This window comes from Paenarthrobacter sp. Z7-10, from assembly GCF_026932795.1.
GTDB lineage: Bacteria > Actinomycetota > Actinomycetes > Actinomycetales > Micrococcaceae > Arthrobacter_M.
Window position 1 is genome coordinate 1 of the sequence record NZ_JADPVH010000016.1, and the last position, 57105, is coordinate 57105.

Genomic DNA, 57105 nt, shown 5'->3' on the forward strand with positions numbered 1-57105 from the left:
CACACGCGCAACCGCTGATTCATCAAAAAGACCGTCCTGGGCGCCACTATCCATACCCCAATTCTCCCAGCCACACCCACCAGAGCCAGGTTATTCCTTCGGCGTTTTAAAAACAGCGGCCCACGATTATTGACCCATGCACCTAGCGCAACTCCAGCGCAGAAGAACGGCTTCCACGGCGGCCAGGGTGCTTTGAGAGCGACGGGAAGGGCGTTATCGTGAGCGGGTATGAGACTAAGGCGCTGACGAGCGAAACTTGGGACGCGTTCGCCGATCTGTGCGCCCGGCACAACGGCGCCGGGATGGGCGGCTGCTGGTGTACCTGGTTCCACCGGGAAACGCATTCCGCTCCCGGTACCAGCCCCGTACCCCGATCCGCCGATAACTCCCGCGACTTCAAACGCCGCCTGGTCGAGACGGGCCACGCCCACGCCGCTCTCGTGTTCGACGGCGAAGTTGCGGTGGGATGGGCCCAGTACGGCAGCCCGGACGAACTTCCCGGGATCGCCCACCGCAAGGAGTACCTGGAGTGGGTCGAGGTCCTCCCCGACTACCGGATCACCTGCTTCTTTGTCGACAGGCGTTCCCGCCGCTCGGGCGTCGCGTCCGCCGCGCTCGGTGGCGTACTTAAGCTCATCGCTGCGGCCGGCGGTGGCATGGCTGAGGCATATCCGCAGGACACTCCCGGTAAAAAAGTGTCGGCAACGTTCCTCTACAGCGCCACCCGCGGCATGTTCGAACGTGCCGGATTTGCCTACCAGCGCCCGAAGGGCAAGAACCATTGCATCATGCGCAAAGTGATCGATCCGGGCTAGGTGAGTCTCCTATCGGCCGGACGCCTGCCAAGCAAACGGAAGTGGGTCAGGAATACGGCGCCGCTCGCGTCCTGGCAATGAGAGACGCATTAGGGACCCGAGGAACGTCAGACGGCCAGCGATTCTCGGGAAGCGGGGGACACTCGTCATGTCGTCTGCTCTCAGTCCTGGAAGGGGTGTTGCGCTGAGCCTACGGCAAATAGAGCAAGCCAAGCCCGCTTTCAGATTCTCCGGCCGGGCACGGACGGCGGCAATTCAAAAGAAAAGTGCCTCCGACCCACGTTTCCGCGGGTTGGAGGCACTTTGCTGCTCCCCCGGCTGGACTTGAACCAGCAACCCTTCGATTAACAGTCGAATGCTCTGCCAATTGAGCTACAGGGGAATGACGCAGGTTCAACAATAACAAAGGTTTTCACCAGTGCGAAATCAGTGCGGCCAAGCCCTGATTCCGCTATTTCTCAGTCCTGGCGCAACTCACGGCGACGGATCTCCAACTCCATCAGATCACGTTGCAGCTGCTGATATCCGGCCGGATCCTGAACCGGGTCCATCCGCTGCAGCGCACCCATTTTTTCCGCCTTGAAACGCGTGATCTGCATTTCGAACAGCCGCCGCATAATGTCCAGGCAGTAGTTGCGCAGCGTGTCCGGATTGCTGGCGGGCAGCGGAGTGACGGCCAGTTCGGATACCAGCGCCCGCAATGGCTCGGGAACTTCCTGCCGGACCTGCTCCAGCCAGTGTGATGGTGAGGTACCGGCATTGCCTACGGCGCGCAGCGCGTTGTGGACCGCCAGGTAGGCGGGGACCGCGAACTGTGCCTCGGAGAAGTTCAGCCAGTCCTCGGTACCCAGCAGGCCCGGCTGCTGGAGCGCGACTTCAAGGGCTTCACGTTCCATGCGGGCCGCTGGATCCCGGGTATCAGGCCTGTCATAACCAGTTGAACGGTGCTGATTTGAGCTGTGCTGATTTGAACCGTATTGATTCGGACTGTGCTGGACGTCTCCGCGCCGATCGCCGCCATATTGACCTTGGTTACGCTGCGCCGGAGCCACTGAGCTCCGGTCCCGTCCTGAGCTGGCAACGCTCCCCGAGCCAGCCACCGGCGCCTGCCCGGAACCGGTGCCGCGCTTGAGCGCAGAGTTGACGGCACGGAGCACTTCGTTGGGGTCGGCGATGCCCAGCCATCCTGCAAGTTCCTGGCTGTATCCCATCCGGGTGGAGCCGTCGCGGATCGCTGCGACGACCGGGGCAGAGGCGCGCAGCGCCCGAACGCGGCCCTCGACGGTGGTCAAATCGCAGGTTGCCAGCGTGGACCGGATAGCGAACTCGAAGAGCGGCCGCCGTCCGCGGATCAGGGCATGGACCGCGTCATCGCCTTTGAGTTGGCGCAGCTCGCAGGGATCGGCACCACCGGGTTCCACCGCAACGTAGGTCTGCGCCACAAACCTTTGGTCCTCGTCGAAGGCCTTCAAGGCCGCCTTCCGGCCGGCATCGTCGCCGTCGAACGTGAAGACCACTTCGCCGCCGCTGCCGTCGTCGGCGAGCAGCCGGCGGGCCACCTTAATGTGCTCGGTGCCGAAGGCGGTTCCGCAGGTGGCGACGGCCGTGTCCACACCGGCCAGATGGCAGGCCATGACGTCGGTGTAACCTTCGACGACGACGATCTGGCGCTTCCGGGCGATGTTTCGCTTAGCCAGATCGATGCCATAGAGCACCTGCGACTTTTTGTAGAGCGTAGTTTCGGGGGTGTTCAGGTACTTCGGTCCTTGGTCCTCATCGAAGAGTTTGCGCGCACCAAACCCGATGGTGTCCCCCGCGATGTCGCGGATGGGCCAGATCAGCCGGCCGCGGAACCGATCGTAGGTCCGCTGGTTTCCGGAACCGCCCTCGCTGAACATGCCTGTCAGCTTAAGTTCCTCCTCGGTGAAGCCGCGCCCGCGCAGGTGCTTCAGCAGCCCGTCCCAGCCCTGTGGGGCAAACCCAACCCCGAAATGGGCGGCGGCATTCTGATCGAAGCCGCGTTCGTGCAGGAATTTCCTGCCCTCCGCCGCACCGGGGGTGAGCAGCTGCTCACGGAAAAACTCGGCCGCAATCTTGTGCGCATCCAGCAGCCGCTGCCGCCGGCCCACTTCCTCACGCCGCGGGCCGCTGCCACCGTCTTCATAGTGCAGCTCGAACCCGATCCGGGCAGCCAGCTTTTCCACCGTTTCGGTGAATGAACCGTGGTCCATCTTCTGCACGAAGGAGATAACATCCCCTCCCTCCTGGCAACCGAAGCAGTGGTAGGTTCCCAGCTGGGGCCGCACGTGGAAGGAGGGACTGCGCTCATCGTGGAAGGGGCACAGGCCTTTGAAAGACCCCACGCCGGCGGACTTGAGGGTGACGTAGGCGTCCACCACTTCTTTGATATCCGTGCGCGAACGTACCTCATCAATGTCTTCACGTTTGATCAGGCCAGCCACTTGGCCAGTTTACGCGACGGAGGAAAATCCCAGATTGCTTGTGCACATGCCGGGGGTGTGCAACCTGCCCTTTGCGGAAGGGGAAGGGTCCTATGGGACCAACGGCGAGCATCAGCTGCCATGGGCGCTGAGGATGCAGAACTCGTTGCCCTCCGGATCGAGCAGGACGATCCAGGATTGTTCGCCTTGACCGATGTCCGCTCGGCGTGCGCCCATCAACAACAGCCGATCGACCTCGGCCTGCTGGTTTTGGGGCCGGAAATCGGGATGCACCCGGTTCTTTGCTGTCTTGTTTTCCTGCACCGGAAGAAAGATCATCCCTGGCGTTGAATTCATGGTCGGACGAATCTCGAACTCTTCATGGCTGTCGATCGTGACGATCCAGTCCAAGGCGGCGGCCCACCACCGGCCAAGTGCCTGTGGATCTCTTGCGTCAATGACTACCTGTTCCCAATCAAGCGGCATCGCCCAACTGTAATCCGCTGCAGTGCACGTTCGCCAGAGAACGTTCGCCAGTGGACCCGTGGCCGCGCCCGCGTTTAGGGGATGCGGCACACGCGATGTATGGAATTTCCGCCAGGGACGGCCCTGGCGGGAATGAATCAGAGCAGGGTGGGCCGGGTGCCAACCAGGCGTTCGTGCAGGGCCAGCGCGGAGACATCGGTCAGGGAGGCGACCTGGTCGATGACCACACGCAGCCGGGCACCGTCGTCGGCTGCCTGCCGCCAGTCGGAGGCGAACATCGTCTCCAGATGCTGTTCGCCCGTGGCACTGAGCGCTGAAACCAGGCCGCGAAGCACATCCTGCTGGCGCTGGTAGATCGGTTGCCGGTGATCGGTGGTCATCACAAAGGTGGTGGCCAGACCCTTCATCACGGCGATCTCCAGCACGGTCTCTTCGGGCACAATCACGTCCGCCGCATAACGGATCAGCGGCTGCGGACCGTAGATGGACCGGGTTGTGTCCAATGCGCGTTGGCAGAAACGGCCGATCAGCTGGCTGGTCATGTTCTTCAGGGCACCCATCGAGGCACGGCTGCCGTCCGCGTGACGGACCCAGACATCAGTTGCCTCCAAGCGGCGCAGAGCTTCGTCGATTGCCACGGAATCCGCGTGCGGCAGGTACCACTGCTGGGTATAGCCAATCACCCGGCTGCGCTGGTCCGGGTTGTCCAGCCACTTCAGCTGGAAGTGCCCGGCAACGATGGCGTCCTCCACATCGTGCACGGAATACGAGATGTCATCGGCCAGGTCCATGACTTGGGCCTCGATGCAGGAATGGCCATCGGGAGATCCTGCCCGCAGCCACTCAAAGACCGGCAGATCGTCCTGATAGGCGCCAAATTTGCTGCTCCGGCTGCCGTGGATGACGGGGGCGTCGGCGGCCGCCCACGGATACTTGCAGGCCGCGTCCAGGCTGGCCCGGCTCAAGTTCAGGCCAGCGGGATCGCCACGGTGATCGAGCACCTTGGGTTCCAGCCGGGTGAGCAGCCGCAGCGTCTGGGCGTTACCCTCGAAGCCGCCAATGGCGTGCGCCAGGTCGTTGAGGGCGGATTCACCGTTGTGGCCGAAGGGCGGATGCCCCAGGTCATGGGAAAGGCACGCGGTGTCCACCACATCCGGGTCACAACCCAGGGCGCGGCCCAGTTCGCGTCCTACCTGAGCCACTTCCAGGCTGTGCGTGAGCCGGGTCCGGACAAAGTCATCAGTATCCGGTGCCACCACCTGCGTTTTGGCTCCCAGCCGGCGCAAAGCCGAGGAGTGCAGCACCCGCGCCCGGTCCCGCTCGAATGGCGATCGATAGCTGTTTTTCGGCGGTTCCGGCACCCAGCGCTGGGCATCAGAATCGGTGTAGGGACTGGCGTGGATTTCCTGCACCCACCCTCCCAATCCGGGCTGGGCCGGCTCAGCCACCGGAAACGTCCAGCTCCGCGCCGGCTATATCGCTTTGCTGCGACGAACTGAGGGTGCGTTCCTTCAGCCACCCCTCCGGCAGTGCGGTCCGCTTTGGCGTCCCGGCGCGGCCGCGGGGGCCCTCGGCGTCGGCTCCCGGGTAGGGCGCGTCCTCGTCGAGCTGGTCCAACAGCCCGCGCAGCACCTCCAACGTCGGTACGGTGGCCAGCTTTGCGCGGAGCTCGCCACCGACAACATAGCCCTTGAAATACCAAGCCATGTGCTTGCGGATGTCGCGGAGGGCCTTGTCCTCCTCGCCGAAGGTATCGATCAGCAGCTGTGCATGCCTGTAGACGCTGTCCGAGACCTCTTTGAGGCCGGGCTTGTGCCGGGCGTCGCTGCCTTCGAAGGCGGCCATCAGATCCCCGAACAGCCATGGCCGGCCCTGACAGCCGCGGCCGATGACCACACCGTCCACTCCGGTGTCCCGGACCATCCGGATCGCGTCCTCCGCGGACCAGATATCCCCGTTGCCCAGCACCGGAACGTCGGGCAGCGCCTCGCGCAGCCTGGCGATGGCGGACCAATCGGCTTGGCCGGACTAGAACTGGGACGCTGTCCGTCCATGCAGCGCGACGGCGGCCACGCCGGCGTCCCGGGCCATCCGTCCGGCTTCCAGGTAAGTCAGGTGGTCATCGTCGATGCCCTTGCGCATTTTGATGGTCAGCGGCACGTTTCCCTTGGCGGCCTCGCGGACCGCGGTCTGCACGATGCCGGTGAAGAGGTCGGTCTTCCACGGCAGCGCGGCTCCCCCACCCTTGCGGGTCACCTTGGCGACTGGACAGCCGAAATTCAGGTCGATATGGTCCGCCCTGTCCTCCTCCACCAGCATCCGCACCGCCCGGCCCACCGTTTCCGGGTCCACGCCGTACAGCTGCACCGAGCGGACCTTTTCGTCGTCGTCGTGCGCAATGATCCGCATCGACTCCGGCGTCCGCTCCACCAGCGCACGCGAGGTGACCATCTCGGAGACGTAAAGGCCGCCGCCGTACTCGCGGCAGAGTCGGCGGAAGGCGGTGTTGGTGATGCCTGCCATCGGCGCCAGCACCACCGGGGTATCCACGGTAATATTGCCCAGCTTCAGCGGCGGCAGCTCAAGTTTCGTGGCGCTGGCGGGCAGGTCTGTAACAGTCACAGTCCAATTCTCTCAAACGTCGGCAAATCCTGGAGCCCTGCGGCTGGGACGTTCGGAGGGCGCGGCCGGCCGGTCAGTCGGTGACGATCAGCGTTTGTGCACCCTGGACGGCAGCCTTCCCCGCGGCGAGCAACGGTTCGACGACGGCGCGGACCGCCAACATAGAGTCGTCGACTTCCAGCACCACAGGGTACTGGTGGGCCAGCAGAGCGAGCAGGTCGCGGACAGCCTCCGCCGCGTCCTGCTCCGGCAGCGACGGTTCATGTCCCAGGAAAACGTCAGTGGGCGCCGCGCTCTGCTCTCCGGCCGGCTCGGCGTAGCTGATGGCGAAGGCGTGGACCCGGCCCTTCCGGGTGGGCTGCACCGCGGCGCCGAAAGCGCTGGAGGCCTCCCCGCGCAGCACAATCGCACCATGAGCCCCGGATAAATCATCCAAGAACAACCGCTGGACGGTGCCAACCGACATCTCACCGGTGGGATCCCAGGCGTGGATCGAACTGTAGTACCGCCGGACGACGTCGGTCAGCTCCACAGATCCGGTGGCCAGGTCCTGCACCCTGGCGGTGGCAGCTCCCTCGCTGCCGTCGCCAAAGACGGGCAGTCTCAGGGCTCCCGGACTGACCACGACGAGACGGCTGCGCTGGCGGATCTGCAGCCCCATGGCGCCGGCAAACGCCGCACCGGCCGTGTCCGGCTCCACCTTAGTGCGCAACAGCCGGGCACCAATGCTGCCTGCAGCCGCAGCCTGCTCCGCCTCCCGGCGCAACATGGTCACCAGCGTGGCGCCGAGGCCGGCACGGCGCTGATCCTTCGCCACCTCCACATAGGCCCAAAGCCGCTCCGGATGCAGCGCGGCCTCCTAGACCACTGCCGCGGCCACCGGAATCCCCTGATCCTCGGCCACAATGCAGCGGCGCCAAGGGATTGAGCCGCTTCCGTCGTCGGGCTGACCGGGTGAAGACGGTGCGAGTGCGGCCCGGAACTGCCCACTCTGGGCAGTCTCCGGATCACCCCACAGTTCATTCAGGGCCAGATCATCGCCGTCGCGCCAGGGCCTGTAGTTCAGCGCCATGTCAGACCCCGAGCAGCCGGGCCGCGAGGTAGCCCTGGACCTTTTCCAGCGGCACACGTTCCTGCGCCATTGTGTCCCGCTCGCGGATGGTCACCGCCTGATCCTCGAGGGTGTCGAAGTCCACTGTGATGCAGAACGGAGTTCCGACTTCATCCTGGCGGCGGTAGCGGCGGCCGATGGCGCCGGCGTCGTCGAAATCAATGTTCCAGTGCTGCCGCAGCTTCGCGGCCAGTTCGCGGGCCTTGGGTGAAAGGTCCTCATTGCGGCTCAGCGGGAGGACGGCCGCCTTGATCGGCGACAGCCGCGGGTCCAGCCGCAGCACGGTGCGCTTGTCGACACCGCCCTTGGCATTCGGAGCTTCGTCCTCGCTGTAAGCGTCGACAAGGAAGGCCATCATGGAACGGGTCAGGCCGAATGACGGCTCAATCACGTATGGCGTGAAGCGTTCGCCGCTGGCTTGGTTGAAATAGCTCAATTCCGTGCCGGAGGCCTTCGAGTGGCTGCCCAGGTCGAAGTCGGTGCGATTGGCTATACCCATCAGTTCACCCCACTCCGAACCCTGGAATCCGAAGCGGTATTCGACGTCGATGGTGCCAGCTGAGTAGTGCGCCCGGTCTTCCTTTGGAACATCGAACTTGCGCAGGTTGTCCGGGTTGATGCCCAGGTCCACAAACCAGTTCCAGCAGGCATCGACCCAGTGCGTGAACCATTGGCCAGCGTCCTCCGGAGCCGTGAAGAACTCAATCTCCATCTGCTCGAATTCACGGGTGCGGAAGATGAAGTTCCCGGGCGTGATCTCGTTGCGGAAAGCCTTCCCGATCTGGCCAATGCCAAACGGTGGCTTCTTGCGCGAGGTGGTCAGCACGTTGTTGAAGTTCACGAAAATGCCCTGCGCGGTCTCCGGACGCAGATATTCCAGACCGGCCTCGTTGTCCACCGGGCCCAGGAAGGTTTTCATCAGGCCGGAGAACATCTGCGGCTCCGTCCACTGGCCATCCTGGCCGGTTTCCGGGTCCTTAACGTCGGCCAGACCGTTGACCGGAGGGTGGCCGTGCTTCGCGGTGTAGGCCTCGATGAGGTGGTCGGCCCGGTAACGCTTGTGCGTGTGCAGTGATTCGACCAGCGGGTCGGTGAAGGTTTCCACATGGCCGGAGGCTTCCCAGACGGCCTTGGGCAGGATGACGGAGGAGTCCAGTCCAACCATGTCCTCGCGTCCGCGGACGAAGGCCTGCCACCACTGGCGCTTGATGTTTTCCTTCAGCTCCACGCCGAGGGGACCATAGTCCCATGCCGACCGCGTGCCGCCATAGATTTCACCGGCCTGAAAAACGAAACCGCGGCGCTTGGCCAGCGAAATGATCGGGTCAAGTGAGGATTTATTTGCCATGGCGGCAGTGTCCCTTTCTAGGAGCGTCGCGGGGCCGCTGGGTGCGGTCCGCCTGGAGCACGGGCACATTGGCCCGAAGGAAAATCGCGGCCGGATCATGAGGATGTCCCGCGGCCACGGACTCTGCCGAGGCCTTACCGGCGAACTTCACATCCTAGCCTACCGGCGCCGGAGCCGGGCATGCTGCCGCCAGATGCCAGCCGACGACGGCTAGCCGACGACTGCTAGCCGACGACGAGGCACGCCGGAGCGTTGATGGCGAACTGTTGCCGTGGAACCGGTTCGGGAACCCCATCCACACCGAGGGCAAAGGCACTGATCTGATGCGAGCGCTCGTTGGCCACATAGAGCCAACCATCGGCAGCGTTCTTGCCGTCATTGTCGGTGTGGCCGCTGTTCCCAGCGGGCGTGGTAGCGGGCTTGGTAGAAGTGGGCTTGGTAGTGCGGTCGTCAGTGCGCTCATCAACGTCTTTCCCGGTGTCCGCCGGGGTGGACTGACCGGACAGGGTGAAGTGCCGCGGCCAGTGCCCTCCGCAGGGAACCTCCGCCAACAACCGCGGCGGAAACCCGGTCTTACGTTCGGTGCTCCCGCCGGCACCGGAGTCACCCGCATTGGCGGCAGTGAGGCGGCCTGTGCCTCGAGGGACACGCATTCCGGAAACGTCCAGCACCGAGATCGAGTCCCGTCCGCGAATTGCCACGTACAGCAGGGAGCCATCTGCGGAGAGGGCCAGGTGCGAGGGGTACACGCCATCGGCGCTGGACAGTGCCGGATGAGACGGATCGACGATCGATGTCGCGGCCAGCCACTGCCAACCGTGTCCGAAGCGGCCAATATGGTGCAGCCGCGCGTCCAGCTCCCCGACCACCAGCAGCCCGTCCGGAATCAGCACCAGATGCCGTGGTCCCGTACCCGGTGGCAACCGCACGCTGGTCAGCAGGACCAACCGGCCATCGGTACCCCCGCCGTATTCGTCCACCCGGTCGGCTCCGAGATCGCAGACCAGCACCGTGCCCCAGCCCGTTACCGTCACCTGGTGGGCGTGCGGGCTGGCCTGCCGGTCCTGCACCGGCCCACAGCCTGGTTCTCCAGTCAGCTCGATCGCTGCAGCCAACTCGCCGCCGCGTACCGGAACGACGGCGACAGTCCCGGAGCCATAATTGGCCACCGTGAGGTTTCCATCTGAAGAAACCAGATGGCATGGGTCGCTGCCACCGCTGGAGACCCGGGAAATCACGGTCAAGTTATTGCGGTGCAGCGCCACCACGGCGCCGTCCGCCAACTCCTCCACGGCGTAAACGAAGGGACCATCAACGGCCAGGAATGAGGCGTTGCGCACCGGGGCGACGGATCCGTTCCGCACAGCAGTCTGGGCGCCCGCGCCCGGATGGACAACGTTGCCGCCGGATTCACCTGCTTGCCCAACGGACTGCACGGCCTTGCTGCGCGCGCGCACCGAGGTCAGCAGGCCGTTGTCGCCGATCCGCACAGCAGTGATGCCTACCGCCCCCGCAGCGGCGTCACCCGCGGCTATGCCTCCTTCGGCCACGTTGCCGGGCTCGGTGTAGCTCCCGACGAACAGTGTGCGCTCCATCTTCCACCTCCGTTGGAAGCGTAGCCCCGCTTCATCGTTCGCGTCCCTCCCAGCCGCACCGGCTTTCCCGACTCCGCGCAGCCATCCCAGTCGCTCCGGCTTTCCCGCCTCCGGGCAGCCATCCCCGCCGCAGTGGGTTTCCCGACTCCGGGCAAGATGGCGATGGGGCATCATTGCTGTATGGGTATTAAAGACACGGTGGACATTGCGATCCGCGACGACATGATCCGACTGGGTCAGTTGTTGAAGCTGGCCAACCTGGCGGAGGACGGGGTGGAAGCGGCGGAATTGATCAAGAACGGGCTGGTGATGGTCAATGGCGAAATTGACGAACGCCGGGGCCGGCAGCTCCGGGCCGGGGACACCGTAACGGTCAACGGCGAAACCGTCCGGATCACGGCGCCCTGACCCGCCTCCCCAACCAGGTGTCAGCTGATGCACTCATTAGCGTCTTTGAGTGCACCTGCTGCCACCTAGTTTGCGGAGGCGAGCACCGTGGCGGTCAGGAATTCGCGCACGTGGCCCATCTCCTGGGCATTGATGCCGTGCCAGATCCCGGTGTACAACACCTTGGTCAGCTGGCTGTGGCCGCGCAGCCAGCTGTTCGTGTATTCGATCGAGGGCGCCGGAATGACCGGATCGGCCTGATCCCGGCCCCAGAAGACCGGCAGTTCCACGCCGGCCAATTCCGAGTCGCGAAAAAAGTCGTCCGATTCATTGGCGGGGTCCAGCTCGACGGCAAAGCCGGACAGGCCGACGACGGCGGCGTAGTCGTGCGGGCGGTGGCGCGCCAGCGACGTGGCCATGCACATTCCCTGCGAGAACCCGAAAAGGGTGACGCTGCTGTGCTGCCCGCCAACGGCATCGATCCAGCGAGCCAGTTCCGCCGTCGCCGCCTTGACACTCTCCAGTGAGTACGAGATGTCCGACCGCAGCGGGAACCAAGCGTGTCCTGCCCCGGCGGCGGCCGGACCACGGACCGAGGCGAGAGTGAATTCCGGCGGCAGCAGCTCGGCCAGGCCGAAGAGATCGGCTTCATCCGACCCGTAACCGTGCAGCATCACCAGCAGCGGCGTTCCCGCACGCTCCCCGGGCGGCCGCGACCACAGCGCGGCCGGGGCCGGGACGCCTTCGGTGGCGGTCAGATCAGCGGCGGCGAGGGCTTCGGCGGGAGTCGTTTCGGTCATGACTCCATCTTTCCACGACCGCTCCCCGTCCCGGAATCCCCCGTCGGCGGCGCCTTCCACTTTCGCCCACCGGTGGCACGTTCGGGATGCTTAGGTGGGGAAGAAGCGCTGCCGCAACAGCTGCCCCACCTTGGTGGTCTCAGTCAGGAAACCGTCGTGACCCATCCGGGACTCGACCATGTGCACGGGCACGCTTCCGGGCAGAGCCGCGGCCAGCAGGCGCGACTGCCCGGGCAGGTACAGCCGGTCCGTCGTCACCGCTGCGACCAGGAACTCAATGCCCGCGGCAGCCCCCAATGCCTGCTTCAATGTCCCCCTGCCGCGGGCGATATCGTGACCCATCAGCGCCTCGGTGATTGCCACATAGCTGTTGGCATCAAAGCGCCCGGCCAGCTTTTCGGCCTGGTGGTCCAGATAACTTTCCACCTGAAATGGTCCTTCCGGCTGCCCTTGGGCCTGGCCCTGCTCCTGGTCCCGACCCTGCCCTTGGGCCTGGTCCTTGCCGGGCTGTCGGCTCCTGCCGAACCTCTCGGAGAGTTCAGCCTCACACCGGTAGGTGATGTGCGCGATCCGCCGGGCCAGTCCGAGCCCGGCGGCTGGCGGGGCGCCGTCGTAGTAGTCCCCGCCGGCAAAGGAGGGGTCCTGTCGGATCGCAAGCAGCTGAGCCTGTGCAAACGCGATCTGTTCCGCCGTACTGGCCGCACAGGACGCGATCACCGCGCAGCGTTGTACCCGCTCCGGATAGGTCACTGCCCACTCCAGGGCCCGTGCTCCGCCGAGGGAACCACCCAGCACGGCGAACCAATTCCCGATCCCCAGCAGGTCCGCCAGCCGGGCCTCCGCCGCAACCGAGTCGCGCACCGAGACGGCCGGGAACCGCGACCCCCATGGCTTCCCGTCCGGGGAAATGCTGGACGGACCAGTGCTGCCGTAACAGCCACCCAACATGTTGCCGGCCACCACAAAATAGCGGTCGGTGTCCACCGCCCGGCCCGGGCCCACCAGCCCCTCCCACCAGCCATCCTCGTCCGAGGCCCCGCGCGCGACGTGTGAACTGCCAGTGAGCGCATGATGCACCAGCACAGCGTTGGAGGCATCCTCATTCAGCGTGCCCCACGTTTCAAAGGCGATGCTGACCTGGGGCAGCCGGCCGCCGGCTTCCAACTCCAAGTCCCCGATTCCGGCGTACTGGAGTTCAGCCGCCGCAGCCCGCAGTGGATGAGCACCCGCCGGAACGTCGCGGACCGGCGCATCAACGGCCCGAATCTCACCGCACCGAACCTCACCAACCGGCCCACGGCTCGCTTGAGTGTTGTTGGCCGGCCGCGGCCGGGTTCCTGCGCCGATTCCCGCCGCCGTCGTCGTGCTCACGCCGCTTTGGCCGCCCGGAAACCGGCCTCCAGATCCGCCAGGATATCGACAATATTTTCCAGCCCCACCGAAAGCCGAACCAGACCGGGATTGACCCCCGCCGCCCGCTGCTGCTCGGGGCTTAGCTGCGCGTGCGTGGTGGAGGCCGGGTGGATAACCAGTGAGCGCACATCACCGAGGTTGGCCACATGGGAATGCAGCTCCAGGCCGTCCACGAACCGCTTGCCCGCCTCGAGGCCACCGCGGATATTGAAGGCCACCACCGCACCGGTGCCACGCGGTCCATATTTGCGCCCCCGCTCATACCAGGGGCTGGACGGCAGACCAGCGTAGGCCACTGATTCCACATTCTCGTTGGACTCCAGCCAGCGTGCCACCTTGGCCGCGTTTTCCACGTGCCGTTCCACCCGCAGGCTCAGCGTTTCCAGGCCCTGTGCTATCAGGAAGGCGTTGAAGGGCGCGACGGCGGATCCCAGGTCGCGCAGCAGCTGCACGCGGGCTTTGAGAATGTAGGACAGATTGGCCCCCAGCGGACTGCCCTCACCCAAGTCGCGGCCGTAGACCAGGCCGTTATAGCTCTCATCCGGCGTGTTGAACGCCGGGAACTTCTCCGGATCCTTCGTGTAGTCAAACTTGCCGCCGTCGACGATCACGCCGGCAATAGCCGTGCCGTGCCCGCCCAGGTACTTGGTCGCGGAATGAATGACGACGTCGGCACCCCACTCGAGCGGGCGGATAAGGTAGGGCGTGGCCAGTGTATTGTCCACCAGCAGCGGAACGCCCGCCGCGTGGGCCGCAGCGCTGACCCCCTCGAGATCCAGCACGTCCTGGCGCGGATTGGAAACGACCTCGCCGAAGAACAGCTTCGTGTTGGGCCGGACCGCGTCCCGCCAGTGCTGCAGATTGTCCGGATCCGCCACGAAAGTGACCTCAATCCCGAACTTCTTCAGCGTGTGCGCGAACAAGTTGTAGGTGCCGCCGTAAACACTCGGACTGGCCACGACGTGATCACCATTCTGGGCAATGTTCAGCACAGCGAGCGTCGATGCGGCCTGCCCGGAGGACAGCAGCAGTGCCGCGACCCCTCCCTCCAAGCTGGCGATACGCTGCTCCACGGCATCCTGCGTCGGATTGCCTATCCGGGTATAGATGGGGGCCAGCTCGGCCAAGGCGAAGCGGTTCGCAGCACTCTCGGCGCTGGGAAAGACGAACGACGTCGTCTGGTAAATGGGCAGGGCGCGCGCCCCGGTGGCGGAATCGGGCTCCTGGCCCACATGGATCTGCCGCGTTTCGAAAGACCAGCCGTTGCTCATGGATTTGGCTCCTCAATATTTGAGGGTCACCACGTTCCGCTTCGGCGGCGGGGCGGGCCCTGCCGGGCGTGAATGGGCCGTGGGACCCGCGCTTGCGCTTAGCCATACGGCTAAGGCCTGGTCTTCACCCGGGGCACCCCGCCGCGGTGGAGGGTTGCCGGTCAGCGAGCCGGGGCTTGACGCTGACACTCATGACCTTCATCCAGTGTGAAATACCGCTGCCATCCACGCAAGAATGTGAGGAAATATGACGTGCCTCTGGCGTGTCCCTCCACTGAGCCGGTCGCGGGCGCTATTGTGCATTCGCGCGCGCCTTTATAGTCTTATGTGGGTTAAGTCGTTGCCCTCGGAAATCTGCTGTGGAGGGACTCCCATGGATAGTCAGGTTCGTAAACCCCATTTGGCTTCGCGCTTGGCCAGCGCGGCTCCCGGCGATGGCGCGGGCTCGGTGATTGCCGCCCGGCATCGAAACGAGCATCTTCCCTCGGACCTCTCGGCCATCTCCCGTCGGGACCTCTATACCCTCAGCAGCAGCATCTGCCACGAGTTGGACGGCGAAAAGTCTGCTGCCGGGGAAGGTTCGTAGCGGGCGAAAAAGTTTCCGGCGGAGGGGGGACTGTGTGGCGCTGAACAACGCTGCTCCCGGAAGTCACTCGGTGGCTGTAGCCCCTGCCCGCGTGCTGCGTGCCGCCGCGGCGGTGCTGGGTGCCGCTGCGGGCGCAACTGTGGCTGTGAGTGCCATCACCGTCGTGGAAGGCCTGTGGGCCCGGCGCAAATTGACCATCGCCTACGCGGTTCAGGAAGCGCCCGAACCGGTGTTGTTCGGCGGGGAGCACGACGGCGACGCGTTGGAGCTTGCGCTGCTGGGTGATTCGCTGGCCGTCGGCGTTGGAGCCGGCTCCCCGGAACGGACCATCGGCTACCATGTTGCCGAGGGTCTGGCCGATGCCTCCCACCGGCCCGTCAGACTGCATAATGTGGCCGCCATCGGCAGCGAGTCCCATGACCTGCCGCTTCAGCTGCAGGAGCTGGCGCATCGGGTACCCCGGCCCTCGGTCGCAGTTATTGTCATCGGCGGCAATGACGTCATGCACCCGCAAAGCATCGCTGCCGCGGCGCAGCATCTCTCCCATGCGGTCCAGGATCTTCGCCGCACCGGCTGCCAGGTGGTCGTTGCCACCTGCCCGGATATGGGGACGGTGCGTCCGTTTTTCCAGCCGCTGCGGTTTTTCGCCCACTGGCTCAGCCGTCTGCTGGCGACGACGCAAACGATCGTTGTGCTGCGCCACGGCGGCCGCACCGTCTCGCTGGCGGACACTGTTGGGCCGCTGTTCCGCCGCAATCCCAAGGTCATGTTCTCCACTGACAGCATGCACCCAAGCGCCATGGGCTATGCCCGTGCTGCCGACGTCCTGCTGCCCAGCGTGTGTGCGGCCGCCGGCTACTCCGGCGCCGGCGGTCCCGCGGTACCGCACCGCGTCTACCGCAAGGGCGGCCGGCACCCACTGGCCTGGTTCGCCTTCCGGGCATCGCGGGAGGGTGGAACGGCGCTCAGCACCGGCAAGGACCGCCGTCGTGTCGGGACGTTCCGGCACACGAGGTTCTGGGCGAAATGGCCATGGCCGCAGGACCACATCCCCGCCGGACTGGACGGAAAATAGGGCCCGGCGACAGTAAGGCTTGCCTAAGTCGAGACCCACCTCACAAAGTGCCAAGATGATGGCATGCGCATGGATCATGTCTCTTACGCCTGTGAATCAGATGGCCTGGCCGCCACAACCGAGCGAATTGCCTCCGCCTTGGGCATTGAAGCAATCCGGGGTGGTGTCCACCCCAGATTCGGTACCCGAAATATGATTATCCCGCTGACGGACCACCATTATTTGGAAGTCGTCGAGGTGTTGGATCATCCAGCCTCGGACAAGGCACCCTTTGGGCAGGCCGTTCGCGCCCGCTCCGCCACCGGCGGCGGCTGGATGGGCTGGTGCGTTGCGGTTGACGACCTGTCACAGTTTGAACAACGACTGGGCCGCAGCGCAGTTCCCGGCAACCGGAAATTCCCCGACGGCCAGGAGCTGATCTGGCAGCAGATCGGCATTAAGGGCCTGATCGCGGACCCCCAGGTCCCCTACCTGCTCAAGTGGGAAGGCGATCCCCAACTGCACCCTTCGCTGGCACGTCCCAGCAGCGTAAAACTCGCCAAGCTGACCATCGCGGGATCCGCCGCACGCGTCACCGAGTGGCTGGGCGAACCCGTGGAGAAACCCCTGGACGACGTGGCCGTGGAATGGATTGCTCCGCACGGCAATCCCGGCATCATGAGCGTCACCTTCGAAACCGCCGATGGGTTCGTGACCCTCTAACCCGCTCCACTGACCCCGCGCGTCCCTCCCCGTTTTGCGTCATCTTTATTAGTCCATGACTTAAGCCGACGACGTCTCCGATTCACGGGTTGATCCGCGGTGCCTTCATTGTGGCGACCACGCACACACGGGGCTCCCGGGCGAACCAACATCGCAGGTGCTGCTGGCGGAACGGCAAAGGTGTGGTGGAGGGTCAGCCAAGGCCCAGGGCGGGACCGGCAACGAAGGCCGCACTGTCGAGCAGGGCATGGGCTATCACCAGCGGCATGACGCGGCCATAACGCCGGTAGAACCAGCAGAAGACCAGCCCCATCACAAAGTTTCCCAGGAACGGCCCAAATCCCTGGTAAAGATGGTAGCTGCCCCGCAGCAGCGAACTGGTCAGGATGGAGGCGGCGGTGGACCAGCCAAATTTACCGAAGCGGTCCAGCAGATAGCCAACCACAATGACCTCCTCCACCACGGCGTGCCGGACAGCAGAAATGACGAGAACCGGGATGGTCCACCAGTAGGCATTCAGGGCGCTCGGGATTATTTCCGTGGTGATGCCCAGCGCACGCCCCACGGCATATAGTCCCAGCGAGGGTAAGCCCATGGCCACGAAGAGTGCGAGTCCCCAAAGCACATCCCGACCCGGCCGCTTCAGCGTGAACCCGAGCCGTTCGAACGCGGAGCGGCCAGGCTGCCAGAGCAGGTAGAGCACCAGCGCCACGGGCACCAGCGCGAAACCGATGCCCAGCAGTTGGTAAGTCAAGTCGAAATATCCACGGTTGCTCTGCGGAACATTGAGTGTGGAAGTGCCCTGCGCCAGCGGTGCCCGGCTTAGTTTGTCCAGCAATTGGACGACGGCGTACACCGCCGATTGCCCGAGCGAGAGTCCCAGTATGATCCAGACTTCGGCACGGATCCTTCCCTTGCCAGCCTTGGAGCCCGAACCGGTGGAGGACACTGTTGTGCCGGTTGTCGCCGCCGTGCCGGTTGACTGAGCTGGGCCGGTTGACTGAGCGGCTGCGGAAGCCGCCGGGGTACCTTTGCGCATACCTCCCATCCTGCCCGTTTTTCCTGAAGATCCGCAGCGGCTTCTATCAGTAAGCTGGCATCTATGAGTGCTCCACGCCAGATCATCATGATCCGCCACGGCCAGTCGGAGGCTAATCTTGACCAGAGCATCTACAACCGGGTTCCCGATTACCGGATTCCGCTCGCGGAACTGGGGCGGGAGCAGGCATCGGCTGCCGGTGACGAAGTCCGCAGCAGGCTGGCCGGCGAAAAGGTCTGCGTCTATGTCTCCCCGTACCTGCGCGCCTACGAAACACTGGAGGCGCTGCAGTTGGGAACGCTGGTGGACCGGGTGATCGAGGAGCCGCGGCTGCGGGAGCAGGACTGGGCGAACTTCCAGAATCAGCTGGACATCGCGGACCAAAAAGAACTGCGCAATGCCTATGGCCACTTCTTCTACCGTTTCCGGGAGGGCGAGTCGGGCTCCGATGTCTACGACCGTATTTCATCATTCATGGAGACCCTCTACAGGCACTGGTCCAAACCGAGCTACGCCCCCAATACCTTGCTTGTCACCCATGGGCTGACCATGCGGCTGTTCTGTATGCGGTGGTTCCACTGGTCAGTGGAATATTTCGAATCGCTGAACAACCCCGGCAACGCGGAGGTACGAACCTTGGTGCGGCAGCGGGAGAAGTATGTGCTCGATACTCCCTTTGCCCAGTGGTCCCCTATCAGCGAAACACGAACGGTGCTTGATGCGCCGAGGATGGTGTGGTGAAACCTGTGACAACCGAGGCAACGGCCGATTTCTTTCAACGCGACCCGGAGAAGGAGGGCAAGAAAAGCAAAGAGGGCAAAAGCGAGAGCACCGTCACAGTCGTGTTGGCCTTCATCGTCAACTTAGTGATCGCGATCGCCAAAACCATTACCGCCGTGTTGACCGGCTCTGCCTCCATGACGGCCGAGGCGGCCCACTCCTGGTCCGATGCGGGCAACGAAATTTTCCTGCTGGTGGCGGACCGACGGTCCCGCAAGCCCCGGGATAAAAGTCATCCAATGGGCTATGGCCGCGAAGCTTACGTCTGGTCCATGTTTGCGGCCTTTGGGCTGTTCGTGGCGGGTGCCGTCTTTTCCGTTATGCACGGCGTCCAGTCCCTCTTCGCTCCGGAGCCCGCCGAGGACTTTATCGTCGCCTATGTTGTGCTGGCGGTTTCGTTCGTACTAGAAGGCATTTCGTTCCTGCAGGCTTGGCGGCAGGCCAGATCGAAGGCAAAAACGCTGGACCGCGGCACCCTTGAGCATGTCTCCGCCAGCTCGAATCCCACGATGCGGGCCGTCTTCGCGGAGGACGCCGCCGCCTTGATGGGCTTGGCGATTGCCTTCCTGGGTGTACTGATCCACCAGCTCACCGGAAGCCCGGTTCCCGACGCGGTGGGATCCATCCTGGTCGGTCTGCTACTGGGCGGGGTGGCCGTGATCCTGATTGACCGCAACCGCCGTTTCCTGGTCGGGCAGTCCGTTCAGCATGACGTGGAGGTGGTGGCCACTGAGCTGCTCCTCAAGCGGCCGGAGATTGACCGGGTGACGTACATCCATCTGGAGTTCGTCGGCCCGGAGAAGCTGTATCTGGTGGCCGCCGTAGACATGAAGGGCGACTTCACCGAATCCCATGTCGCCGTCGAGCTCCGTCGGGTGGAACGTGAACTGGAGGAAAATCCGCTGATCGAGGAGGCGGTCCTGACGCTTTCGATGCCCGATGAGCCCTCACTGGCAACCGGACCGGCTACGAGCTGAACGGCGCCACCAGCACCTCGATGCCGTTCTCCTCGAAGGTCTGCCGCTGATCCGGGCTGATGCCACCGTCGGTGATGAGTTTGTGGAAATGGTAGCCTTCCATCGTCGCGAACGAGCGCTGGCCAATTTTGGACGAATCGGCCAGCAGGAAGGCCTCGGACGCACGGCGTGCCATCAGGGAGTTAACGGTGGCCTCCCCTTCGTCGTTCACGGTGGGTCCCACCTGGGGATCAATGCCGTTCACCCCGATGAACGCGAAGTCCAGGGCCACCTTCTGCAAAATGATGTCGGTATAAGGGCCCACCAGTTCATAGGACCGCGGATTCACCACGCCGCCGGTGACCATGATTTTGAAGTTCGGACGCACCGCCAATTGAGCCGCAATGTTGATGGCGTTCGTAACCACCGTCAGTGTCGGCCGGTTGGAGGGCTCCATCAAATCCGCTCGGGTGGAGAGCACCTGGGCCAGTGCGGTGCTTGTGGTGCCGCCGCAAAGACCGATCACGGCACCCTTTGGAATCAGTCCGCTGGCGGCCAGCGCAATTTGTTGTTTCTGCTCGCCGTGGTCGTCCCTGTTGTAACGGCCCGGCAAGTCGTAGGCCACCGAACCGTGGGTGGCCCCGCCGCGGGTGCGCGTCAGCAGACGTTCGCTGGCCAGCGAGTCCAGATCGCGCCGCGCCGTTGCCGGTGAAACGCCAAGGGTGGAAACAATGTCGTCCACCTCCACTTGGCCAGCCCCAGCTAAAAGGTCAAGGATGGCATTAAGCCGTTCGGTGCGGTTCATGGAGCTCCTTGCTCTGCCTCACGGCGGTCCGTTCCATCTTAGAGTCCAGCGGGAACCCCTGCGGAAAACAATTGCAGCAGCCGCGCCGCCTCCGGCACCAGAGCCGCCCTGCCGGCCGACAGGTACTTCCGCGGGTCCACCACCGATGGATTGGTATCCAGATAGTCGCGGAGTGCCCGGGTAAAGAAACCGTTCAGGTGTGTTGAGACGTTGATTTTGGTCATCCCGGCCGCGATTGCCGCCACAATCGCCGCGTCGGGAACTCCGGAGGAGCCATGCAGCACCAGCGGAACCCCCAGTGCGGCCTTCAGCCGCCGAATCCGCTCCAGGTCCAGGGCCGAGTTGCGTTCGGTCATGGCATGGGAGGAGCCGACGGCGACGGCGAGGGCGTCGACGCCGGTGGCCGCCACGAAGGCTGCGGCTTCGCCGGGATCGGTCAGCACGCCGGGCGCGTGCGCGCCGTCCTTGCCCCCCACCTCCCCCAACTCCGCTTCCACGTAGACGCCATACCGGTGGGCATGGTCCACCACCCGCTGCGTGGCCGCGACATTGTCGGCGTAGTCCAGCGCGCCGCCGTCGAACATCACCGATCCGAAGCCCAACTCCACCGCTTGGACCGCCAACTGTTCATCCTCGGCATGGTCAAGATGCACGGCGATCGGAGTGCCCGCCTGCTCCGCGGCGGAAAGTGCCGCCAGTGCAAGCGGCTTCAATGAGCCGTGGTAGCGGGCGCAGTTTTCGGAAATCTGCAGGATCAGCGGCTGGCCGGCAAGCTCCGCACCAGCCACCAGCCCCTCGATGGTCTCCAAATGGATCACGTTGAAGGCACCCTGGCCGCGTCCGGCAGCGGCCGCCTGGTCCATCAGAGTGCGGGTGGGGGTCAGTACCATGGCTTCTCCTGGCTCCTCGGGTAGTTACTCATCGGCCGGGGTTCATCGGTCGGGGTCCATTTGATCCTCGCGTGCGGAACGGGCTGCGGGCTGCTCGCCCCAGGCCCCCGGCTGGCGGGGCTGGCGGGGCTTCAGTGGCCGTACTGATCCTGCGGTCGAAATCGTCAGCCATTATGCCGGCTGACGATGAGTTCGCCGGCCAGTTGAGCATATCGGGGTGACAGCTCCCCCGCCGCCGGCATCAGGACGGCGGCGGCGCTCCAAGCGGTGGCGCGGCGCAGAATCTCTTCGGGGTCCCGCACTCCGCTGGCCAGGGCGACGGCGGCCGCAGCCACCGCGGCGTCGCCGGCTCCGGTGGGGTTGCCACGCAGCGGAGCCACCAGGTGGGCCTGCCAATAGCTCTCCGGCGCCTCGGCGCTGAAGGCGAGCATGCCGTCCGGCCCGGCGCTGACCAGCACCATTTTCGCGCCCAGATCGATAAGGGTGCGGGCCGCCGACACCGGGTCCGGATCGCCAAGGGCGGCGCTGAGCTCCTCGAGGTTGGGCTTGAGCAGATCGGCTCCGGCACGGGCGGCAGCCACAATGCCTGCCCCCGAGGTGTCGATGATGGCGGGAACGCCGGCGTTGTGCGCCAACGCCACCAGGGCGGGGTAGAAGTCAGCTGGCGCACCGGCCGGCAGCGAGCCCGAGCCCACCAGCACCGCGGCCGTGTCCAGACTGTCGACGACGGCGCCGGCCAGCTTCCGCCATTCCGCTGTGTTGAGGGCGCCGCCGGCTTCATTGAAAATACTTGTTTGGTCCGCGGCGGTATCCACCAACGCGATGGTCCGCCGGGTCGGGGCGGCAACCTGCACCAGCCGATGTGCGAGACCTGCCGCCGCCAGGTCCTGGCGAAACTGTTCCCCGCCCAGTCCGCCGCAGCTGGTGATGGCGAGAGTGGGCAGTCCCAGCTGGTGGATCACCCGGGAAACGTTGATGCCCTTGCCTCCGGCCCGCACCAGCGGGCTTGCAACCCGATGTGACTCACCCGGATGCATGCCGTCGACCGTATAAGTTAAGTCCACGGCCGGATTGGGCGTCACTGTGACTATGATTCCGCGGATGCCTTCCGTGGTTCCGGCGGCGGACGCGACGGAGTCCTGCTCTGCGGCGGACGCGGCGGCCTGCTCCGCGGCGGACGCCACGGCGTCCTGTCCCACGGCGGAAGAGACGGCGTTCTGTCCCACGGCGGACGCCATTGCGTCCTGTCCCGCGGCGGAAGAGACGACGGACGCGCCGGCCTCCTGGCCCTCGGCGGCTGCGCTCACCGATTCCCCGCCGGACCCGAGGTCGTCCCAGCGGCCGCTTCGGCAAGCAGGCTGCGGGCTTTGAGTGCCGAGCCAATCAGACCGGCATTTTGTCCCAGTGCGGCGGGGACAATTCGGGGACGCCGTTGGACGGTCAGCAGCTGATCGAGGCGTGATGCCAGCGGAGAAAACAATTCGTCGCCGGCCTCGGCCAATCCCCCACCCAGCACCACGGTGTCGATGCCGAGAATGGAGGCGCACTGGGAAATGCTGAAGGCAATGGCGTCCACAGCCTCACTCCAAACCCGCTGCGCCACCGCATCCCCGGCCCGGGCTAACCGCAAAACGCCGCGTGCGCCGTCGTCGGCCTCCAGCCCCGATGCCTGCCCATACCGTCGGGCCACTGCGCCGGCGGAACCGACGGACTCGAAAATCTGCAGCGAACCGTCCGGAGCGGGAACCATGGCGTGGCCGAGTTCACCCGCATAACCGCCGCCCGCCACCCGAACGCCGTCGGCGAATACCGCTGCAGCAATGCCGGTACCGATCACCAGGACAATAACATCGCGTGCGCCGCGTGCCGCACCGACGCGGAACTCCGCCTCGCCGGCCATCCCAACGTCGTGCCCGAAGGCCACCGGCAGGCCCAACTGCGCACGCAGGCGTCCGGTAAACGGGTAGTTTTTCCAACCAAGATTGCTGGACCGAATGCCGACGCCGGCTCCCTCATCAACCAATCCCGGCACCGTAACCCCCAGGGCCGCCAGCCGGACGGCGGGATGCGAGCGGCGGTACTGCTGGGTCAGTTCCACAATTTTGTCCACCACAGCGTCACCCGGATTTTCGGCGTCGCGCGGCGTGGGCAGCCGCTGCAGGTCCAAAACTGCCGTGTGTCCGGCCGCGATGGGGCCTTGCACCAGACCAACCTTCAGGTCCGTCCCGCCCACGTCAAAGGCAAGTACGGCGGCGTCCGGCACAGTTGGTTCCACCGTCAGCCCAGAATGACCGAACGGGAAAGATTACGGGGAGCATCGGGGTCCAGGCCGCGGGCGCGGGCGCGCTCCAGCGCAATCCGATGCACCCGCGTCAGCTCGGCCAATGGATGCTCGTCCGAGGCCACCAGCACGGCACCCGTGCGTGCCACGTCGTCGGCCAGGCCCGGGGGCACCTCGCCAAACACCCAGACCACACGGTTCGGTGCCGCGATGGCAATCGGCCCATGCCGGTATTCCATGGCGGGGTAGGACTCGGTCCAGGCCTGCACTGCTTCGCGCATTTTGAGCCCGGCTTCATGCGCCAGTCCCACGGTCCAGCCGCTGCCCAGGAAGGTGAACTGCTCGGCGTCCAGGAATGCCTGCGTCACCGGAGCGGCGAGAGCGGTCCGAGCGTCCGCAACGGCGGCATCGAGGTCCACACCGACGCTGGTCAGCAGGTAAACCAACGCGGCGGTGGCAAAGCGGGTCTGCACCACGGACTTTTCGTCGGCATACGGCAGTTCGACGACGGCGTCGGCCAACTCGCGAACGGGAGATGTCACGTCCCCGATCACGGCCACGGTGGGCACCTTTCCCTTCAGGTCGGCAAGGATGTCCAGCACTTCCGTCGTCGTGCCCGAGCGTGTGATGGCCACGACGGCGTCATACTGCCGTGCGCTGCCCAGGAAAGCCTCCGAGGCGGCAAAGGCATCGGTGACTCCCCGGCCGGCGGATTCCCGGGCGACGGCGTAGGACTGCGCCATGAACCACGACGTGCCGCAGCCCACCACTGCGACGCGCTTCCCATCCGCCGGCAGCAGGTGCTCCTGCTGCGCCTGCGCTATGGCCCTGAGCCATACCTCCGGCTGGCTGCTGAGTTCTTCGTCCATAAATGCCCCGCCCTGGGAGGCAACGGTACTGGTGGTCATCTAAATTCTCCTCGATCGGCGGACGGGCAGCGTCCGGGGTGCCATGCTGATCACAATATAGCACCAGATGATCGTTTATGACGGAAACATCGACAAATCATGCACCTCTGATCGCAACACGTGCTCACCGTCGTCGTCACCGACTTTCCGTGCGCAGCACTCGACGGGCCATCCCCTCCCAAACTGACTAACAGATAACGCACTCAAAACCGTTTTTAGATGCGATAAGTGTTACTCAGTTGGGAAGTCAGGCGGGGGGGGGAACCAGACGTGGGAAGTCAGGTGGGGGAGCCAGAGGGGAAGTCAGGGGGGAAAGTCAGGGGGGAAAGTCAGGGGGGAAAGTCAGGCGGCACCTAAACGACTCGCTCCCCGCGGCGCCAGACGGCGTGCGTCATTGGCATGCCGGGACGGTAAGCCAGGTGGGTGGCGCTGGGCCCGGCCAGTACATGCAGGTCCGCGCGGTGGCCCACTGCGATGGATCCGACCGCGCGCCGGCCGTCCGCATCCTCGCCGCGTTCCACCCCCAGTGCCAGCGCCCCGCCGTAGGTCGCAGCCCGCACCGCCTCGGCAACGCTCAGCCCCATCTGCAGCACGGCCGTCGTCACGCAGTAGTTCATGGAAGTGGTGTACGACGTTCCGGGGTTGCAGTTCGAGGCGAGCGCAATCTGCACTTTGCGGTCCAGCAGGAGGCGTGCTGGCGCCAGTGGCTGCCGGGTGGAGAGGTCGCAGGCCGGAAGGCAGGTTGCAACCGTACCCGGGTGGCCGGTCCCGGACGCCGCGTCCCACTGCGCCCAGCTGTCCGCGAGCGCCGAGACGTCGTCGTCGTCCAGGTAATTCACGTGATCCACGCTCGCCGCCTTGAGCTCGACAGCCAGCCGCACGCCGGGACCGTTCCCCAGCTGGTTGCCGTGCACGCGCAGGCCCAGCCCGGCCGCGCGGCAGGCAAGCAGAACCTGGCGGGATTGCGCCTCACTGAAGGCGCCGCGTTCGCAGAAAACGTCGGCCCACTGGACCCAGTCCCGCACGGCCGTCAGCATATCTCCGCAGACAAGGTTCACGTAGTCTTGGGCATCGGTGCCGGGCGGCACCAGGTGAGCGCCCAGAAACGTCACCTGATCAACCTGTTCCGCGGCTATCCGGGCACTGCGCGCCTCCTGGTGAACGTCCAGCCCGTAGCCGGTCTTCGTCTCCAGGTAGGTGGTTCCGCCGGCGGCGGACGCGGCGACGCGGCGCTGAAGCAGGCGGCGCAGTTCGTCGTCGTCGGCGGCCCGGGTGGCCGCCACGGTAACGCCGATCCCGCCCGCGCTGTAACTCTGTCCGGCCATCCGGGCCTCAAATTCGGCCGTTCTGTCGCCCGCGAAGACCAGGTGAGAGTGCGAATCGACCCATCCCGGAAGCACAGCCCGGCCCATGGCGTCGAAGACCTCGTCGGCCGCCGGCGCCGCAGCGGCGTCGCCGAGCCACGCGATCCGCTCCCCCTCGAGGACGACGGCGGCGCGCTGGCGGACCTGGTGCTCAAGATCCTGTGTCATCAGTTCGCCAATGTTGGTGATCAGCATGCTCATGCTTCAACCCTACGGCGGCGGTGGGCAGCGCAGCAGCTCCGAATGAGTGCTCCCGTCTGTCATCCCGGATGCAGCTCCGCGGGTTATTCCGCAGGTCACTCCGGGGGGTCACTCCGGGGGTCATTCCGGAGGTCATTCCGGAGGAGTTCCAGAGGAGTTCCGGAGGGGTTCCGACACGCTCGGGAAACGAAAGTAATGTGCCGCCCCGAGTCGGGAAAATGATGGATAGTGATCGGTAGTTACTGTTTTGTTGCTCGAACAATCATTGACGATCGCCTCGAGGGGTGATTGACTTCACATAGTCCCCGCCGTGTTATGCACGGACTGTTCCTGCGAATCGAGGCATTTTGAACGACATATCCACTGACCAACTCCCTGCCACCGGCAATCTGCGGGTGGGCATTGCAGGCATTGGGGCACGTGCCGAGCTGGGCACTAGGGTAGAGGCTTCCGGCCTGGGAAAGGTGGTTGCGGCAGCCGATCCGACCCTGCGCGGACGGGAACGGGCGCTCCGGCTCTTCGGCGCCGACACAACGGTCGTCGCCGATCACCGCCAACTGCTGGAGATCACGCCACCCCTGGACGCCGTTATTGTCACCTCGCCCGACGATACCCACGCCGGCATCGCCGTCGATCTGCTCCGGGCGGGTATACCCGTGTATCTGGAAAAGCCGATTGCCACCACGGCTGAGGACGCGGACAGCGTACTCAGCACCGCCGCGCAGACAGGAACCAAACTCTACGTTGGGCACAACATGCGCCATATGGCGGTGGTTCAGTTGATGCGCGACGTGATCCAACGAGGTGAAATCGGAGAGGTCAAGGCCGTCTGGTGCCGCCACTTCGTCGGCAACGGTGGCGATTACTATTTCAAGGACTGGCACGCCGATCGACGGCACTCAACCAGCCTGCTGCTGCAAAAAGGCGCACACGACATCGATATTATCCACTGGCTCGCCGGCGGCTACACCCGGAACGTGGTGGCGATGGGCGACCTGGCCGTCTACGGTGCGGTAACCGACCGGCGCGATAACTCCGACCAGCTGATGAATGACTGGTTCTCGCTGAAGAATTGGCCGCCGCTGGAACAGACCAACCTCAACCCGGTGATTGACGTCGAGGACATCTCCATGGTCTCCATGCAGTTGGACAACGGCGTCCTGGCCTCTTACGAGCAATGCCATTTCACCCCGGACTATTGGCGGAACTACACCATCATTGGCACCGAGGGGCGGCTGGAGAACTTCGGTGACAGCGACGGCGGCGTGGTGCGGGTGTGGAATCAACGCTCCGGCTACTCCGCGGACGGGGACCGGTCCTATCCGATCACCGGTGACGCCGACGGGCACAGCGATGCCGACCAGCTCACCATGACGGAATTCCTGCGCTTCGTTCAGCACGGCGAACCGACTCAAACGTCCCCCCTTGCGGCCCGCAATGCCGTCATGACGGCAATCGCCGCCACGCAATCGCTGCGCAGTGGAGCTCGGCCCCAGGCGGTGCCGCCGGTTTCCGATGAGCTGCTGAGCTACTTCCAGGCCAATCAACAGGCGCCGGTCTCCCCCGGTAGGATCCACCCCTAACAAAGACAACGGTTCCGCACGGAACCGGCATTCAAGGAGCATGTTTATGAGACGAATCAAGTTCGGACTGGGTATGGCTGCTGCGCTGAGCGTCGCGCTCCTGACCGGTTGTGGCGGCGGTGCCTCGGAACCTGCCAAGGCGGGGCCGGCACCAACTGACCTCAAGGCTGAGATCACCTACGGCTACTGGGACGTGAACCAGAAGCCGGCCATGGACAAGGTTATTTCGCAGTTCAACCAGGACTATCCCAACATCAAGGTCACCAGCGAAGTTACGCCCTACGCGCAGTACTTCACGAAGCTCCAGACTCAGGGCAGCTCCAACACGCTTCCCGACGTTTTCTGGATGAATGGTCCCAACTTTCAGCTGTACGCCTCCAATGGGCAGTTGGCGCCTATGACCGCCCTGACCGATTCGAAGCAGGTGGATCCCGCCAACTACCCCGAGTCGCTGAACAAGCTCTACAGTCTCGATGGAAAGCAATACGGTGTGCCCAAGGACTTTGACACCATTGCCCTCTGGTACAACAAAGCGCTGTTCAAGCAGGCCGGGGTCGCGGTGCCGACGGCGGACTGGACCTGGGACGACTTCCACAAGGCAGCGAAGACCATCAGCGACAAGCTCAAGAGTAAGGGTATTTACGGCGTGGCCACCAACATGTCCGGTGGTCAGGAGGGGTACTACGACTCGATTCTCCAGGCCGGCGGCAGCATCATCTCCGCGGACGGCAAGAAATCCGGCTACGACGACCCGAAATCCATCAAAGGTCTCCAGCTCTGGGCTGACCTGATCGCCGATGGCTCATCGCCGACCATGCAGCAGCTGTCCGACACTCCGGCCAACAAGTGGTTCGATAACGGCAAAGCCGCAATGGAGTGGACCGGAACGTGGCAGGTCTCGGAAATCAAGGCATCGCCCGTCAAGGATGACGCATCCGTGGCCCCGCTGCCCAAGGGTGAACAAAAGGCCACCGTGATCCACGGCCTGGCCAATGTGGTGAGTGCCAAGTCCAAAAATTTACAGGCCGCCCAGGCGTTCCAGGCCTTCCTGGGAACGAAGGCAGCGGCGCTGACCCAAGCGAACATGGGTGCCGCGAATCCGGCCTTCAACGGAACCCAGCAGGCCTTCGTTGACTCCGTTCCAAGCTTCAACATCAAGGTGTTCGAAGACGCAGCCAATGAATATGCCTTCCCGTTCCCGGTTTCGAAAAATACCGCGGCGTGGAACCAGTTGGAGACGGACCTGCTGCCCGACGCCTTCGCGGGGAAGAAGCCCGTCGCTGACGTTGCCAAGGAACTGGCGGACAAAATGAACGCACTGCTGGCAAAGGAATAGTCTGCGGCGATGACAGCTAATACTGCAGCAAGGGTGGGCGCCCCGGGGCGGGCGTCCACCCCCCGTGCACCGCGAAATCAGCGCGGCGTCAGGGCGACGGACGGGTGGTGGCCCGCGGCTTTCATCCTGCCGCTCTTTATCGGCGTCGCCATCTTCTTCCTCTACCCGATCGTGGAGACGGCGTATCTGAGCTTTACGGCGTCCGGCGCGTTTGGCGGCTCCACCTTTACCGGTGTGGAAAATTACGCAAAACTGGCCTCCGATCCGCAGATCGGCCGCTCCCTGCTGAACACCTTGATCTACACAGCGATCGTCCTGTGCGGGGTACCCCTAGCCGTGGGGCTGGCAAGCCTGGTCAACCGCCCCGGGTTGCGGTTCGCCAAGTTTTACCGCACGATGTTCTTCCTTCCGTATGTCGCCATGCCGGTGGCCATCTCGATGGTGTGGCGGATGATTTACAACGGCGATTTTGGCGTGCTGAATTTTGCGCTGTCCCGGGTGGGCATCAACGGACCGCACTGGATCTCCACCGATGGGCTTGCGCTGCTCTCCGTGGCGGTGCTGGGCTTGTGGATCTCGCTGGGCTTCAACATGATCATCCTGTCCGCCGGCCTCAAGGGCATTCCCGTGGAACTGTACGAAGCGGCCTCCATCGACGGGGCAAGCCGCTTCCGGCAGTTCCGCCAGATCACCGTGCCGCTGCTGACGCCGTCGATCTTCTTCGTCGTCGTCATCACCGTGATCGGCGGCTTTCAGCTCTTCGACCTGCTCTTCGTCCTGCTGGGCAGCACCAATCCCGCCATGGCCGATTCACAATCCCTGGTCTACCTCTTTTTCAATGAATCATTCATCAAGAACAACAAGGGCTATGGCGCCACCATCGCCATGCTGATCCTTGTGCTGGTGTCAATCGCCACGGCCATCCAGTTCCGCTTACAACGACGGTGGGTCAACTATGTCTAGTTCCCTGACACAGCAGCTGGCCATCCCGCGCGCCCGCCTCCGGGCTTCGCAGCGGCGCAAACGCGGTTCCAACGTCGGTGCGCACATCATCCTGATCACCGGCAGCGTCATCATGATCTTCCCGTTCCTGTGGCAGATCATCATGTCGCTCTCGACAAACTCCCAGGTCATGTCCGTTCCGCCAACGTTTTGGCCCAACGACCTGCAGTGGCACAACTTCGCGGACGTATTCACCGCCATGCCGTTCATGAGCCAGTTCTGGGTATCGGTGAGCATCACGATCATCAGGACCATCGGCCAGTTGGCCCTGTGCTCGCTGGCCGGCTATGCCTTTGCCCGGATGCGGTTTCCGTTTAAGGGCCTGATTTTGGGCATCATCCTGGCCATCCTGATGGTCCCGTCGCAGGTCTACCTGATCCCGCAGTACCAGATCATCCAGGGTCTCGGCTGGCTCAACTCCACGGCCGGCATTGTCGCCCCCGGCATCTTCAGCGCTTTCGGGACCTTCATGATGCGGCAGTTCTTCCTTGGCCTGCCCGATGAACTGGAAGAAGCAGCCCGCTTGGATGGCTGCAATCCATTCCAGACATTTTGGAAGGTCATGCTTCCGCTGGCCAAACCGGGGCTCTCTGCTCTGGCCATCATTACCGTGCTGTGGTCCTGGAATGATCTGCTCTGGCCCCTTGTGGTGTCCACGTACGCCGAAAGCATGCCACTTTCAGCCGGGCTCGCCACCCTGCAGGGCCAAAACTCCACCAACTACCCCGTCCTGATGGCCGCCAGCCTGATGGCAAGCGCACCGGTCCTGATCCTGTTCCTGGTGATGCAGCGCCGCGTGATCGATGGCATCGCCTTCTCTGGAATGAAATAGGACCCTGTGACTGAATTAAAAGTAGGACTGGTCGGATCCGGCGGCATCACCGGCGTCCACGTGCCGGCATGGCTCGCTCTCGGGGCGAAGGTGACGGTCTACTCCCTGGAGGGGGCCGAGGAACTCGCCGGGCGGTACGGCCTGAAGGTTGCCCCTACACTCGAGGAGCTGCTGGAGTGCGCCGACATTGTCGACATCTGCACGCCGACGGCGAGCCACAGTGACATTTCGCTCGCCGCCATCCGTGCCGGCAAGGACATCATCTGTGAGAAACCCGTGGCACGCACTGTAGCCGAAGGCACCGCGGTGCTGCGCGCTGCGCGTGCGGCTGGGGTGCAGATATATCCCGGTCACGTGGTCCGCTTTTTCCCCGAGTACGCCGCGGCCAAAGCTGCCATTGACGCCGGCCGGCTGGGCATTCCGGCTATCCTGCGCTTCAGCCGCGGCGGAGCGGGGCCTCTTAGGGACTGGTTCTACGATCAAGAACAGTCCGGCGGGCTGATTATGGACCAGATGATCCATGACCTGGACCAGGCGCGTTGGCTGGCCGGAGAAGTAACTCAGGTTTACGCCATCCAGCATCCGGCCACCGCCGCTGGCAAGACGCCGCGGACGGTCAGTGCCCACGTGACGTTGACCCACCACAGCGGTGCCATTTCGCATATCCAAGGCGTCTGGGGACCGGCGACCATGGAGTTCCGGACATCGTTCGACTTGGCAGGGGACGCCGGCTCCCTTCACTTCGACTCCGCGGCCGATGCGTCCGTGGTGAGCAACCTCGGCCAGCACAACGAGGCCTCGTATCTCCCGGCTGCCACGGGGGCTGAAAGCCCCTATCTGACGCAAATCCGTGAATTCGCCGCTGCCATCAGCGGCGGTCCGGCTCCGCGGGTTTCTTTTGACGATGGGCTCGTCGCCCTTGCCCTCGCCGAGGCCGCCAATGAATCGCTGCGATCCGGCCAGGCGGTCCCGTTCGCGGCTCCGCAGGTCGCCGCAGCCCAAAGCAGCACGCGATGACCGGGCCCACCACCGCGCCCCGGCTCAAGGTCGCCCTGCTGTCCTTCGCGCATACCCATGCCCACAGCTATCTCCGCCACCTGTGCGCCCGCGATGACGTTGAGCTGCTGACAGCGGACCCGGAGGGCGCGGCCGCCTCCGATGCGGGCCCCAGGGGTGCGGAATTCGCCGCCGATTACGGCGTCCGGTATGTCGACAGCTATGAGGAGGCACTTGCCTGGCAGCCGCAGGCGGTCATTATCTGCGCGGAGAACTCCAGGCATCTGGAGTTGGTCCGCAAGGCCGCAGCGGTCGGAGCAGACATCCTCTGTGAGAAGCCACTCGCCACCTCGGCGATCGACGCAAAGTCGGCGGTGGACGCTTCGGACGCCGCCGCAGTGCAGTTGATGATCGCCTTCCCGGTCCGATTTTCGCCCGCTTACCGCGAACTAAAGGAACGAGTACGGGCCGGACAATTAGGAGACGTGCTTTCCGTCGTGGGAACCAATAACGGTTGGATGCCCACGGACCGGTCCTGGTTTACCGATCCGGAACTGGCAGGCGGCGGCGCCTTGGTCGATCACGTGGTGCACTGCGCCGACCTGCTCGACGATCTGCTGGGCCTGCCGGTTCTCAGCGTCCGGGCCGTTACGAACCGGATACTTCACGCCGACACCGGCGTCCGGGTCGAGACCGGCGGCATGGTGAATCTGACGTATGACGGCGGTATCATCGCCACGATCGATTGTTCCTGGAGCCAGCCCGCCAGTGCACCCACCTGGGGTGGACTAACCTTGCAAGTTACGGGCACCAAGGGCTCCATCAAGATAGACCCATTTGCCTCCCACGTCGGCGGCTACGACAGCCGCGGCGCCCTGTGGCTGCCCTTCGGAGCCGATTTGGACGCCCTGATGCTCGAGCGGTTCCTGGACATGGTCCAGACCGGAGACATGACGGGCGCGGACGGCCGCGGCGGGCTGCGGACCGTGCAGATTGTCAACGCGGCGCAGGAGTCGGCCAGGACGGGTCAGCCAGTGCGCCTTCGCAGCGAGGAGCGGACCGTGCGGACACTGCGGGAGCAGGCGCAGGAGCAGGTGCACTGAGACAGACGAGGTGAGAGAATCACGGGGTGACTTTCGCCTCGCTGCTGGCCTTTGCCGGACTGTGCCTGCTGTTGTCCCTGACACCCGGGCCGGATACTTTTCTCGTGCTGCGGATTGCGCTCAACCGCGTCGGTGCAGGGCTCGCGGCGGCGGCGGGCCGCGCGTTGGCCGGCCTGATGTGGGCGGCGCTGGTCGGTGCAGGGCTGGCAGCCGTCCTGGAGCAGTCCGCGCTGATCTTCCGCTGGCTGAAAATCGCCGGTGGGCTGTATCTTCTCTATTTGGGCATTTCAACTTTTCTCCGCTCCCGGCGGGACGGCATCCGTCGGCAGTCCTCCTCGACCGCAGCGCACGACGACGTCGCCAGCGAAGAGCGGGCCGGAACGGCTGGAAGCCCGGCCGGCCGGGCCACGCCACGTTACGGCACGATGGCGGGATTCTGGGCCGGCGCCGTTTCCACCCTGCTCAACCCTAAGGTGGGCCTGTTTTATCTTGCTGTGGTTCCGCAGTTCATTCCGCATGGCGGCAACACCCTTGCGACGGCGCTGGTTTTGGGATGCATCGAGTCCGGAATCGGGTTCAGTTATCTGGCCGCGGTGGCTATCGTCGCCGCGAAAGCCATGGGCTGGCTGCGTAAGCCCAAGGTCAGCAGCGTAATGGAACGCGCCAGCAGTGCGATTCTCGCCGCCCTGGGCTTGGGCGTTTTGGCGTCCGGAGCCAGCAGTTAGGAGGGACCAGTCCAAGGCCCCTGCGTTGGCGACGCCTTCAGCGGTCCGGCCGCAACGCCTCCGCCACCGGATCCGCTGCTGGACCACCGGCGCCAACACCAGCAGAATCGTGACCGGAGAGGATGAGTTCGGCGGCGAGGGCAGCCAAGCCCGCAGAGGTCTGGATTCCATAGCCTCCCTGGCCGGCGAGCCAAAAGAAGCCGGGAGCCTCCGGATCAAATCCAACAACGGGCAGCCCATCCGCCACCGACGTGCGCAGGCCCGTCCAGGACCGTTCCACGGCCAGGATTCCCAGTGAGCTGACAGCATCGATCCGGGCCATCAGGCGCCGGACGTCCGCTTCGATGGGACGGGCATCCTCGGGAATACTGGGTTCCGATTCACACGGGGAGATCAGCAGGAACGATCCGTCCGGACGGTAATACCAGGTATCGTCCGCCGCGGCGATCATCGGACCGGCCGGATCGGCTGCGCGGTTGGTCCGCACAATGGCCGCCGTCCGCCGGTGCGGCCGCATTCCCTGACTGCGCACACCAAAGTCGACGGCGAGCACATCGGCCCAGGCTCCGGCGGCATTGACCACGACGGGTGCGCTGTAGGCGTGATCACCGGCCCCGACGGTCCAGCCGGAGCCGGTGCGCGCCGCGGTATGCACCGGCGCACCCAGCACAATGACTGCCCCGGCCGCCGTGGCCTGGGCACGGTAGTACTCGAGCAGGGCGGGAACGTCGACTTCTAATGCAGATGCGTCCAGGCAGGAGTCCGCAAACGATCCAGGGCGCAGGTCAGGGCTGAGCCGCAGCGCCTCCGTGGCTCCGATCCGAACCAGGAACTCATCTTCGGCGGTTCGGGCCGCGATGTCTTCCGTGCTGCCGATGAAGATCAAGGGCCGTGGCAGCAGAATCGAACGGCCAAGATCGGCGGAAATATTCCGCACGGCGGCGATGCTTCGGGTGGTCAGTTCCCGGATCGGAGCCGGCCCGTAGCTGGGCTGCATTTGCCGCGCGGACCGGGACGAGGTGTGGTAGGCCAGCGCGTTCTCTGCCTCCACCAAAACCACCTTGGCGCGCGGCGCCAGTTGCCACGCCAGCGACAGACCTGCGATACCACCGCCGACAATCAGGACCTCCGCGTCCATCACGGCCTCGGCTCAGCCTGCCACTGACGAGCGGGCGGCGACGAACGCACGCACACACGCTTCGACGTCGTCCGCGCTGTGCGCCGCGGAAAGCTGCACCCTAATCCGCGCCGCGCCCTTGGGCACCACCGGATAGCTGAAGGCCGTGACGTAGACGCCGTGCTCCAGCATGGCATCAGCGATCCGGCCCGCCACCGCGGCGTCGCCGAACATCACCGGAACAATGGCGTGTTCGCCGTCGAGCAGGTCAAAGCCCTCCTCGCTCATTCGGCGCCGGAACAAGTCCGCATTCTCGAATAGCGTTGCCCGCAGCGCCGCCGAAGTCTCCACCAGCTCCAGCGCCTTCAGGGTAGCGGCGACAATGGACGGCGCCAGCGAATTGGAGAACAGGTAGGGTCGGGCCTTTTGCCGGAGCATGCTGACGATCTCGCCGCGGCCAGCGACGTAGCCGCCAGACGCTCCACCCAAGGCCTTGCCGAACGTGCCGGTGTAGATGTCCACCCGGTCCGACACTCCCGCGTGTTCTGGCGTCCCGGCTCCGGTGGCGCCCATGAAGCCCACGGCGTGCGAATCGTCCACCATCACCAGCGCATCATATTTGTCCGCCAGATCGCAGATGGCGGCCAGCGGCGCCAGATAGCCGTCCATCGAAAAGACGCCGTCCGTGACGATGATCCGCCGGCGGGCCCCACGGCCCTCATTCATGGCCGCGGTTTCGCGCAGTTTGGCCTCCAAATCCGCCATGTCCTGGTTGGCGTAGCGGAAGCGGGCCGCCTTGCACAGCCGGATGCCGTCGATGATGGAGGCATGGTTGAGCGCATCCGAAATGACAGCGTCTTCGGGGCCGAACAGGGATTCGAAAACCCCGCCGTTGGCATCGAAGCAGGAGGAGAACAGGATGGTGTCCTCGGTACCCAGGAATTCCGAGACGCGGGCCTCCAGCTCCAGATGCAGGTCCTGGGTTCCGCAGATGAAGCGCACCGAGGCCATTCCGAAACCACGCTCATCCAGCGCCGTTTTAGCCGCCGCAATAATTTCCGGATGATCCGCCAGGCCGAGGTAGTTGTTGGCGCAGAAATTGAGCACGGGCAATCCGTCCGCGGTCAGTGCACCGGCCCGGATATGGCTGGACTGCGGCGAGGAAATACGGCGCTCGGTCTTGTACAGCCCTGCTGCGCGGATTTCGTCCAGCTCGCCGGCGAGCTGGTCCTTCATTGCGGTATACATCGCTTCTCCTTAGATCTCGCGGCTTGCCGGATGGCCTTGGCTGCAACGGTTCACGACAGCTCCGTCCAGTCCAGCACAACCTTGCCGCCCACGCCCTGCCGTGCGGCTTCGAATCCCTTTTCCCACTGTGCGGCCGGCAGTTTGTCCGTCACGACGGCGGCAATGTTCCGGCGCAGCACGGCGTTTGACGCCAGCATGGCGCTCATCGCGTACCAGGTTTCGAACATTTCCCTACCGTAGATGCCTTTGAGTGTGAGCATGTGGGTGACCACCTTGCCCCAGTTAATGTCGATCGATTGGCTCGGCAGGCCCAGCATCGCGATGCGGCCACCGTGGTTCATGTTGTCGATCATTTCCGGCAGCGCGGTGGGATGACCGGACATTTCCAGCCCGATGTCGAAGCCCTCCCGCATCCCCAGTTCCTTCTGTGCGTCCTTGACCCGTGTCCGGGAGACGTCCACGGCCAAGTCAACGCCCATGCTGCGGGCCAGTTCAAGCCGCGGGGCGGACACGTCGGTGATGGCGATCTTCCGCGCGCCGGCATGACGGGCGACGGCGATGGCCATCAGTCCGATGGGTCCGGCACCGGTGATCAGCACGTCCTCCCCCACCAGCGGGAAGCTCAGGGCGGTATGCACGGCGTTGCCGAAGGGGTCAAAAATGGCGCCCAGCTCGGGGGTGATCGACGCGTCGTGGTGCACCCACACATTTGTCTCCGGTATCACCACATACTCGGCGAAGGCACCGTCGCGCTGCACGCCCACCGAAGCGGTGTTGATGCACATTTGGCGCCGCCCGGCCCGGCAGTTGCGGCAGATTCCGCAGACCACGTGGCCCTCGCCGGAGACCCGGTCCCCCACCTTGACGTCCCGGACATCCTCGCCAACCTCCACCACCTCGCCGTAGAACTCATGCCCGGCAATCAGCGGGGCGGTAATGGTGGATGCGGCCCAGGCATCCCAGGATTGGATGTGCAGATCCGTGCCGCAGATACCGGTGGTCAGTACGCGGATCTTCACGTCGCTGGATCCGGCATCGGGTTCGGGACGGTCGATGAGCTCGAAACCGGCGTGTGCGCCGGACTTGTAGAGCGCCTTCACTCTGAATTCCTTCTGCAGGTGGCCGCACCCCTCGGCGCCGCCAGGTGGCTGATTCTTTCCCCGCCATCCACTGTACGGAGATATGAGTATGTTGCGACAATCCCCCTGCCGCTCCCCTCAACTAAGTAACAGCAGATGCACTCAAAAGGCGAAATGGGTGCATCTGCTGTTACTTAGTTGCCGAGGGGAGGGGGAAGGGACGGGGCGGGAGGTTGCGCGCGAGCGGGTCGTGCGGTGCGGTGCCTGGTCAGCCGTCCACGCCGAGGGTCTTGAGGATCAGCTCACGGACCCGACCGGCGTCGGCTTGGCCCTTGGTGACCTTCATGACGCCTCCAACGATGGCGCCCACGGCCTGGATCTTTCCGCCGCGGATCTTCTCGGCAACGCCCGGCTGGGTCGCCAAGGCTTGGTCAATCGCGGCCTGCAGCGCGCCGTCGTCGGAAACGACCGCCAGTCCGCGCTTGTCCACGACTTCGGTGGGCGTGCCTTCGCCGGCCAGGACGCCGTCGAGCACCTCGCGGGCCAGTTTGTCGTTGATCTTTCCGGAGGCAATCAGCGACTCCAGTTCGACGACGACGGCCGGCGTTACGCCGAGCGCAGCGGGATCGACGTCGGCCAGCTTGGCACGGCGGGCGATTTCGCCCATCCACCATTTGCGGGCCGCGGCGGCCGAGGCACCGGCGGCCACGGTGTCCCCAATCTCATCCATCAGGCCGGCGTTGACCACGTCGCGGAACTCCAGGTCGCTGTAACCCCAGTCCTTCTGCAAACGCTTCCGGCGCTCAGCTGGCGGCTCCGGCAGCTCCGCACGCAGCGACTCGACCCATTCCGGTGTGGCAACCACGGGCACCAGATCCGGTTCGGGGAAATACCTGTAGTCGTCCGCATCCGACTTCGGGCGCCCCGACGTGGTGGAGCGGGTGTCCTCGTGCCAGTGCCGGGTTTCCTGCACGATGGCAGCACCGGAATCCAGCACCGCGGCATGCCTGCGGATCTCGTAGTTCACGGCGTGCTCGACGGCGCGCAGGGAATTTACGTTCTTCGTCTCGGAACGGGTGCCAAATGTCTCCCGGCCGTAGGGCCGCAGTGAGACGTTGGCATCGCAGCGGACGTTGCCGCGTTCCATCCGCGCGTCGGAGACGCCCAAATTCTTCACGATTTCCCGCACCGCAGCCACATAAGCCTTCGCCAGCTCGGGTGCGCGTGCACCGGCACCCTCGATGGGCTTGGTGACGATTTCCACCAGTGGGACGCCGGCCCGGTTGTAGTCCACCAGCGAGAAGTCCGCACCCTGGATCCGGCCTGTCGCGCCGCCCATATGGGTCAGCTTCCCGGCGTCCTCCTCCATGTGGGCACGCTCAATTTCCACCCGAAAAATGGTGCCGTCGGAGAGCTCCACATCAAGGTAGCCGTCGTAGGCGATCGGGTCCTCGTACTGTGAGGTCTGGAAGTTCTTCGGAGTGTCCGGGTAGAAGTAGTGCTTTCGGGCAAATGTGCAGGACTCGGCAATCTTGCAGTTGAGCGCCAGTCCGATCTTGATCGAGGACTCCACGGCCTTCTTGTTCACCGTCGGCAGGACGCCGGGCATGCCCAGATCCACCTCGTTGACGTTGGTGTTGGGCTCATCGCCGAAGACGTTGGGCGCGGAGGAAAACATTTTGGTCTTCGTGTTCAGTTCGACGTGGACCTCGAAGCCCAGCACCGGATCGTATTTCTCCAGCGCCTCATCGAAGCTCAGGGTAGCGTCCATGATTATTTAGCCTCCGTGGTCTTGGCAAGCTCGGCCAGAGCCGGGGCCTTGGCCAGGATCGGTCCACCCCAGCTTTGCTCCAACATTGTTTCCAGCACTGCGCCAACCCGGTACAGCCGGGCGTCCTGGCGGACCGGGGCCAGCAATTGAATGCCGGCGGGCAGACCATCCTCATCGGCAAGGCCGCTAGGCAGGGACAGCCCGGGGACACCAGCCATGTTGGCCGGAATGGTGGCCACGTCATTGAGGTACATCGCCAGCGGGTCGTCGAGCTTCTCACCCAGCTTGAACGCCGTCGTCGGCGCAGTCGGGGAAATCAGCACGTCCACCTGCGCGAAGGCGGCGTCGAAGTCGCGCTGGATCAAGGTGCGCACCTTCTGCGCCGAGCCATAGTAGGCGTCGTAGTAACCGGCGCTGAGGGCGTAGGTGCCCAGAATGATGCGGCGCTTAACTTCGTCGCCAAAGCCTGCCGCCCGGGTGGAGCCCATCACCCGTTCAATGGTCATCGGACCGTCCTCGGGCAGCACCCGCAGCCCGTACCGGACCCCGTCGAATTTAGCCAGGTTGGACGAGGCCTCCGAGGGCATGATCAGGTAATAGGCACCCAAGGCGTAGTCGAAGTTCGGGCACGAGACCTCAACGATTTCGGCGCCCGCACTGCGCAGCATTTCCAGCGAATCGGCGAACCGCGCCTCCACCCCGGCCTGGTAACCCTCACCACCGAGTTCTTTGACCACACCGATCTTCATGCCCTTGACATTGCCGAGCCGTGCGGCCGCGACCAGTCCGGTGGCCGGATCCGTCAGCGAGGTTGAGTCGAAGGGGTCGTGGCCGCCAATCACCTCATGCAGCAGCGCCGAATCCAGCACCGTCCGGGAAACCGGACCAATCTGGTCCAGGGACGACGCCATCGCGATGGCCCCGTACCGGGAAACGCCACCGTAAGTGGGCTTGACCCCCACCGTTCCGGTGACAGCGCCCGGCTGCCGGATGGAGCCACCGGTATCCGTGCCAAGCGCCAGCGGTGCTTCAAATGAAGCCACCGCCGCCGCGGAACCACCGCCGGAGCCGCCGGGAATGCGGTCCAGGTCCCACGGATTGCGGGTGGGACCGTAGGCGGAATGCTCTGTGGAGGAACCCATGGCGAACTCATCCAGGTTGGTCTTGCCCAGAATGGGCATCCGCGCTGCCCGCAGTTTTTTCACCACGGTGGCGTCGTAGGGGCTGTGCCAGCCTTCGAGGATTTTCGACCCCGCCGTCGTCGGCTGCCCCACCGTAACGATCAGGTCCTTGACCGCGATTGGAACGCCGGCCAGCTCGTGCAGCTCCTCGCCGCGGGCGCGGCGCTCATCAACGTCCGCGGCAACGGCCAGCGCTTCGGCGGTGTTCACGTGCAGGAAGGCATGGATGCCGCGTTCACCCCCGTCGACGGCGGCAATCCGGTCCAAATGCGCTTGGGTCAGCTCGACGGCGGAGACTTCCCTTGCCGCCAGCTTGGCCGCCAGAGCGGCGGCGGAATGCTTAATCAGCTCAGTCATTAGTCCTCTTCCAGAATCGCAGGCACCCGGAAGCGGCCGTTCTGTGCGTCCGGGGCGCCGGAGAGCGCCTGGTCCGCAGTCAGCACATGTCCCACCACGTCCTCGCGCAGCACATTGCTCAACGGAATCGGGTGCGAAGTGGCGGGAACGTCGTTCCCGGCAACCTCGCTGATGCTTTTAACCGAATCGACGATGACGGCGAGTTCGCCTGCCATCCTGTCCAGTTCGTCGTCGGTCATCTCAATGTGAGCGAGCTGCGCCAGATGCGCCACATCGTCACGGTTGATCGCAGCCATGGATCTCCCCTGCAAAGTTTAGTATTTCCACTCCAGTCTAATGCGCGGCCGTGGTCGGTTCGGGGCATCACATCGGCACCGCGCCTGCCGCGGCAAACCGGGATACCGCAGGTTCCGGTTCACCCGGTCGAAAAGTTCCCGCGTAGATTGGATACATGCCTGCCGAAGAATTGTCTGTCCCCATTGAAGCCTCGCCCACGGACCGGATCGCCGCCGCCGTCGACCGTTTCGGTGAGCGGAACGTCGTCGAACGAGCCCTCACCCTGCTGGACGGTGACGACGAAACACAGGACTTTCTGCTTTTCATGGGCGGCTCCCATGCCAACGGCATCCTGAACGGTGCGCCCGCGCTTTACTGGCCCGAGCTGTGGGGTGCGCGCGCCTTCATGTATATCTGGGACGATTCCGCGGCCCCAGCCATTCGCAAGGGGCTGGACAACCGGGCGTGGCGAGTGCGCGAGATGTGTGCCAAGGTAGCGGAGCACCGGGGACTTCCGTTCTCCGATGCACTGGCAGCTTTACTGGCGGACGAGGTGCCGCGGGTGCGTTCCGCTGCGGCCCGTGCGCTTGCGCAGCTCGGCCTGGCGGAGCATGCCGAAGCCATTTCGGTGCTGCTGCGCGACGGCGATGTCGACGTCCGCCGCCAGGCAGGCGCAGCGCTGAAGAAGCTGGCCGTCCGGACCGGAACGGAGCGGGACACTCCGTCCCACGCCCAGGGCGCTTCGGCTTCGGCTCCGTCGGCCCGCAAGTCAGGATCGCGCCGCCACAAGCCCAAGCGGTAGCCTGCGGTCAGAGGTCCAGCCGGTACACCAGCAGCTTGATCTCGGTCTCGGGAACCAGCCAGTCGCGCTCGGGTACCCGCACGAAGCCCGTCGACTCGTACAGGGCATGGGCGCTGTGCCAGTTTTGCCCGGTGGTCAGGCTGATTCCGTTGATGCCATTGAGTGTGCGGGCATGGGCGATGATGGCCTGCACCAGGGCCCGGCCAATTCCCCCACGCTGTACGGCTGGATCAACCACCAGCATGCGGAACTCCAGCTCGTCGCCGCGGGCAATATCGGCATATGGATCACCGGCAACGGCCAATGTGACAGATCCCACCACTTTGCCATCGCGCTCGGCCGCCCAAACAGGCGCAGCCGCGGCCCGGTCCGCAACCTGCTGGATCCGTATCATGTACGGATGCTCGGCGTCGTCGAAGTGGCCGGCGGCAAGGTATGAATCGCGCGTGATCCGGGCGACGTCGTCGTAATCGGCGGGTGATACCGGGCGGACAGTGACGGGACTGTGGGTGGTGATCATCATTCTTTCAACTGGCAGCTGCGGACCCGTAGCCTCGGGCGGGGACATCCCAGTTTACAGCTCCCGAAAACCGCCGCCGAACGCTGTCCCCAGGCAGGAGCCGGGGTGCGCCGCCCACCGCTATGTGGTCAGGAGGAGCGCCAGTACTGGCTTCCATCAGCGTCGCGCTGCAGGAAGCCGAAGTCGACCAAGGCGCGGCGCAGGGTTGGGATGTCTTCCGTCACAGTGGCCAGCAGGCGGTTAACATCATGTTCGACCAGGACCTCCTCGCTGCCGAAGAGCCGGATGGCCAGCTGTCCCAAAACGTGATCGCGGTCCTCGGGTTTGCGCGGAATGCCCTGCAGCCTACCGTGCGTAAAGAACCTGTCCGCCCCCGCGGGCTGCGGCTTGCGCGCGGAGCTGAGGACCTCCGCAAAGACCTCCGGCGCCAGTTCGTAGCTGCCATCGCTGACCTCCAACAGCCCTGCGGAGGCGAGCTTGGCCAGTTCCGCCGGGGATCCACCGCCGTCGATCCCCAGCACCTTTTCTGCGTAGACCTGGCGTAACCGGTCGTTTCCCAGAGCCGCAATGAGCTGCTGCCATGAGGCCGTCACGGAGTGAATTTTTCTGCTAGTTCGGGAATAGATGCGGCGGTCCACGAGGACATGGCCTCTGCCTGCGACGGCAGGCCCACCAGCGCCGAGGACAGCTCCGGACGCCGAACCCAGGCGCCCGCCTCTTCGGCGATCAGTGCCCCGGCAGCAAAGTCATGCTCGTACAGTCCATATTCCAGGTAGGCATCAACTCCACCCTCCGCCACCGCACACAGCTCCAATGCGGCCGAACCGAGGCGGCGGAAGTCATTGAAGTTCTGCATCCGCGCGCCGAGCTGGCCGGCAAGCCGACTGCGGATTTCCGGATCATAGGTCAGCGACGTTGCCAGCAGCCGGCCATTCCGGGGCAGCAGCGGGCCCTGTAATTTGGTCACTGTTACCTGTCCGTATGGGTTCTCCTCTTCGAGCCAGGCTCCACCGCCCCGGCTGGCGAAGTACGTGCGCCGCAGGGCCGGCGCGCTGACAACTCCAGCCAACCAGCCGCCGTCGGGCCCCTGGACGGCTACAGACGTGCCGTAATAGGCAATGTTGCGGATAAAGTTCATGGTTCCATCCAGCGGATCCACGGACCAGCGATAGCCAGAGGCATCCGGCCCGCTGGTAGGCGCCAACTCCTCCCCCGTGATGGCATCCAAGGGACGGGCTGCGGCGATCGTCTGCCGCACCGCCCGCTCCGCTGCCAGGTCAAAGGCCGTGACCCAGTCCGCGTCCGAGCCCTTGGCAGTCGCCGCAAACGCTGAGGGATCCCGGGCCGCCAGGACCGCAGCCCCGGCCGCAGCTGCGGCTTTGGCCAAGGCCAGCAAATCGGCCAGCAGGTCTGCGTTTCCCCCGGGCTTAACCCCGGTTTGGCCGTCGCCAGGACCGGCGGCGCTGCCGTCACGTGCGTTCATACCGCTCCCTCCGCCAGCAGTTTAACGAAACCAGCCTCGTCCAAAACCCTCAGGCCCAACTGCTCCGCCTTGTCCAGCTTCGTGCCTGCGTTGTCCCCGGCCACAACATAACTGGTGTTTTTTGAGACCGAGCCGGAAGCCTTGCCGCCGCGGGTAATAATGGCTTCCTTCGCCTCATCCCGGCTGAAGTTCGGCAGCGATCCAGTGACGACAACGGTCAGCCCTTCCAGAGTCCGCGGCACGGAACTGTCCGCCTCGTCCGCCATCCGCACGCCGGCACCGGCCCATTGTTCGACGATGTCCCGGTGCCAGTCCACCTCGAACCACTCCACCAACGCCTTGGCGATGATCGGACCCACTCCATCGACATCGGCGAGCTGTTCCTCGCTGGCGCTGCGAATGGCATCCATGGATCTGAAGCCCGTCGCGAGCGCACGGGAGGCAGTGGGGCCGACATGGCGGATGGACAACGCCACGAGCACCCGCCACAGCGGCTGCGACTTGGCTTTTTCCAGCTCGGTGAAAAGCTTGACGGTATTGGCGGTGGGAACGCTGGGTTTCCTGGCCATCGGTTTCGAGTAAAAGTACGGCACCAGCTCCCGACCCTGCACCTCGCCGCGAACCTTCTTCTCCCGCTCGATCCGCACGTCCGCCAAATCCTCCGGGGTCAGCGCGAAAAGGTTCGCCTCATTGGTCAGCGGCGGAGTTGCCGGGGCGGCGGGCTGCGTCAGGGCAATGGCAGCCTCCCAACCCAAGGCTTCTATGTCGAAGGCACCACGGCCCGCCAGGTGGAAGACGCGTTCCCGCAGCTGCGAGGGGCATGAGCGGGCGTTGGGGCAGCGGATGTCCACGTCGCCTTCTTTGGCCGGCGCCAGTTCCGTCCCGCAGGACGGGCAATGAGTGGGCATCACGAAGGCACGCACCGGCGGGTCCTGGGCGGCGCGCAGCGCCATCACCGGGCCAACGATCTCCGGAATGACATCACCGGCCTTGCGCAGCACCACAACATCGCCAATCATGATGCCCTTGGCCTTGACCACATCCTGGTTGTGCAGGGTGGCCATCTCCACGGTGGAACCGGATACTTTGACCGGCTCCATGACGCCGTACGGCGTAACGCGTCCGGTGCGGCCGACGTTGACGGCGATGTCCAGCAGTTTGGTGTGGACTTCTTCCGGTGCATACTTATAGGCCACGGACCAACGCGGGACCCGGGAGGTGTAGCCCAGCGCCCGCTGGGTGGCATAGTTGTCCACTTTGACCACAATGCCGTCAATTTCGTGCATCAGGTCGTGGCGGTGCTCGCCGTAATGGGCGATGAACTCCAGCACGTCCTCATAACGGTCCAGCACCTTAAAGTAGGGACTGGTCGGCAGCCCCCATGTCTTTAACAGGGCGTAGGTGCCGGATTGGCTCTCCGCCGCCAGACCTTCCCGGGCGCCGATGCCATGCACGTACATACTCAGTGGCCGTTGTGCGGTAACCGCCGGATCCTTCTGCCGCAGTGACCCGGCCGCAGCGTTTCGGGGGTTGGCGAACGGCGCTTTTCCGGCCTCCACCATGGCCTCGTTCAATTGCAGGAAATCCTTGGAGGCAATAAAGACCTCTCCCCGGATTTCCACTTCCGCCGGCAGGTCCTTGCCGCGCAGCTGGCGCGGGATGTCCTTGAGGGTCAGTACGTTGTGGGTGATGTCCTCCCCGGTGGTGCCGTCCCCGCGGGTGGCCGCCCGGATCAGCTTCCCGTTCCGGTACAGCAAATTAACGGCAAGCCCATCGATCTTGAGTTCAGTCAGCCATTTGAGCTCCGGGTGGCCGCCCATCTTCTCCACGCTGGCTTCCACCCGGCGGATCCAGACCTGCAGTTCCTCCAGCGAGAAGACATCCTCCAGACTGTACATCCGGGCCAAATGCTGCACGGCGGCGAACGCGGCGGAGACCTCGCCCCCGACTTCCTGGGTGGGAGAATCGTTGCTGATCAGCTCCGGGTGGAGCGCTTCGACTTCCTCCAAGCGGCGGTACAGCTGGTCAAACTCGGCGTCGGAAACCAACGGCTCGTCGTCGTTGTAGTAGGCGGCGCGGAACTGGCGGATCCGGTCGGCCAAGGATTCATATTCGTCGCGGAGGGCTTCGGTAGGAACCTCGCGGTCCACCGAACCGGGACTGCTGTCATCAGTATCCTTGGCTGTGCTCACAGTCCTATCTTGCCCCATACCTGCAGCAGATATGCCAGCCCGTGGCCAGCCAGGCACACCGGCCGGCCCGCACCAGTCCGGCCTTCCAGCATCTACTGCGCAGGCACCGGACCGGTGACCGATGCTGCGTCCAGGACCACAACGCTGACGTTGTCCCGGCCACCGGACTGCAGAGCCGCCCGAATAAGGTCGGTGCAGGTCCGTTCCGGGTCCCCGTCCGCGGACAGAATTTCGGCGATCCTGTCATCACCCAGCTCTCCGGTCAGGCCATCGGAACAGATCAGAATCCGATCCCCGTCCGTCACCGGCAGCAACCAGAAATCCGCCGAGTTCTCAGTGCCAAGGCCAAGAGCCCGCGTGACGACGTGCCGCCGCGGGTGGTACTGAGCCTCCTCAGCCGTTATGTGCCCCAGGTCCATCAGTTCCTGAACTTCCGAATGGTCAACGGTCACCCGTTCCAGCCCGCCCTTACCCAGCCGGTATGTCCTGGAATCCCCCAGATTGAAAATCAGCCACTGCGGCATCCCCGCATCGCGCACAAGTACGGCCCCGGACACCGTCGTCCCGGCACGTTCGTCCGTGGCGGCGCGGATGGCTGAGTCGGCCATCATTAGGGCCTGCGTGATGTGCTCCGGCGAGATGTGATCGCCCGCCGCGAGCAGATCCTGGTTGTCCGCCAACGATTCGACGCAGATGCGGCTCGCGACTTCGCCCGCTTCGTGGCCGCCCATTCCGTCCGCCACCGCGTAGATCGGATACCGTGCCAGGACTGAGTCCTCGTTGATTTCACGACGCAGACCACGATCCGAGGCTTGCGCCATGCTTAGCCGAAAGTCTCCGGCTAAAGGTCCGTCGGCGCTCATGCCAGGCCGACGACGACGGTGGTGAGGCCCCGGCGCAGGGTCGGGGAGTCAGTTCCGGACCACCTAATACCAACCCGGGAACCGGGCTGCCAGCTGTCAATCGGGACACCGAGGCACCCCGCACCAACCCCGGTACCCGACCGTCCTCTGTCCCTCGGCGGAATGCTTGGGTTTCCGATCGGATTCAGCTGTTCTGCCATCGGGGGAACGTTTCCTTTGCTGATCGGTGCTGTCACTGGTACCACTCTACGAAATCCTGTCTTCGCGCCTAGCCCTGATCGCCACGCCGTCCTCCGGCGGCTTGCGGCTTTTGGCCCTAAAGTCCACAGCGCATCCACAACGGCCGCTAATCGACAACGAGGCCTTCGCCGCGGCCACGGGCCAGGACCACCGGATGGATAGCACCGAAACCACGGACCTGCTGGACCTCTTGGGGCAACAGCACGAACCTGTCATCCGAGTTCAGCGCCGCCGCCGTTGTCGAGTCGATCAAAACCGTGCCCGGCTCGGCCAGCGCCGTAAGCCGGGCGGCGAGATTAACGGTCGGGCCATAGATGTCACCGAGCCGGGAGAGCACCCGCCCCCAAACCATGGAAACGCGGGCCTCCGGCAGGAAATCATCGGCGGCCATGGCTTCGGCGAGCGCCAGCGAAATTTCGGCCCCGGCCACCGGCGTCTCGCAGTTGAACAGCACCTCATCGCCCACTGTCTTGACCAGCCGGCCACCACCGACGGAGATAATCTCCGCGCACTTGTTCTCGAAACGCTGGACCAGCTTCGCCAAGGTCTTTTCGTTCATCCGGCGGGACAGACTGGTGTAGCTGACCAAATCGGCAAATCCTACCGCCCGGGCCAACGGCAGCGGTGCGTCGTCCTCGGTACCCTGACGGCCTTCCTCACTGGAATCCAGACCCGCCTGCGCGCGCACGGCCAGGCGCTGCACGCCGGCGTTGAGCTGACGCCGCCAGGAGTAGATGAGCATCTTCTCCATCGGCTCGATCAGCTCCGGCAGTTCTGACACCAGGACGCGTCGGGCCTCGGCATCGCTGACGTTGCGCTCGGCCGCAATGTCCTCCACCAGTGCCTCGATCTGCCAAACCACCATCCGGTCTGTCATCTGCCCCACCGCCCGGGTCACCGAAATGGCCGCTTCCTCGGTCAGCAGCCCCTCCCGGACCACGTCAATCACTGTTGTCAAGGCATCCTGGTCCCGCTCGGTGAACGCGACGTCGTCGTCGCCCAGATTGGGGAAGCCCATGGCCCGCCACAACTTACGCGCGGACAGCAGGGAAACGCCCGCACCGGCGGCCACATCGCGTCGCCGCAGCCGGCGCTCTCCACCGAGCAGCCGGGTTTCCAGTGATTGCAGCGCATGGCGTGCCTCGCGGGGATCGGAAGTTTGGCTCCTGCCGGAACCTATACCCGCGGCCTCATCCATGATGAAATCAACGCCGGGGGGATTGTCGGCCGGACCAGCTTCTTCCGCAGGCAGGACGACCCCGGCAGCACCAGCATCCTCCGCTGCTCCGGGCACGCGATCAGCGGCTCCGTCCTCCGACGATTGCGCGGCGCACCGCCCCGGAGTCTCCAACGACCCAGCGGCGAGCTGCCCAGGAGTCTCCAGCACGTAGTTATCGTCGTTCATTGTCCGGATCCTCCTCTCCATGGCCGTCGCCGTCATCCGCGAAATTCCAGTCATTCTCCGGGCGCGCCAGGGAGCTGTGCGGCAACTCGTCGATGGCGGCCAAGGCAAAATTGCGGAATCGGGCCACTTCCGGCATATCCGCCATCAATGCCGATTCCCCCTGTCCCAGATCTAAGGCTATAGTCCCGGACCTCAATATTCGCTGAAGACCCGACTGCCGCGAGCCAAGATTGCGCACCGTTGCCAGCGGAATGTCCTGCCGTGAGCGCCGCAACCAGCCCCTACGCACCACAATCCTCCGGCTGGTCAGGGTATAGCGGGTTCCGGCCCATCGCAGGTAGCGGCGGAGCGGATACACGATCCACGCCAAGGACGCCAGAACGACGACGGCGGTCATCAGCGCCGTTTGCCAACCAACGAGCGCGGGGGCAAGCCGGCCGACCGAGCCGCGGCTAAGCCAGGCCAACGCGAACCCGGCCACAGCCGGTATCACCAGGAAGACCGCAACCGGAAGGGTCAGCGACCTGGCCTGTGGACGGCTCTGCACAATGACTTGTTCCCCCGGCGCCAACCAGCTACGCATAGGCCACGGTCCCGTCGGGCTGTTGCCTGCGCAGATGGACCACATCCCCGGCGGAGACGGGATGAGTGCTTCCGGCTCCATCGCGCACCAGCAAGGATCCGTGGGCGTCCAGACCGATGGCTTCACCGTGCAGCATGCGCCCCCCGGGCAACTCCACCCGTACCGCGCAGCCCAGCGTGGCCATTCGTGCCGACACCAGCTGCAGCAGCGACTTGCCCTCCCACAACGGCAGCCGTGGACTACCTCCGCCGTCGCAGAAGGACCGGTACAGCGCCGCAAAGCGTTGCATATAGGCAACCAGCAGAATGTTCCGATCCAGCGTGTCGGCGTTTTGCAAGGCAAGCGAGGTGGCAGTGGAAACCGGCAGCTGCGGCGAGGTCTGCGAAACGTTAATGCCGGTTCCGAGCACGACCGCAGTGCCGTACCCAGCACCGGCACCCGAATTCACCGGTACCAGATGGGCCAGGATTCCGGACACTTTCCGGCCAGCCACGAGCACGTCATTGGGCCACTTCAGCTCCGCAGAAATGCCGGCGGCCACATCCAGGGCATCGATCAGCCCCAAAGCAGCCAGCATCGACATCCAAGCACAGGCATCGGGAGCCAGATTTCTTCCGTGGGCGTTCGGACGAAGGAGCACGCTCACGATGACCGAGCTGCCCGGAGGTGCATTCCAGACGCGATCCATCCTGCCGCGCCCCGAGCTCTGCTCCTCGGCGCATAACATGCTTAGATCCGGCCACAGCTCCGAAGCCGGGGACGAGACGGCCGCAACCAGGTCCGCGTTCGTGGAGCCGGTCCTGCGCACCAGATCCACCCGGGCGAACTGACCGGCGGGCTGCAACAGCACACCGCGCAGGACACCGACATCCAGGGGCTCAGGGTCGGGGGTCATGCCACTGATCCTATCCGGAGGGACTGGTCAGCCCCGGAGCGAAGCGGATCGGCAGCGGGGGCCAACAGCTGTCCCAAACCGATTCATGCTGCCCTAAACCGCTTAGGCGGTGCTGGCCGACACCGCATAAGCGGGTTTCCACCGCACCTGACTGGAAGGACCGCCTATCCACCACCAGCACTTAGAGGAAAATGTCCGGAACCAGCCGGTCCTCGGGCGCCCCCAAGCTGTATCCGGAAAAATCCGTTATCCCTTCGTGGCCCAACACTTCCTCGTCCGTGAAGAAATTTCCGGTGCACCCGCGGCTGGGACGGGTCAGGATAGCGTGGGCCGCGTCCGCCATGATGTCAGGCCTCCGCGCAGCCTTGGCAATCCGTTCGCCGCCGGGCAGATTCCGGATGGCTGCCGTGTCAATTATGGTGCACGGCCAGAGTGAATTCACCGCGATGCCATCGTCCTTGAGCTCCTCAGCCAGTCCAAGCGTTGTCATACTCATGCCGTATTTGGCCATTGTGTAGCCCAGATGCAATCCGGCCCAGTGCGGCGTCATGTTCAGCGGCGGAGACAGCGTGAGAATGTGCGGATTCGCGGAGCGCCGCAACGCCGGCAGGGAAAATTTGGACAGCATGAACGAGCCGCGCACGTTGATGTCAGCCATCAGGTCGTAGCGCTTCATGGACAGCGCGTCGGTTGTGGACAGATCGATGGCTGACGCGTTATTGAGCACGACGTCGATGCCTCCGAACGTCCGCACCGCGGCTTCGACGGCGGCAGCAACGTCGTCGTCCTTACGCACATCGCCGACCAGCGGCAACGCCTGACCGCCGGCCGCGCGCAGCTGCTCCGCCGCGGTGAAGACCGTGCCCTGCAGTGACGGATGCGGTTCGCCGGTCTTTGCCAGCAGCACAATGTTCGCCCCGTCCCGGGCGGCCCGCAGTGCGATGGCCAATCCGATGCCCCGGCTCCCGCCGGAGACCAACATCGTGCGTCCGGACAGCGACCGTCCCGACGGCTGCGCTGAAGGGCTGGAGCCTGGACCGACGTTGGCTCCATCGGCGGATGCGGGTGCGGTACTGGAAGTCATGCGCTCAGCCTAGTACGAACGCGCCAACGATGTTACTGGCCGGTAACATCATTCGATCTTCCCAGCTAGCGGCCTCCGAACTTGTAGGGTTTCTACAGCGGCCCCCGTCCAAGCCCTTACTAGACTGGAGTCAAAGCGATGTAATTTGTGCAGTTCCTACTTAACGCCGGGAACGGCACCGAATCAACGCAGAAAACTGTTTTACCGCAGGAAAGCAGCCCTATTGTCTACCCGAGCCGGAGAGCACATGAGCCACGATCTGACGACCACCGCCGGCAAGATCGCGGATTTCCGGGATCGGACGCACCAGGCGGCGCAGCCTTCCGGCCCGGAGGCTGTCGAGAAACAGCACGCCCGCGGCAAGAACACGGCCCGCGAGCGCATCAACCTGCTGGTGGATTCCGGATCGTTCGTGGAATTCGATGCCCTCGCCACGCACCGCTCCACCGCCTTTGGGATGGAAACGAAGAAGCCACTCGGTGATGGCGTCGTTTCGGGCTATGGCACAGTGGACGGCCGGCTGGTTGCCCTTTACAGCCAGGACTTCAGTGTCTACGGCGGCTCGCTGAGCCAAGTTAATGGCGAAAAAATTGTCAAGGTCCAAGAATTTGCGCTGCGCAATGGCTGCCCGGTGGTAGGCATCAACGATGGCGGCGGCGCCCGAATCCAGGAGGGGGTCGCCTCGCTGGCGATGTTCGCCGATATCTTCCGCAACAACGTCCATGCCTCCGGCGTGGTCCCGCAGATTTCCCTGATCATGGGACCCTGTGCCGGTGGTGCCGCCTACTCTCCCGCACTGACGGATTACGTGGTCATGGTGGACAAAACAAGCCATATGTTCATCACCGGACCGGACGTGATTAAGACCGTGACCGGCGAGGACGTGGACATGGAAACATTGGGCGGAGCGCGCCAGCACAATTCCAACACCGGCACTGCCACCTATTTGGCGACAGATGAGGCGGATGCGATCGAATTTGTCCGTGAGCTGCTGGACTTCCTGCCCTCGAACAATCTGGCCGAGGCCCCGGTGACCGAACATGAGCAGGAACTGGAGCTCGACGAGGGCGATCTGGTCCTGGACAGGCTGATTCCGGATTCGGCCAATCAGCCCTACGACATGCGTGCGGTGATCGAACAGATCGTCGACGACGGCCATTTCCTGGAGATGCAGGCGCTCTACGCGCCGAACGTCTTCATTGGCTACGGCCGGATCGAAGGCCACACGGTGGGCATCGTGGCCAACCAGCCCATGCAGTTCGCCGGCACTTTGGACATTAATGCCTCTGAGAAGGCCGCCCGCTTCGTGAGGCACTGCGATGCTTTCAACGTTCCCATCATCACGCTGGTCGATGTGCCGGGGTTCCTGCCCGGCAAGGATCAGGAATTCCAAGGCATTATCCGCCGCGGCGCCAAGCTGCTCTACGCCTATGCCGAGGCCACGGTGCCCAAACTGACAGTGATTACCCGCAAGGCCTATGGTGGCGCCTACATTGTGATGGGTTCCAAAAAATTGGGCGCGGACCTGAACTTCGCCTGGCCCACCGCGCAGATCGGGGTGATGGGTGCCCAGGGTGCGGTGAACATCCTCTACCGCCGTGATCTGGCCGCCGTGGTACAGGCCGGCGGTGACGTGGAGCGCAAACGCCAGGAAGTCATCCACCAGTACGAGGAAGAGCTCCTGAACCCCTACCAGGCGGCCCAACTGGGCTACGTGGATGCCGTGATTGCCCCTTCGGATACCCGGATCCAGCTGATCAAAGGCCTGCGGGCGCTGCGCGACAAACGGGCCAGCCTGCCGGCCAAGAAGCATGGGAACATCCCGCTGTGACAGCCGTCCAGCCCGGCGATAACCGGTCAGAGCCAGTCGAGACCCCGGTCCTGACTGTTGTCCGCGGCCATCCCACGGTCGAGGAACTGGCCGCGCTGACGGCCGTCGTGCTCGCCCTCCAGCCGGCGGAGGCCGCCGCACCAGTCCGTTCCCCCGCCCGGCACTGGGTCCGGCGCGAGCACCTCCGGCTCGGCCCCAAACCCGGACCCGGCGCCTGGCGCCGCAGCCGCGGCTGATCCGCACCACCCAACTACATCCCCCGGCGAGGGCGCCCGTATCCGTGAGGTCCAAGCTCCTCCATCTTTACTGCTCCGGTGACGGTCGAAGCCCCGCTGACCGCTCCCCCGAACGCGGGCGCTCGAAGGCGGGCACACGATCCCGCTGCCGCGGCCTATGATGGTGCTGATGCTAGACAGTCCCGAATCCCGCACATCCGCCGCGCAGACCGGCGTCGAGCTGTGGGACCTTTCCCTGAACGAATTTCGCGCCCGCACTTCGGGTTCCGACCCGACCCCCGGTGGTGAATCGGTTTCGGCGGTGACGGCCACGCTGGGCTGCAGCCTCGTACAGATGGCCCTTGCCGTGACGACCGCCGCCGGGACCGCTGACGTAACCGCCCGCGCGGATATGGATGCTCCTCTTGCCGCCGCAAAAGCACGCGGCGAGGAACTGTCCGAACGGCTCGCGGCTGGTGCCGGCGCCGACGTCATCGCCTTTGAAAACCTGATGTCTGCCTACCGGCTGCCGCGCTCGTCGGAGGACGAACGGCATACCCGCCGGGCAAGGATTGCACAGTTCAGCGAGGCGGCCGCTGAAGCCCCGATGTGCCTGGCCGAGACCATCGCCGAGACAGTGATCTTCGCCGCAGGGATACTTGGGCAGGTCAAGCCGCTCGTCGCCAGTGATGTGCTGGCCGGCGCCGATCTGCTGATGGGATCCTACCGCGCGGCGTTGCACACCGTCGACGTCAACCTGCCCGCGGTCGAACCCGCGGCGGCTGCGGAAATCGTTCGCCGGCGGGACGGAACTTCGGCGCGGATTGAGGGCGCCAGTGGCCAACTCGCCGCGCAAGCACGGCAGGCAGCCCAGGCGCAGAAGGCCGCTACGGCACAAAAGACTCAAAAATCTCAGCAGACCCACCATGCTCAGGAGACCCGATGAGCGCCCGAATCATCAATCCGACTGAATTGGCCGAGAACTACCGGGAGAATTTACGCTCCGAGGTCGCCCAGCTCGACAGCCCGCTTCGGATCGTGGGCTTTCTCGCACACGGGAACGGTCCCGCGGCCACTTACGCCCGATACACGCGGCGCGGCTGTGAATCCGTAGGAATCGACTTCGATTTGCGCACCGTGGACGGTGCCGACATCGAACACGCCATCGGTGCCGCGAACGGGGACCCCAGCGTGCAGGGAGTCTTCGTCTACTACCCGATGCAAAATGGCGAGGCGGACCGTTGGCTGCGGGAGTTGGTGGATCCCCGCAAAGACGTGGAGGGTATGCATTCCTTCTGGAGCCGTTATCTGTACGAGAACCGGCGCTTTTTGGACGAGGAGCGCACGCAGCAGGCGATCCTGCCATGCACCCCGCTGGCCATCCTCAAACTGCTCCAGCATGCTGGGCTGCCGGCCGGGACATCGGGCACCGAAGCACCATTGGCCGGGATGAATGTATGCGTGATCAACCGCAGCGACATCGTCGGCCGGCCGCTCTCCGCCATGCTGGCCAACGACGGCGCCGAAGTGATCTCGTTTGATATAGACGGTGCGTTAAAGTTCCAGCCTTCAATCGGTCGGGAGGCCCACGTGGTCAGCCGGACGGACATCAGCCGGCAGCAGGCGCTCGCCCAGGCCGACGTCGTCGTCACAGGAGTGCCGTCGAAGAATTTCGAACTTATCGGCCCGGAGGAAATTAAGTACGGTGCCATCTGCGCCAACTTCTCCGAGCACCGCAATTTCGAGCCGACCATCACCGACCGCGCTTCAGCGTTCATTCCGCGCGTTGGCCCCATGACGGTGACAATGGCGATGCGCAATACGGTTCGGCTGTACCGCGATGTCCAGTCGAGGTGACAGGGAGCCGCTCTTTCTCCGAAGAGTCTCTTAGCGCGAACCGTGCTTCAGTGAACCCTTCCTAACTCAAACATCGCCAGCTAGGCTCGACGGGTGACTACTCAAGCCTCAAAACCCAGCCGCCCGCAGACCCCCATCGATGCTGTCGCCGATGCCTACACGGACAAACTCATGGCCCTGGATCCCAGCTTCGCCACCATGTTGGGCATTCCGGGGCACGAAACCGAATACCGGGACTACTCCCCCGCTGGCCACGATGCCATGGCTGCTGCGGCCACTGACACGCTGGACCAGCTGGGGACGCTGCAGCCCGCCGACGATGTGGACCGGGTGACCGTCCACGCGATGCGCGAACGGCTGGGCCTGGACTTGGAGGTGCACCAGAGCGGATGGGATCTGGCAGATTTGAACAATATCGCCTGCGCCGCACAGGATATCCGCGCCATCTTTGATTTGATGCCCACCTCCACCGTTGAGCAGTGGGAGCACATCGCGGGCCGGCTGGCCAACGTCCCCGCGGCCATCGACGGCTACATCCTGTCGCTGCGGGCTGGCAAGGAACGTGGCTTGGTCGCCGCCCGCAGACAAGTCAACAACGTGATTGAACAGGCGGAGCGGCACACGGAGGACGACGGCTTTTTCGCCAGCTTCGTCGCCGATGCCAAAACCACGGGCCCAACGGCCGCGGAAGGTTCCGCTCTGGACTCTGGTTCCGTCCCGGAGCAGGACGGCACGCCGGCAGAGGACTCCACGCCAAACGAGTCCGACGGCACCCTCCCGCAGCGCACGATCGATCAGCTGGCTTCTGGAGCCGATGCAGCACGAGCCGCCTATGCCAAGCTGCGGGATTTCCTGCGTGATGAGCTGCTGCCCAGCGCTGGGGAAACGGACGCCGTGGGCCGGGAACGCTACGAACTTGCCTCACGCACCTTCCTCGGTTCCGCCGTCGACCTGACCGAAACCTACGCTTGGGGCGTCGCCGAACTGGACCGGATCATTGCCGAACAGGAGCAGATAGCCGATCAGATTGCGCCCGGGGCCAGCATCGACGAAGCCAAACGGATTCTAAATGAAGACCCCGCCCGGCAGCTCAACGGAACGAAGGCACTGCAGTCCTGGATGCAGGAGCTCTCCGATAGGGCCGTCGCCGATCTCTCCGATACGCATTTCGATATTCCTGACATCATGAAAACGATCGAGTGCAGGATCGCGCCGACACAGGAGGGCGGCATCTACTACACCGGACCCAGCGAGGACTTCTCCCGTGCCGGCCGGATGTGGTGGTCCGTGCCCGCAGGCGAGGATTCCTTCACCACGTGGGCGGAAACCAGCACCGTCTACCATGAGGGGGTGCCCGGTCATCACCTGCAGGTAGCGACCGCGACCTATCAGAGTGGACTTCTGAACAAATGGCGCCGCAACGTTTGCTGGGTCTCCGGACATGGCGAAGGCTGGGCGCTCTACGCGGAGCGGTTGATGGATCAGCTGGGCTACCTCGCCGATCCGGGCGACAAGATGGGCATGCTGGATGGACAACGGATGCGTGCGGCCCGGGTGGTCTTCGACATCGGCGTCCACCTGGAGCTGGAGATCCCACCGCGCTGGGGAGCTGGAACTTGGACGGCCGAAACAGGGTATGAATTCCTGCGCAAAAACCTGGACATCAGCGAGGGGCAACTGAACTTTGAGTTCAACAGATACCTCGGCTGGCCGGGCCAAGCGCCGTCCTACAAGATCGGCCAGCGGCTTTGGGAGCAGATTCGGGATGAGCTCCAGCAACGCGATGGGCAGGACTTCGATCTGAAGGCCTTCCACACCAAGGCACTCAACGTCGGCTCGATGGGTTTGGACTCCCTCAAAGAGGCGCTGCTGGGGTAATTCACGCCGAAAATCCCGGGCCTCGCTACCTCCGCGCCGCCGGTGACTGTCCGGGCGATTGTGCTCACCCAGACGCGCCCGGGACTGAGCATAAGCACGTTCTGCCCACCGAGACGCCCATGCCACTGAGCAGAAGGACCGGGGCAGGCGTGCGCTCAGGGGTCCGATTGCGGCCGTACGCCACGGGCCATACGCTGAAAATACGACGACGGCCACCGCCACGAAATGAGGACGCGATGAAGAGCAAGCAGGTGTATGAGGACAACGTTCTCCGCACGTTCGTCCTCATTCTGGACAAGGGGGACGAGGCGTTCGAGCAGATCCCGCGCTTCGCCAAGGACCACGACATCACGGGCGCAAGCCTCACGGCGGTGGGAGCATGCCGAAGCGCCACCCTGGGCTACTTCGACTCTGAGATCAGCAAATACCGCAGCACCAGTTTTGACGAACAAGTGGAGATCCTCTCCCTGCTGGGCGACATCGCCACCAAAGATGACCAGCCGACCCTGCATGCCCACTTGGTGCTGGGGCGCAAGGACTCCTCTGCGGTCGGCGGCCATCTGCAAAGTGTCACCGTCTTTCCCACCATGGAGGTCGTCCTAACCGAGACCCCGGCCCATCTGTGCAAGCGCGTCGATCCCGAGACGGGGCTGGCGCTGGTGGCGATCGATGAGTCGAGCGGGCCGGAGTAGTCCTGACCGCCCGGTGGCTGTTGAAGGGTAACGGCAGCGGCGGATCGACGACGACGGCCCTGCGTCAGGGCGGCGTTCAGCTG

The 57105-nt window shown here is 64.5% G+C and carries 51 protein-coding genes, 1 tRNA gene, 2 pseudogenes and 1 riboswitch; of the genes and pseudogenes, 21 read left to right on the top strand and 33 right to left on the bottom strand.

Translation table 11 applies throughout. From position 1 onward, the window contains the following. The first annotated feature begins 218 nt into the window (after nt 1–218). Nucleotides 219–815: a GNAT family N-acetyltransferase gene (locus tag IV498_RS06685; RefSeq protein ID WP_269045788.1), complete on the top strand. Its 597-nt coding sequence runs from the start codon at nt 219–221 to the stop codon at nt 813–815. A 309-nt stretch (nt 816–1124) separates the two neighbouring features. Here IV498_RS06685 and IV498_RS06690 read toward each other — a convergent pair. From IV498_RS06690 to IV498_RS06725, 8 genes and pseudogenes are all read right to left on the bottom strand, one after another. Continuing rightward, nucleotides 1125–1197: transfer RNA gene (locus IV498_RS06690), tRNA-Asn, on the bottom strand. 76 nt (nt 1198–1273) lie between these two features. Next, the gene (dnaG, locus tag IV498_RS06695) at nt 1274–3277 is read right to left on the bottom strand and encodes a DNA primase (RefSeq protein ID WP_269045789.1); all 2004 of its coding nucleotides are present in this window, start codon (nt 3275–3277) and stop codon (nt 1274–1276) included. A gap of 111 nt (nt 3278–3388) precedes the next feature. Further along, a complete protein-coding gene (locus tag IV498_RS06700; protein ID WP_269045790.1) occupies nt 3389–3742 on the bottom strand; it encodes a VOC family protein in 354 nt (117 codons plus the stop codon). A gap of 137 nt (nt 3743–3879) precedes the next feature. Beyond that, on the bottom strand, nt 3880–5166 hold the full coding sequence (locus IV498_RS06705; protein ID WP_269045842.1) for a deoxyguanosinetriphosphate triphosphohydrolase: 1287 nt from the start codon (nt 5164–5166) through the stop codon (nt 3880–3882). A gap of 16 nt (nt 5167–5182) precedes the next feature. Continuing rightward, nucleotides 5183–6364 (bottom strand): annotated as a pseudogene (gene dusB / locus IV498_RS06710) (tRNA dihydrouridine synthase DusB). 73 nt (nt 6365–6437) lie between these two features. Beyond that, nucleotides 6438–7436 (bottom strand): annotated as a pseudogene (locus tag IV498_RS06715) (GNAT family N-acetyltransferase). A 1-nt stretch (nt 7437) separates the two neighbouring features. Continuing rightward, nucleotides 7438–8823 carry a glycine--tRNA ligase gene (locus IV498_RS06720; RefSeq protein ID WP_269045791.1) on the bottom strand — a complete coding sequence of 462 codons (1386 nt, stop codon included), beginning with the start codon at nt 8821–8823 and terminating at the stop codon, nt 7438–7440. Between the two features lie 224 nt (nt 8824–9047). Continuing rightward, nucleotides 9048–10418 (bottom strand): lactonase family protein, encoded by a 1371-nt coding sequence (locus tag IV498_RS06725; RefSeq protein ID WP_269045792.1) that lies wholly within the window; start codon nt 10416–10418, stop codon nt 9048–9050. 180 nt (nt 10419–10598) lie between these two features. On the opposite strand from IV498_RS06725, the gene IV498_RS06730 reads away from it, so the two are divergent. Continuing rightward, the gene (locus tag IV498_RS06730) at nt 10599–10826 is read left to right on the top strand and encodes an RNA-binding S4 domain-containing protein (protein ID WP_269045793.1); all 228 of its coding nucleotides are present in this window, start codon (nt 10599–10601) and stop codon (nt 10824–10826) included. Between the two features lie 65 nt (nt 10827–10891). Here the strand turns inward: IV498_RS06730 and IV498_RS06735 are convergent, their stop codons facing one another. The 3 genes from IV498_RS06735 to IV498_RS06745 form a co-directional block, all read right to left on the bottom strand. After that, nucleotides 10892–11563: an alpha/beta hydrolase gene (locus IV498_RS06735; protein ID WP_442951308.1), complete on the bottom strand. Its 672-nt coding sequence runs from the start codon at nt 11561–11563 to the stop codon at nt 10892–10894. Between the two features lie 132 nt (nt 11564–11695). Next, complete coding sequence (metX, locus tag IV498_RS06740) at nt 11696–12820, bottom strand: homoserine O-acetyltransferase MetX (protein ID WP_269045843.1); 1125 nt, start codon at nt 12818–12820, stop codon at nt 11696–11698. A 152-nt stretch (nt 12821–12972) separates the two neighbouring features. Further along, nucleotides 12973–14289, bottom strand: a complete 1317-nt coding sequence (locus IV498_RS06745; protein ID WP_269045795.1) for a bifunctional o-acetylhomoserine/o-acetylserine sulfhydrylase — start codon at nt 14287–14289, stop codon at nt 12973–12975. An 83-nt stretch (nt 14290–14372) separates the two neighbouring features. Then, nucleotides 14373–14486, bottom strand: a riboswitch (SAM riboswitch). A 176-nt stretch (nt 14487–14662) separates the two neighbouring features. Between IV498_RS06745 and IV498_RS06750 the strand changes: the two genes are divergently transcribed. From IV498_RS06750 to IV498_RS06760, 3 genes are all read left to right on the top strand, one after another. Then, a complete protein-coding gene (locus IV498_RS06750) occupies nt 14663–14875 on the top strand; it encodes a hypothetical protein (RefSeq protein ID WP_269045796.1) in 213 nt (70 codons plus the stop codon). Nucleotides 14876–14909: 34 nt separating this feature from the next. Continuing rightward, nucleotides 14910–15950, top strand: coding sequence for an SGNH/GDSL hydrolase family protein (locus IV498_RS06755; protein WP_269045797.1), 1041 nt, complete (start codon nt 14910–14912; stop codon nt 15948–15950). A 63-nt stretch (nt 15951–16013) separates the two neighbouring features. Then, nucleotides 16014–16652, top strand: coding sequence for a VOC family protein (locus tag IV498_RS06760; RefSeq protein ID WP_269045798.1), 639 nt, complete (start codon nt 16014–16016; stop codon nt 16650–16652). A gap of 193 nt (nt 16653–16845) precedes the next feature. On the opposite strand, the gene IV498_RS06765 is transcribed toward IV498_RS06760, so the two are convergent. Further along, on the bottom strand, nt 16846–17691 hold the full coding sequence (locus tag IV498_RS06765) for a CPBP family intramembrane glutamic endopeptidase (RefSeq protein ID WP_269045799.1): 846 nt from the start codon (nt 17689–17691) through the stop codon (nt 16846–16848). Between the two features lie 63 nt (nt 17692–17754). On the opposite strand from IV498_RS06765, the gene IV498_RS06770 reads away from it, so the two are divergent. Together IV498_RS06770 and IV498_RS06775 are read left to right on the top strand one after the other, a co-directional pair. Beyond that, complete coding sequence (locus IV498_RS06770) at nt 17755–18432, top strand: histidine phosphatase family protein (RefSeq protein WP_269045800.1); 678 nt, start codon at nt 17755–17757, stop codon at nt 18430–18432. A gap of 101 nt (nt 18433–18533) precedes the next feature. Further along, nucleotides 18534–19448, top strand: coding sequence for a cation diffusion facilitator family transporter (locus IV498_RS06775; protein WP_269045844.1), 915 nt, complete (start codon nt 18534–18536; stop codon nt 19446–19448). Here IV498_RS06775 and IV498_RS06780 read toward each other — a convergent pair. From IV498_RS06780 to hutI, 6 genes are all read right to left on the bottom strand, one after another. Beyond that, nucleotides 19438–20232, bottom strand: coding sequence for a DeoR/GlpR family DNA-binding transcription regulator (locus tag IV498_RS06780; RefSeq protein WP_269045801.1), 795 nt, complete (start codon nt 20230–20232; stop codon nt 19438–19440). The genes IV498_RS06775 and IV498_RS06780 overlap by 11 nt on opposite strands. A 38-nt stretch (nt 20233–20270) precedes the next feature. Continuing rightward, a complete protein-coding gene (locus tag IV498_RS06785; RefSeq protein WP_269045802.1) occupies nt 20271–21122 on the bottom strand; it encodes a class II fructose-bisphosphate aldolase in 852 nt (283 codons plus the stop codon). A 164-nt stretch (nt 21123–21286) separates the two neighbouring features. Then, nucleotides 21287–22429 (bottom strand): 1-phosphofructokinase family hexose kinase, encoded by a 1143-nt coding sequence (locus IV498_RS06790; RefSeq protein WP_269045803.1) that lies wholly within the window; start codon nt 22427–22429, stop codon nt 21287–21289. Next, nucleotides 22426–23385, bottom strand: coding sequence for an ROK family protein (locus tag IV498_RS06795; RefSeq protein WP_269045804.1), 960 nt, complete (start codon nt 23383–23385; stop codon nt 22426–22428). Before IV498_RS06795 ends, IV498_RS06790 begins: the two co-directional genes overlap by 4 nt. Before the next feature lie 14 nt (nt 23386–23399). Continuing rightward, a complete protein-coding gene (locus IV498_RS06800) occupies nt 23400–24311 on the bottom strand; it encodes an SIS domain-containing protein (protein WP_269045805.1) in 912 nt (303 codons plus the stop codon). Between the two features lie 353 nt (nt 24312–24664). Further along, on the bottom strand, nt 24665–25876 hold the full coding sequence (gene hutI, locus IV498_RS06805) for an imidazolonepropionase (protein ID WP_269045806.1): 1212 nt from the start codon (nt 25874–25876) through the stop codon (nt 24665–24667). A gap of 347 nt (nt 25877–26223) precedes the next feature. Here hutI and IV498_RS06810 point away from each other — a divergent pair, with 347 nt between their 5' ends. The 7 genes from IV498_RS06810 to IV498_RS06840 are packed head-to-tail and all read left to right on the top strand — an operon-like array spanning nt 26224 to nt 33453. Further along, on the top strand, nt 26224–27459 hold the full coding sequence (locus IV498_RS06810) for a Gfo/Idh/MocA family protein (RefSeq protein ID WP_269045807.1): 1236 nt from the start codon (nt 26224–26226) through the stop codon (nt 27457–27459). Between the two features lie 46 nt (nt 27460–27505). Then, on the top strand, nt 27506–28795 hold the full coding sequence (locus IV498_RS06815; RefSeq protein WP_269045808.1) for an ABC transporter substrate-binding protein: 1290 nt from the start codon (nt 27506–27508) through the stop codon (nt 28793–28795). Nucleotides 28796–28804: 9 nt separating this feature from the next. Next, nucleotides 28805–29758, top strand: a complete 954-nt coding sequence (locus tag IV498_RS06820; RefSeq protein ID WP_269045809.1) for a carbohydrate ABC transporter permease — start codon at nt 28805–28807, stop codon at nt 29756–29758. Then, the gene (locus IV498_RS06825) at nt 29751–30629 is read left to right on the top strand and encodes a carbohydrate ABC transporter permease (RefSeq protein WP_269045810.1); all 879 of its coding nucleotides are present in this window, start codon (nt 29751–29753) and stop codon (nt 30627–30629) included. The genes IV498_RS06820 and IV498_RS06825 overlap by 8 nt, the downstream gene beginning before the upstream one ends. A 6-nt stretch (nt 30630–30635) precedes the next feature. After that, nucleotides 30636–31646 carry a Gfo/Idh/MocA family protein gene (locus tag IV498_RS06830; protein WP_269045811.1) on the top strand — a complete coding sequence of 337 codons (1011 nt, stop codon included), beginning with the start codon at nt 30636–30638 and terminating at the stop codon, nt 31644–31646. Next, complete coding sequence (locus IV498_RS06835; RefSeq protein WP_269045812.1) at nt 31643–32728, top strand: Gfo/Idh/MocA family protein; 1086 nt, start codon at nt 31643–31645, stop codon at nt 32726–32728. Before IV498_RS06830 ends, IV498_RS06835 begins: the two co-directional genes overlap by 4 nt. Nucleotides 32729–32754: 26 nt before the next feature. After that, the gene (locus IV498_RS06840) at nt 32755–33453 is read left to right on the top strand and encodes a LysE family translocator (protein ID WP_269045813.1); all 699 of its coding nucleotides are present in this window, start codon (nt 32755–32757) and stop codon (nt 33451–33453) included. Between the two features lie 37 nt (nt 33454–33490). On the opposite strand, the gene IV498_RS06845 is transcribed toward IV498_RS06840, so the two are convergent. From IV498_RS06845 to gatC, 6 genes are all read right to left on the bottom strand, one after another. Next, complete coding sequence (locus tag IV498_RS06845) at nt 33491–34591, bottom strand: NAD(P)/FAD-dependent oxidoreductase (RefSeq protein WP_269045814.1); 1101 nt, start codon at nt 34589–34591, stop codon at nt 33491–33493. A gap of 12 nt (nt 34592–34603) precedes the next feature. Continuing rightward, complete coding sequence (locus IV498_RS06850; protein ID WP_269045815.1) at nt 34604–35818, bottom strand: glycine C-acetyltransferase; 1215 nt, start codon at nt 35816–35818, stop codon at nt 34604–34606. A gap of 50 nt (nt 35819–35868) precedes the next feature. Beyond that, nucleotides 35869–36918: an L-threonine 3-dehydrogenase gene (tdh, locus tag IV498_RS06855; RefSeq protein ID WP_269045816.1), complete on the bottom strand. Its 1050-nt coding sequence runs from the start codon at nt 36916–36918 to the stop codon at nt 35869–35871. 247 nt (nt 36919–37165) lie between these two features. Further along, nucleotides 37166–38668: an Asp-tRNA(Asn)/Glu-tRNA(Gln) amidotransferase subunit GatB gene (gene gatB, locus IV498_RS06860; protein WP_442951307.1), complete on the bottom strand. Its 1503-nt coding sequence runs from the start codon at nt 38666–38668 to the stop codon at nt 37166–37168. Between the two features lie 2 nt (nt 38669–38670). Further along, nucleotides 38671–40206: an Asp-tRNA(Asn)/Glu-tRNA(Gln) amidotransferase subunit GatA gene (gene gatA / locus IV498_RS06865; protein WP_269045817.1), complete on the bottom strand. Its 1536-nt coding sequence runs from the start codon at nt 40204–40206 to the stop codon at nt 38671–38673. Then, nucleotides 40206–40502 carry an Asp-tRNA(Asn)/Glu-tRNA(Gln) amidotransferase subunit GatC gene (gene gatC, locus IV498_RS06870; RefSeq protein ID WP_269045818.1) on the bottom strand — a complete coding sequence of 99 codons (297 nt, stop codon included), beginning with the start codon at nt 40500–40502 and terminating at the stop codon, nt 40206–40208. The genes gatA and gatC overlap by 1 nt, the downstream gene beginning before the upstream one ends. A gap of 155 nt (nt 40503–40657) precedes the next feature. On the opposite strand from gatC, the gene IV498_RS06875 reads away from it, so the two are divergent. After that, nucleotides 40658–41284 carry a HEAT repeat domain-containing protein gene (locus IV498_RS06875; protein ID WP_269045819.1) on the top strand — a complete coding sequence of 209 codons (627 nt, stop codon included), beginning with the start codon at nt 40658–40660 and terminating at the stop codon, nt 41282–41284. Nucleotides 41285–41291: 7 nt separating this feature from the next. Here IV498_RS06875 and IV498_RS06880 read toward each other — a convergent pair whose 3' ends face one another. The 9 genes from IV498_RS06880 to IV498_RS06920 all read right to left on the bottom strand — a co-directional run bounded on the left by IV498_RS06880 (nt 41292) and on the right by IV498_RS06920 (nt 50549). Next, nucleotides 41292–41807 carry a GNAT family N-acetyltransferase gene (locus IV498_RS06880; protein WP_269045820.1) on the bottom strand — a complete coding sequence of 172 codons (516 nt, stop codon included), beginning with the start codon at nt 41805–41807 and terminating at the stop codon, nt 41292–41294. A gap of 125 nt (nt 41808–41932) precedes the next feature. Continuing rightward, nucleotides 41933–42397: a DUF2087 domain-containing protein gene (locus tag IV498_RS06885; RefSeq protein ID WP_269045821.1), complete on the bottom strand. Its 465-nt coding sequence runs from the start codon at nt 42395–42397 to the stop codon at nt 41933–41935. Continuing rightward, on the bottom strand, nt 42394–43287 hold the full coding sequence (locus tag IV498_RS06890) for an inositol monophosphatase family protein (RefSeq protein WP_269045822.1): 894 nt from the start codon (nt 43285–43287) through the stop codon (nt 42394–42396). The genes IV498_RS06885 and IV498_RS06890 overlap by 4 nt, the downstream gene beginning before the upstream one ends. Further along, nucleotides 43284–45497, bottom strand: coding sequence for an NAD-dependent DNA ligase LigA (gene ligA, locus IV498_RS06895; RefSeq protein ID WP_269045823.1), 2214 nt, complete (start codon nt 45495–45497; stop codon nt 43284–43286). Before ligA ends, IV498_RS06890 begins: the two co-directional genes overlap by 4 nt. A gap of 74 nt (nt 45498–45571) precedes the next feature. Then, nucleotides 45572–46300, bottom strand: a complete 729-nt coding sequence (locus IV498_RS06900; RefSeq protein ID WP_269045824.1) for a PP2C family protein-serine/threonine phosphatase — start codon at nt 46298–46300, stop codon at nt 45572–45574. Between the two features lie 388 nt (nt 46301–46688). Further along, the gene (locus IV498_RS06905) at nt 46689–47780 is read right to left on the bottom strand and encodes an adenylate/guanylate cyclase domain-containing protein (protein WP_442951309.1); all 1092 of its coding nucleotides are present in this window, start codon (nt 47778–47780) and stop codon (nt 46689–46691) included. Nucleotides 47781–47973: 193 nt separating this feature from the next. Further along, nucleotides 47974–48570, bottom strand: a complete 597-nt coding sequence (locus IV498_RS06910) for a PH domain-containing protein (protein WP_269045826.1) — start codon at nt 48568–48570, stop codon at nt 47974–47976. Then, nucleotides 48563–49465 (bottom strand): biotin--[acetyl-CoA-carboxylase] ligase, encoded by a 903-nt coding sequence (locus IV498_RS06915; RefSeq protein WP_269045827.1) that lies wholly within the window; start codon nt 49463–49465, stop codon nt 48563–48565. Before IV498_RS06915 ends, IV498_RS06910 begins: the two co-directional genes overlap by 8 nt. 181 nt (nt 49466–49646) lie before the next feature. Further along, nucleotides 49647–50549, bottom strand: coding sequence for an SDR family oxidoreductase (locus IV498_RS06920; protein ID WP_269045828.1), 903 nt, complete (start codon nt 50547–50549; stop codon nt 49647–49649). A gap of 247 nt (nt 50550–50796) precedes the next feature. Here IV498_RS06920 and IV498_RS06925 point away from each other — a divergent pair, with 247 nt between their 5' ends. The 6 genes from IV498_RS06925 to IV498_RS06950 all read left to right on the top strand — a co-directional run bounded on the left by IV498_RS06925 (nt 50797) and on the right by IV498_RS06950 (nt 57022). Beyond that, nucleotides 50797–52380, top strand: coding sequence for an acyl-CoA carboxylase subunit beta (locus IV498_RS06925; protein WP_269045829.1), 1584 nt, complete (start codon nt 50797–50799; stop codon nt 52378–52380). Beyond that, on the top strand, nt 52377–52616 hold the full coding sequence (locus tag IV498_RS06930) for an acyl-CoA carboxylase subunit epsilon (RefSeq protein WP_269045830.1): 240 nt from the start codon (nt 52377–52379) through the stop codon (nt 52614–52616). Before IV498_RS06925 ends, IV498_RS06930 begins: the two co-directional genes overlap by 4 nt. A gap of 169 nt (nt 52617–52785) precedes the next feature. Then, complete coding sequence (locus tag IV498_RS06935) at nt 52786–53541, top strand: cyclodeaminase/cyclohydrolase family protein (RefSeq protein WP_269045831.1); 756 nt, start codon at nt 52786–52788, stop codon at nt 53539–53541. Next, nucleotides 53538–54452, top strand: a complete 915-nt coding sequence (locus IV498_RS06940; protein ID WP_269045832.1) for a bifunctional methylenetetrahydrofolate dehydrogenase/methenyltetrahydrofolate cyclohydrolase — start codon at nt 53538–53540, stop codon at nt 54450–54452. Before IV498_RS06935 ends, IV498_RS06940 begins: the two co-directional genes overlap by 4 nt. A gap of 93 nt (nt 54453–54545) precedes the next feature. Further along, nucleotides 54546–56330 carry a DUF885 domain-containing protein gene (locus tag IV498_RS06945; RefSeq protein ID WP_269045833.1) on the top strand — a complete coding sequence of 595 codons (1785 nt, stop codon included), beginning with the start codon at nt 54546–54548 and terminating at the stop codon, nt 56328–56330. 236 nt (nt 56331–56566) lie between these two features. Then, nucleotides 56567–57022, top strand: a complete 456-nt coding sequence (locus IV498_RS06950) for a PPC domain-containing DNA-binding protein (RefSeq protein ID WP_269045834.1) — start codon at nt 56567–56569, stop codon at nt 57020–57022. Nucleotides 57023–57105 lie beyond the last annotated feature (83 nt).

Bases quoted from the DNA above. Each gene is read 5' to 3' on its own strand.
- IV498_RS06920 (WP_269045828.1), bottom strand. From the start codon at position 50,549: ATGACTTCCAGTACCGCACCCGCATCCGCCGATGGAGCCAACGTCGGT.
- IV498_RS06890 (WP_269045822.1), bottom strand. From the start codon at position 43,287: ATGAACGCACGTGACGGCAGCGCCGCCGGTCCTGGCGACGGCCAAACC.
- IV498_RS06910 (WP_269045826.1), bottom strand. From the start codon at position 48,570: ATGCGTAGCTGGTTGGCGCCGGGGGAACAAGTCATTGTGCAGAGCCGT.
- IV498_RS06915 (WP_269045827.1), bottom strand. From the start codon at position 49,465: ATGACCCCCGACCCTGAGCCCCTGGATGTCGGTGTCCTGCGCGGTGTG.
- IV498_RS06835 (WP_269045812.1), top strand. From the start codon at position 31,643: ATGACCGGGCCCACCACCGCGCCCCGGCTCAAGGTCGCCCTGCTGTCC.
- IV498_RS06725 (WP_269045792.1), bottom strand. From the start codon at position 10,418: ATGGAGCGCACACTGTTCGTCGGGAGCTACACCGAGCCCGGCAACGTG.
- IV498_RS06745 (WP_269045795.1), bottom strand. From the start codon at position 14,289: ATGAGCAACGGCTGGTCTTTCGAAACGCGGCAGATCCATGTGGGCCAG.
- IV498_RS06940 (WP_269045832.1), top strand. From the start codon at position 53,538: ATGAGCGCCCGAATCATCAATCCGACTGAATTGGCCGAGAACTACCGG.
- IV498_RS06700 (WP_269045790.1), bottom strand. From the start codon at position 3,742: ATGCCGCTTGATTGGGAACAGGTAGTCATTGACGCAAGAGATCCACAG.
- gatA (WP_269045817.1), bottom strand. From the start codon at position 40,206: ATGACTGAGCTGATTAAGCATTCCGCCGCCGCTCTGGCGGCCAAGCTG.
- IV498_RS06815 (WP_269045808.1), top strand. From the start codon at position 27,506: ATGAGACGAATCAAGTTCGGACTGGGTATGGCTGCTGCGCTGAGCGTC.
- IV498_RS06780 (WP_269045801.1), bottom strand. From the start codon at position 20,232: ATGAACCGCACCGAACGGCTTAATGCCATCCTTGACCTTTTAGCTGGG.
- IV498_RS06800 (WP_269045805.1), bottom strand. From the start codon at position 24,311: ATGACCACCAGTACCGTTGCCTCCCAGGGCGGGGCATTTATGGACGAA.
- IV498_RS06850 (WP_269045815.1), bottom strand. From the start codon at position 35,818: ATGTATACCGCAATGAAGGACCAGCTCGCCGGCGAGCTGGACGAAATC.
- IV498_RS06760 (WP_269045798.1), top strand. From the start codon at position 16,014: ATGCGCATGGATCATGTCTCTTACGCCTGTGAATCAGATGGCCTGGCC.
- IV498_RS06820 (WP_269045809.1), top strand. From the start codon at position 28,805: ATGACAGCTAATACTGCAGCAAGGGTGGGCGCCCCGGGGCGGGCGTCC.
- IV498_RS06730 (WP_269045793.1), top strand. From the start codon at position 10,599: ATGGGTATTAAAGACACGGTGGACATTGCGATCCGCGACGACATGATC.
- IV498_RS06825 (WP_269045810.1), top strand. From the start codon at position 29,751: ATGTCTAGTTCCCTGACACAGCAGCTGGCCATCCCGCGCGCCCGCCTC.
- IV498_RS06770 (WP_269045800.1), top strand. From the start codon at position 17,755: ATGAGTGCTCCACGCCAGATCATCATGATCCGCCACGGCCAGTCGGAG.
- hutI (WP_269045806.1), bottom strand. From the start codon at position 25,876: ATGAGCATGCTGATCACCAACATTGGCGAACTGATGACACAGGATCTT.
- IV498_RS06880 (WP_269045820.1), bottom strand. From the start codon at position 41,807: ATGATGATCACCACCCACAGTCCCGTCACTGTCCGCCCGGTATCACCC.
- IV498_RS06765 (WP_269045799.1), bottom strand. From the start codon at position 17,691: ATGCGCAAAGGTACCCCGGCGGCTTCCGCAGCCGCTCAGTCAACCGGC.
- gatB (WP_442951307.1), bottom strand. From the start codon at position 38,668: ATGGACGCTACCCTGAGCTTCGATGAGGCGCTGGAGAAATACGATCCG.
- IV498_RS06950 (WP_269045834.1), top strand. From the start codon at position 56,567: ATGAAGAGCAAGCAGGTGTATGAGGACAACGTTCTCCGCACGTTCGTC.
- IV498_RS06905 (WP_442951309.1), bottom strand. From the start codon at position 47,780: ATGGATGAGGCCGCGGGTATAGGTTCCGGCAGGAGCCAAACTTCCGAT.
- gatC (WP_269045818.1), bottom strand. From the start codon at position 40,502: ATGGCTGCGATCAACCGTGACGATGTGGCGCATCTGGCGCAGCTCGCT.
- IV498_RS06750 (WP_269045796.1), top strand. From the start codon at position 14,663: ATGGATAGTCAGGTTCGTAAACCCCATTTGGCTTCGCGCTTGGCCAGC.
- IV498_RS06875 (WP_269045819.1), top strand. From the start codon at position 40,658: ATGCCTGCCGAAGAATTGTCTGTCCCCATTGAAGCCTCGCCCACGGAC.
- IV498_RS06845 (WP_269045814.1), bottom strand. From the start codon at position 34,591: ATGGACGCGGAGGTCCTGATTGTCGGCGGTGGTATCGCAGGTCTGTCG.
- ligA (WP_269045823.1), bottom strand. From the start codon at position 45,497: ATGGGGCAAGATAGGACTGTGAGCACAGCCAAGGATACTGATGACAGC.
- IV498_RS06925 (WP_269045829.1), top strand. From the start codon at position 50,797: ATGAGCCACGATCTGACGACCACCGCCGGCAAGATCGCGGATTTCCGG.
- IV498_RS06935 (WP_269045831.1), top strand. From the start codon at position 52,786: ATGCTAGACAGTCCCGAATCCCGCACATCCGCCGCGCAGACCGGCGTC.
- IV498_RS06785 (WP_269045802.1), bottom strand. From the start codon at position 21,122: ATGGTACTGACCCCCACCCGCACTCTGATGGACCAGGCGGCCGCTGCC.
- IV498_RS06900 (WP_269045824.1), bottom strand. From the start codon at position 46,300: ATGGCGCAAGCCTCGGATCGTGGTCTGCGTCGTGAAATCAACGAGGAC.
- IV498_RS06720 (WP_269045791.1), bottom strand. From the start codon at position 8,823: ATGGCAAATAAATCCTCACTTGACCCGATCATTTCGCTGGCCAAGCGC.